Annotated in this window: 55 protein-coding genes and 2 tRNA genes (1 of these 57 running past the window's edge); 34 read left to right on the top strand and 23 right to left on the bottom strand. The window is 48.7% G+C overall.

Annotation, left to right across the window (positions count from 1 at the left end; translation table 11 throughout):
- Positions 1-487, top strand: partial view of an HNH endonuclease gene (locus tag ACFQ2T_RS05860; RefSeq protein ID WP_379031773.1) — the 3' portion only. It extends 449 nt beyond the left edge of the window; 487 of the gene's 936 nt are visible here — the last part of the coding sequence; its start codon lies off the left edge, out of view; its stop codon occupies positions 485-487.
- Between the two features lie 562 nt (positions 488-1,049).
- Here the strand turns inward: ACFQ2T_RS05860 and ACFQ2T_RS05855 are convergent.
- Together ACFQ2T_RS05855 and ACFQ2T_RS05850 are read right to left on the bottom strand one after the other, a co-directional pair.
- Complete coding sequence (locus ACFQ2T_RS05855; protein WP_379031770.1) at positions 1,050-1,751, bottom strand: adenylate/guanylate cyclase domain-containing protein; 702 nt, start codon at positions 1,749-1,751, stop codon at positions 1,050-1,052.
- 16 nt (positions 1,752-1,767) lie between these two features.
- A complete protein-coding gene (locus ACFQ2T_RS05850) occupies positions 1,768-2,256 on the bottom strand; it encodes a Pycsar system effector family protein (RefSeq protein ID WP_379031767.1) in 489 nt (162 codons plus the stop codon).
- Positions 2,257-2,384: 128 nt separating this feature from the next.
- Between ACFQ2T_RS05850 and ACFQ2T_RS05845 the strand changes: the two genes are divergently transcribed.
- From ACFQ2T_RS05845 to ACFQ2T_RS05835, 3 genes are all read left to right on the top strand, one after another.
- The gene (locus ACFQ2T_RS05845) at positions 2,385-3,374 is read left to right on the top strand and encodes a hypothetical protein (RefSeq protein WP_379031765.1); all 990 of its coding nucleotides are present in this window, start codon (positions 2,385-2,387) and stop codon (positions 3,372-3,374) included.
- A gap of 53 nt (positions 3,375-3,427) precedes the next feature.
- On the top strand, positions 3,428-4,417 hold the full coding sequence (locus ACFQ2T_RS05840) for a hypothetical protein (RefSeq protein ID WP_379031762.1): 990 nt from the start codon (positions 3,428-3,430) through the stop codon (positions 4,415-4,417).
- A 143-nt stretch (positions 4,418-4,560) separates the two neighbouring features.
- Entirely contained in the window at positions 4,561-5,157 is a 597-nt protein-coding gene (locus ACFQ2T_RS05835) for a recombinase family protein (protein WP_379031760.1), read from the top strand.
- Between the two features lie 640 nt (positions 5,158-5,797).
- Here ACFQ2T_RS05835 and ACFQ2T_RS05830 read toward each other — a convergent pair.
- The 3 genes from ACFQ2T_RS05830 to ychF form a co-directional block, all read right to left on the bottom strand.
- Positions 5,798-7,225, bottom strand: a complete 1,428-nt coding sequence (locus tag ACFQ2T_RS05830) for a DUF6538 domain-containing protein (RefSeq protein WP_379031757.1) — start codon at positions 7,223-7,225, stop codon at positions 5,798-5,800.
- A 90-nt stretch (positions 7,226-7,315) separates the two neighbouring features.
- A tRNA-Met gene (locus ACFQ2T_RS05825) sits at positions 7,316-7,392 on the bottom strand.
- Between the two features lie 81 nt (positions 7,393-7,473).
- Entirely contained in the window at positions 7,474-8,559 is a 1,086-nt protein-coding gene (ychF, locus tag ACFQ2T_RS05820; RefSeq protein ID WP_379031754.1) for a redox-regulated ATPase YchF, read from the bottom strand.
- A gap of 210 nt (positions 8,560-8,769) precedes the next feature.
- On the opposite strand from ychF, the gene ACFQ2T_RS05815 reads away from it, so the two are divergent.
- Positions 8,770-11,532: a bifunctional diguanylate cyclase/phosphodiesterase gene (locus ACFQ2T_RS05815; RefSeq protein WP_379031751.1), complete on the top strand. Its 2,763-nt coding sequence runs from the start codon at positions 8,770-8,772 to the stop codon at positions 11,530-11,532.
- 25 nt (positions 11,533-11,557) lie between these two features.
- Here ACFQ2T_RS05815 and pth read toward each other — a convergent pair whose 3' ends face one another.
- From pth to ACFQ2T_RS05775, 8 genes are all read right to left on the bottom strand, one after another.
- On the bottom strand, positions 11,558-12,130 hold the full coding sequence (gene pth / locus ACFQ2T_RS05810; RefSeq protein ID WP_379031748.1) for an aminoacyl-tRNA hydrolase: 573 nt from the start codon (positions 12,128-12,130) through the stop codon (positions 11,558-11,560).
- Positions 12,131-12,252: 122 nt separating this feature from the next.
- Entirely contained in the window at positions 12,253-12,873 is a 621-nt protein-coding gene (locus ACFQ2T_RS05805; protein ID WP_379031745.1) for a 50S ribosomal protein L25/general stress protein Ctc, read from the bottom strand.
- A 174-nt stretch (positions 12,874-13,047) separates the two neighbouring features.
- Complete coding sequence (locus ACFQ2T_RS05800) at positions 13,048-13,983, bottom strand: ribose-phosphate pyrophosphokinase (RefSeq protein ID WP_379033904.1); 936 nt, start codon at positions 13,981-13,983, stop codon at positions 13,048-13,050.
- Between the two features lie 125 nt (positions 13,984-14,108).
- Positions 14,109-14,185: transfer RNA gene (locus ACFQ2T_RS05795), tRNA-Gln, on the bottom strand.
- Positions 14,186-14,221: 36 nt separating this feature from the next.
- A complete protein-coding gene (gene ispE, locus ACFQ2T_RS05790; RefSeq protein WP_379031742.1) occupies positions 14,222-15,121 on the bottom strand; it encodes a 4-(cytidine 5'-diphospho)-2-C-methyl-D-erythritol kinase in 900 nt (299 codons plus the stop codon).
- Between the two features lie 16 nt (positions 15,122-15,137).
- Positions 15,138-16,571, bottom strand: a complete 1,434-nt coding sequence (locus ACFQ2T_RS05785) for a carbonic anhydrase (protein ID WP_379031739.1) — start codon at positions 16,569-16,571, stop codon at positions 15,138-15,140.
- 120 nt (positions 16,572-16,691) lie between these two features.
- A complete protein-coding gene (lolB, locus tag ACFQ2T_RS05780) occupies positions 16,692-17,324 on the bottom strand; it encodes a lipoprotein insertase outer membrane protein LolB (RefSeq protein ID WP_379031736.1) in 633 nt (210 codons plus the stop codon).
- Entirely contained in the window at positions 17,324-19,030 is a 1,707-nt protein-coding gene (locus ACFQ2T_RS05775) for a tetratricopeptide repeat protein (RefSeq protein ID WP_379031734.1), read from the bottom strand. Before ACFQ2T_RS05775 ends, lolB begins: the two co-directional genes overlap by 1 nt.
- A gap of 306 nt (positions 19,031-19,336) precedes the next feature.
- Between ACFQ2T_RS05775 and ACFQ2T_RS05770 the strand changes: the two genes are divergently transcribed.
- The 5 genes from ACFQ2T_RS05770 to mutM are packed head-to-tail and all read left to right on the top strand — an operon-like array spanning position 19,337 to position 24,297.
- Entirely contained in the window at positions 19,337-20,290 is a 954-nt protein-coding gene (locus ACFQ2T_RS05770; protein WP_379031731.1) for an ABC transporter ATP-binding protein, read from the top strand.
- Between the two features lie 37 nt (positions 20,291-20,327).
- The gene (locus tag ACFQ2T_RS05765) at positions 20,328-21,071 is read left to right on the top strand and encodes an ABC transporter permease (RefSeq protein ID WP_379031728.1); all 744 of its coding nucleotides are present in this window, start codon (positions 20,328-20,330) and stop codon (positions 21,069-21,071) included.
- A gap of 29 nt (positions 21,072-21,100) precedes the next feature.
- A complete protein-coding gene (locus ACFQ2T_RS05760) occupies positions 21,101-22,486 on the top strand; it encodes a GldG family protein (RefSeq protein WP_379031725.1) in 1,386 nt (461 codons plus the stop codon).
- Positions 22,487-22,528: 42 nt separating this feature from the next.
- A complete protein-coding gene (locus ACFQ2T_RS05755) occupies positions 22,529-23,437 on the top strand; it encodes a DUF4340 domain-containing protein (protein WP_379031723.1) in 909 nt (302 codons plus the stop codon).
- A gap of 5 nt (positions 23,438-23,442) precedes the next feature.
- Positions 23,443-24,297, top strand: coding sequence for a bifunctional DNA-formamidopyrimidine glycosylase/DNA-(apurinic or apyrimidinic site) lyase (gene mutM, locus ACFQ2T_RS05750; protein WP_379031720.1), 855 nt, complete (start codon positions 23,443-23,445; stop codon positions 24,295-24,297).
- A gap of 28 nt (positions 24,298-24,325) precedes the next feature.
- Here the strand turns inward: mutM and ACFQ2T_RS05745 are convergent, their stop codons facing one another.
- From ACFQ2T_RS05745 to ACFQ2T_RS05720, 6 genes are all read right to left on the bottom strand, one after another.
- Positions 24,326-25,804 (bottom strand): sensor domain-containing diguanylate cyclase, encoded by a 1,479-nt coding sequence (locus tag ACFQ2T_RS05745; RefSeq protein WP_379031717.1) that lies wholly within the window; start codon positions 25,802-25,804, stop codon positions 24,326-24,328.
- Between the two features lie 148 nt (positions 25,805-25,952).
- Complete coding sequence (locus ACFQ2T_RS05740) at positions 25,953-27,422, bottom strand: sodium:solute symporter family protein (protein WP_379031714.1); 1,470 nt, start codon at positions 27,420-27,422, stop codon at positions 25,953-25,955.
- Positions 27,423-27,559: 137 nt separating this feature from the next.
- Positions 27,560-29,107, bottom strand: a complete 1,548-nt coding sequence (gene ubiB / locus ACFQ2T_RS05735; protein WP_379031711.1) for a ubiquinone biosynthesis regulatory protein kinase UbiB — start codon at positions 29,105-29,107, stop codon at positions 27,560-27,562.
- A gap of 2 nt (positions 29,108-29,109) precedes the next feature.
- Positions 29,110-29,703, bottom strand: coding sequence for a ubiquinone biosynthesis accessory factor UbiJ (locus tag ACFQ2T_RS05730; protein ID WP_379031709.1), 594 nt, complete (start codon positions 29,701-29,703; stop codon positions 29,110-29,112).
- A gap of 5 nt (positions 29,704-29,708) precedes the next feature.
- On the bottom strand, positions 29,709-30,470 hold the full coding sequence (gene ubiE, locus ACFQ2T_RS05725; protein WP_379031706.1) for a bifunctional demethylmenaquinone methyltransferase/2-methoxy-6-polyprenyl-1,4-benzoquinol methylase UbiE: 762 nt from the start codon (positions 30,468-30,470) through the stop codon (positions 29,709-29,711).
- Between the two features lie 2 nt (positions 30,471-30,472).
- Positions 30,473-30,850, bottom strand: coding sequence for a gamma-butyrobetaine hydroxylase-like domain-containing protein (locus ACFQ2T_RS05720; RefSeq protein WP_379031703.1), 378 nt, complete (start codon positions 30,848-30,850; stop codon positions 30,473-30,475).
- A 234-nt stretch (positions 30,851-31,084) separates the two neighbouring features.
- On the opposite strand from ACFQ2T_RS05720, the gene ACFQ2T_RS05715 reads away from it, so the two are divergent.
- Positions 31,085-33,040: a dynamin family protein gene (locus ACFQ2T_RS05715; RefSeq protein ID WP_379031700.1), complete on the top strand. Its 1,956-nt coding sequence runs from the start codon at positions 31,085-31,087 to the stop codon at positions 33,038-33,040.
- 58 nt (positions 33,041-33,098) lie between these two features.
- Here the strand turns inward: ACFQ2T_RS05715 and rpoH are convergent, their stop codons facing one another.
- On the bottom strand, positions 33,099-33,944 hold the full coding sequence (gene rpoH, locus ACFQ2T_RS05710; protein WP_379031697.1) for an RNA polymerase sigma factor RpoH: 846 nt from the start codon (positions 33,942-33,944) through the stop codon (positions 33,099-33,101).
- Positions 33,945-34,445: 501 nt separating this feature from the next.
- On the opposite strand from rpoH, the gene ACFQ2T_RS05705 reads away from it, so the two are divergent.
- From ACFQ2T_RS05705 to ACFQ2T_RS05685, 5 genes are read left to right on the top strand one after another with little or no spacing between them, the layout of a single operon-like run.
- On the top strand, positions 34,446-35,087 hold the full coding sequence (locus ACFQ2T_RS05705) for a thermostable hemolysin (RefSeq protein WP_379031694.1): 642 nt from the start codon (positions 34,446-34,448) through the stop codon (positions 35,085-35,087).
- Between the two features lie 3 nt (positions 35,088-35,090).
- Positions 35,091-36,584 (top strand): AMP-binding protein, encoded by a 1,494-nt coding sequence (locus ACFQ2T_RS05700; RefSeq protein WP_379031691.1) that lies wholly within the window; start codon positions 35,091-35,093, stop codon positions 36,582-36,584.
- On the top strand, positions 36,581-37,246 hold the full coding sequence (locus ACFQ2T_RS05695; RefSeq protein ID WP_379031688.1) for a TenA family transcriptional regulator: 666 nt from the start codon (positions 36,581-36,583) through the stop codon (positions 37,244-37,246). The genes ACFQ2T_RS05700 and ACFQ2T_RS05695 overlap by 4 nt, the downstream gene beginning before the upstream one ends.
- A 1-nt stretch (position 37,247) precedes the next feature.
- Positions 37,248-38,039: an SDR family oxidoreductase gene (locus ACFQ2T_RS05690; protein WP_379031685.1), complete on the top strand. Its 792-nt coding sequence runs from the start codon at positions 37,248-37,250 to the stop codon at positions 38,037-38,039.
- 18 nt (positions 38,040-38,057) lie between these two features.
- Positions 38,058-38,705: a tetratricopeptide repeat protein gene (locus ACFQ2T_RS05685; protein WP_379031682.1), complete on the top strand. Its 648-nt coding sequence runs from the start codon at positions 38,058-38,060 to the stop codon at positions 38,703-38,705.
- A gap of 115 nt (positions 38,706-38,820) precedes the next feature.
- Here the strand turns inward: ACFQ2T_RS05685 and ACFQ2T_RS05680 are convergent, their stop codons facing one another.
- Together ACFQ2T_RS05680 and ACFQ2T_RS05675 are read right to left on the bottom strand one after the other, a co-directional pair.
- Positions 38,821-39,177, bottom strand: coding sequence for a DUF2171 domain-containing protein (locus tag ACFQ2T_RS05680; protein WP_379031679.1), 357 nt, complete (start codon positions 39,175-39,177; stop codon positions 38,821-38,823).
- Between the two features lie 95 nt (positions 39,178-39,272).
- Positions 39,273-39,746 (bottom strand): hypothetical protein, encoded by a 474-nt coding sequence (locus ACFQ2T_RS05675; RefSeq protein WP_379031677.1) that lies wholly within the window; start codon positions 39,744-39,746, stop codon positions 39,273-39,275.
- A 365-nt stretch (positions 39,747-40,111) separates the two neighbouring features.
- Between ACFQ2T_RS05675 and ACFQ2T_RS05670 the strand changes: the two genes are divergently transcribed.
- Both ACFQ2T_RS05670 and ACFQ2T_RS05665 read left to right on the top strand, forming a co-directional pair.
- Positions 40,112-40,840, top strand: a complete 729-nt coding sequence (locus tag ACFQ2T_RS05670; RefSeq protein WP_379031674.1) for a hypothetical protein — start codon at positions 40,112-40,114, stop codon at positions 40,838-40,840.
- A gap of 41 nt (positions 40,841-40,881) precedes the next feature.
- Positions 40,882-41,784, top strand: coding sequence for a hypothetical protein (locus ACFQ2T_RS05665; RefSeq protein WP_379031672.1), 903 nt, complete (start codon positions 40,882-40,884; stop codon positions 41,782-41,784).
- Between the two features lie 59 nt (positions 41,785-41,843).
- Here the strand turns inward: ACFQ2T_RS05665 and ACFQ2T_RS05660 are convergent, their stop codons facing one another.
- Positions 41,844-42,479 (bottom strand): hypothetical protein, encoded by a 636-nt coding sequence (locus ACFQ2T_RS05660; RefSeq protein WP_379031669.1) that lies wholly within the window; start codon positions 42,477-42,479, stop codon positions 41,844-41,846.
- 162 nt (positions 42,480-42,641) lie between these two features.
- On the opposite strand from ACFQ2T_RS05660, the gene ACFQ2T_RS05655 reads away from it, so the two are divergent.
- The 16 genes from ACFQ2T_RS05655 (at position 42,642) to ACFQ2T_RS05580 (ending at position 57,022) form a co-directional block, all read left to right on the top strand.
- Positions 42,642-43,814 (top strand): porin, encoded by a 1,173-nt coding sequence (locus tag ACFQ2T_RS05655; RefSeq protein WP_379031666.1) that lies wholly within the window; start codon positions 42,642-42,644, stop codon positions 43,812-43,814.
- 40 nt (positions 43,815-43,854) lie between these two features.
- Positions 43,855-45,078 carry a formamidase gene (gene fmdA / locus ACFQ2T_RS05650; RefSeq protein ID WP_325241174.1) on the top strand — a complete coding sequence of 408 codons (1,224 nt, stop codon included), beginning with the start codon at positions 43,855-43,857 and terminating at the stop codon, positions 45,076-45,078.
- 66 nt (positions 45,079-45,144) lie between these two features.
- Positions 45,145-45,483, top strand: a complete 339-nt coding sequence (locus tag ACFQ2T_RS05645; protein ID WP_055867841.1) for an FmdB family zinc ribbon protein — start codon at positions 45,145-45,147, stop codon at positions 45,481-45,483.
- A gap of 154 nt (positions 45,484-45,637) precedes the next feature.
- Positions 45,638-46,876: an urea ABC transporter substrate-binding protein gene (gene urtA / locus ACFQ2T_RS05640; RefSeq protein ID WP_379031662.1), complete on the top strand. Its 1,239-nt coding sequence runs from the start codon at positions 45,638-45,640 to the stop codon at positions 46,874-46,876.
- Between the two features lie 130 nt (positions 46,877-47,006).
- Complete coding sequence (urtB, locus tag ACFQ2T_RS05635; protein WP_379031659.1) at positions 47,007-47,924, top strand: urea ABC transporter permease subunit UrtB; 918 nt, start codon at positions 47,007-47,009, stop codon at positions 47,922-47,924.
- A gap of 223 nt (positions 47,925-48,147) precedes the next feature.
- Entirely contained in the window at positions 48,148-49,431 is a 1,284-nt protein-coding gene (gene urtC / locus ACFQ2T_RS05630) for an urea ABC transporter permease subunit UrtC (protein WP_379033902.1), read from the top strand.
- The gene (gene urtD, locus ACFQ2T_RS05625; protein WP_379031656.1) at positions 49,428-50,171 is read left to right on the top strand and encodes an urea ABC transporter ATP-binding protein UrtD; all 744 of its coding nucleotides are present in this window, start codon (positions 49,428-49,430) and stop codon (positions 50,169-50,171) included. Before urtC ends, urtD begins: the two co-directional genes overlap by 4 nt.
- Before the next feature lie 11 nt (positions 50,172-50,182).
- The gene (gene urtE / locus ACFQ2T_RS05620) at positions 50,183-50,872 is read left to right on the top strand and encodes an urea ABC transporter ATP-binding subunit UrtE (protein WP_379031653.1); all 690 of its coding nucleotides are present in this window, start codon (positions 50,183-50,185) and stop codon (positions 50,870-50,872) included.
- Positions 50,873-51,013: 141 nt separating this feature from the next.
- Positions 51,014-51,880 (top strand): urease accessory protein UreD, encoded by an 867-nt coding sequence (locus tag ACFQ2T_RS05615; RefSeq protein ID WP_379031652.1) that lies wholly within the window; start codon positions 51,014-51,016, stop codon positions 51,878-51,880.
- 64 nt (positions 51,881-51,944) lie between these two features.
- Entirely contained in the window at positions 51,945-52,247 is a 303-nt protein-coding gene (gene ureA, locus ACFQ2T_RS05610; protein WP_055826318.1) for an urease subunit gamma, read from the top strand.
- A 162-nt stretch (positions 52,248-52,409) separates the two neighbouring features.
- Positions 52,410-52,718: an urease subunit beta gene (locus tag ACFQ2T_RS05605; RefSeq protein WP_055826316.1), complete on the top strand. Its 309-nt coding sequence runs from the start codon at positions 52,410-52,412 to the stop codon at positions 52,716-52,718.
- Between the two features lie 37 nt (positions 52,719-52,755).
- Positions 52,756-54,459, top strand: coding sequence for an urease subunit alpha (gene ureC, locus ACFQ2T_RS05600; protein ID WP_379031648.1), 1,704 nt, complete (start codon positions 52,756-52,758; stop codon positions 54,457-54,459).
- A gap of 2 nt (positions 54,460-54,461) precedes the next feature.
- The gene (ureE, locus tag ACFQ2T_RS05595) at positions 54,462-54,950 is read left to right on the top strand and encodes an urease accessory protein UreE (protein WP_379031646.1); all 489 of its coding nucleotides are present in this window, start codon (positions 54,462-54,464) and stop codon (positions 54,948-54,950) included.
- A complete protein-coding gene (locus tag ACFQ2T_RS05590; protein WP_379031643.1) occupies positions 54,943-55,626 on the top strand; it encodes an urease accessory protein UreF in 684 nt (227 codons plus the stop codon). The genes ureE and ACFQ2T_RS05590 overlap by 8 nt, the downstream gene beginning before the upstream one ends.
- Complete coding sequence (gene ureG, locus ACFQ2T_RS05585; protein WP_379031641.1) at positions 55,623-56,276, top strand: urease accessory protein UreG; 654 nt, start codon at positions 55,623-55,625, stop codon at positions 56,274-56,276. The genes ACFQ2T_RS05590 and ureG overlap by 4 nt, the downstream gene beginning before the upstream one ends.
- A gap of 182 nt (positions 56,277-56,458) precedes the next feature.
- Complete coding sequence (locus ACFQ2T_RS05580; RefSeq protein ID WP_379031639.1) at positions 56,459-57,022, top strand: HupE/UreJ family protein; 564 nt, start codon at positions 56,459-56,461, stop codon at positions 57,020-57,022.
- Positions 57,023-57,100: the final 78 nt, after the last annotated feature.

Below are 57,100 nucleotides of genomic sequence, written 5' to 3'. Positions count from 1 at the left end.
GGGTGTATTAGCTAAGCACGACGCCATTGATACGGTTGATCAAAACGTTAATCTTGATGATGAGGAGGAAAAGTTACTTGCTAGTCGGACTGATATTGGAGAAAGGTTTAAGCTTCAATTAATAAAGGCTCGGCGAGGGCAAGGGTTATTCCGTAAAAATCTTTCTGATGTGGAGTCCGTATGTAGGGTCAGCGGAGTAACAGTTGCAACTCATTTAATTGCCAGTCATATTAAGCCATGGAGAGATTCAACTGATGAAGAGAAGATTGACGGAAATAATGGACTTCTTCTATCTCCGCATGTGGACCATCTATTTGATAGAGGCTACATAACTTTCTCTGATAACGGTAAAATGATTGTTTCTAGTGAGCTGTCCGATGGTCTTTTAAAACATTGGGCCATTGAGCCTACTAAACATTGTGGAGAGTTTAATGATTTTCAAAAAGAATATATGCGTTATCACAGAGATAATATGTTTAAAAAATGACTGATACTTAAAGTTAAGAAGTCCTATTATCAGATGTGCATTAAGCACTCTCCAAGACCGCCACTATTTAAGTTGCTATTACTAGATATGTTTAACTAGATAGTGCGTTGGTGAACGTCCTATATATGCTTTATCAATATTTATTATTGCAGTTCTTTGTAATGCTGTGCGCTGGTGACAGTTGTCCAATCCTTATATGACAATTCAGCCAAAATTGTGACATTTGTTATGACATTTACCCTAAAAATGTGACATTTCAGAAGCTGAGAGCTTAGAAAAGTGACATTTTAAACATAATTGTCTACTTAAAATGTCACGTATCATAGGGTATGCAGCGGTGAAATGTCACCCAACTGTCATACAAGTGTCACCCTAAAATAGTGGTTAAGAGAAGTGTGGATAAGTTGACATGAAAGCGGGTCAGTGTGTGTACGTGATATAGCAATAATACTCACGTTATAAAAAGAAGAAGTCTCAATAGAAACACGATTGATTGGTAAGGTATCGTGATTAAATTTTCCTGGATTTTTGAAATTGTCCTTATACATCCAAGATGCCAAGGCTATACTTCAGTCCAGGTGCAAGCGGAGCTATAAATTCTCTGATTGTTCATGGCATGCCAAATTGAAGGTTGCCATGCAAGCTCGCCAGCAATTGTGAATCTTTCATAATCATTGAGTCTGTTATAAACATCTTCAGTAATCCAAACTCTTTCCGCAGTCAGTGATGTCAATTTAGCAGCATAATTTGCTGCTCTTCCTATCCAAACAATATCCGAATCTCCACGAACGCCAGTACGGGCAGCATGAAGTGGGCTTGTATCGATGCCTATGACGTGTTTTACAATGGTATCACTGGTCGGATATTGTTTAACTAGAGCAGGGTTGATGATGTACTCAACTGCGTAACTTATTTTAAACGCAGCTCTTACTGCGTGAGTGTTCTTACCATCGCCCGTGAATACTGCCATGATGCGATCCCCATCATAGGCTGTGATTATTCCGCTTTCACTTCGGATAATTAACGCTGCGCAACGTAAGTAATTTTTATAAACTTCAGCACTGAAATACCAAGGCATGCTATCAACCATTGATGTAGAACCATCAAGATCGGCATACAGCACTGTTGCAGTTTCAAGGCTTTTCGCATGATTTGAGCCTAGTGTTAGATCTACTGGTTCAGGTACACTGGTTGTTTGTTGCACATCCCAAAGATCAGAGAAAGTAGCACTGACAAGAGCTTTAAGATCATCCTGTAGACTCATTAATTATCTCAAATCATTAAATTAATAATAGGATTGCCACAGACCAAGGAATCGAACTACAAAAAGTCCATTCAATACTTGATCGTACCCAGGCATGTTTTAAATTGGCAATCTCAGCGTTTCGATGTATCTGTGTCGTTAGATCTTGGAGAAAAGTTGCATCGTTGAGTTTTTCAAAAGCTGCATTAAAACTAGCCACAGGAACGGTAACAATTCGGCCAAAATAAATATTTGAACGTATAGGACCTGAAATTCTGGGCATGGCAGCAACCGCAGCACAGGACGCGGCGGAGATTAGACTTCCGTAAGCCAAAGCAACAAAGAGGTAGGCAGCGCTTGAACGATTGACCATATCAGCTGTGCTATAGGTAGCAGCTAACCCACCAAACATAGCAATTTGAATAGTTAAAACGATTCCAGTTTTAACATCGGCTGCAGCAATCCAACTCAACATTCGCTCAAGTAGCCATTTGGCATCCTCAATTCTATTTCTGATATCTTGCATATTTAGTAAAACTTTCTACAAGTAGAGGTTAGTTTATCTATAAATATGCAAAGATTGTAAACTATGTAGGAATTCCTGTATGTCTAGGTTGATATTGAACTAAGCATGACTCTTATAAAGGAAGTAGGATGGCCAAGAAAATAGTAATTAATCGTTTGAAATCAAATGCCAGAACACTTGTTGAGCAATCATTGCCGGCATTTGACAAGCTTGATGGGGAGTTTCCTGATTCTGCTGAAGGCTTGTCTTTTGATGATGCAAAAAAAACTGCGAACCATATTAAGGATGTTTTAAATCAGCTGCTCTTAAATGATAGTTGGGATGAGTTTTCATGGACAACTCTAAACTCTGTGGACTCGATGCTTGCAAATTTGAATACCTCGTTTGTGGCTTTCAACGGTAATAAGAATCCCCAGGATTTTGTAAATTTTGCTTCTCACTTGGATTCTGTTGATTATCACTTAAGAATATATCACATGGTATCTTCAGCGTTTGGTAGTTTAACTTCTGAGCGGAATACTCGAACCATAAGTGCTGAACTTGATGATGTAGGCACAGCCAGAGCAGCATACGACCAGCTTAATAAAGAGGTTGAGGCATTGATTGCTCCCGCTGTCGCTGGCTCGTTATCTCAAGCATTTACTTCGCGAAAAACAACTCTACTATATGGTCGGATAGTTTGGGGGCTTATTGCGTTAATTGCAGGTAGTTATTCGATTACTGCTACTTATTCATTTACTGGTGAAATAGGTGCAGCCATTTTAATGCCAAATGAACATGCTATTACCTCCCAGATTTTGTGGGCATCAATTGCGATACGCTCAATAGTGTTGTTCCCACTGTATGCAGCATTTGGTTTTTCTTTTTCACAATATAGAAAAGAACGAGACTTTGAAGAAGAATACGCACATAAAGCAGCGGTAGCTACATCACTGCCAAATTATGGTGATCTTACACGCGAACCTGCTGTGCGTGACCAAATCGTAACTGGCGCAACAAATGTTATTTTCACTGCGCCCACAAGCAATAATAATCAAGATCGATCTGATGCCGTGCTTGGCTCAGTGAAAGAGCTATTTGATTCTGTAGCAAAGGTGATTCCTAAGAAGGGAGATTAATTGAATTTTGGGTTGCTTATTAAAGAGATAAACATGTTGTCGCTGAGGTCATCTTGAAACTCTATTCAATTAGGCTTAACAATATTATTCGATGGAATATCGATACAAGCGATCCAGTAAGTTGGACATTTTCAACCGTCCAGGGCGGCTATATATTGAACCCGTTGGCTGCTGTTGACTCAATCGAAATTCCCACCACATTTGAACTTGGTAATGATCAATTCCATGTAATAACGAATTATTTGCTCTTGGCTTTAGAAAAAGAAATGAGTATGCGAGAGCTAGGACCAATGGTTGATAGTTGGCTCAGAATTGCTCGCATATCGTCTAAACAGCCTGCGCTACCTCTAAGTAGTATCGCAGTATCTGTCGCTGATCTCGAGTTTGAAAACGTAAAATTAAGAGCCACTCCTGTAGGTGGCTTTCGTAAAGGGATCTTATTTGGTGAACACAACGTTAAGACTGCAATGAATGCTGCGGCTATGCAGCTAATGGCTAACCTTACAAACTTAGACGCAGTCCCTCTGTTTCATGAGCTGATATTAGACGCTATAAATGCCCATATGAACTATCGGTATAGAGATGCCATACTTTATTCTGCATTTGCAGTTGAAAGTCTTGTACAGCATGAGTTAACTAGGCATTACGAAGAGGCGCTAGCCGCTCATGTCCCACCTGGACATCTGAATATTATGACAACAGCAATTGGCGGCGGCAGGACGTCCAAAAAAGATCCAATTTATGCATTGCTCACCGATGGCGACAACTTTCCACGATTATTGCATGAAGCTCCTCTGTATTTAATTAGGCGTTCAATGCTCATTGAAGCACCACTTCTTTATAAAAATGCAAGAATGCTTTACGCCACTAGAAATCGATTAAGTCATGGTCAAACAATTGATTCAACGGACCATACTCGCTTACAAATCAATTCAGATGGTTCAGGTAGTGCTGTCCAAATTGCGTTGGAGGTCTTTGCGTGGTTCGATATTCAAGGCTATCATTTTCCAGATGTAAGAAAAGTTAATTTAAATAGCAATTAACCTGTCTGAGTAGGGTGTACTTTAACCTGACGTCAGATTGTAACTGGCAGGGTGTCAGATTAGAGTTGGTATCCCCGTTCCTTGACACCTATCTGGCCGCGTCCTAGAGTCTAGTCTGACACATTCGTATAGGGCAGAGGCGCATGACAATTAATAGTAAAGGGCAAGCGGTTGGATACATTCGTGTTTCAACAATAGATCAAAAGACGGCCAGACAAGAGGAACAGTTATCAGGATTAAACCTGGATATACTTTTCACAGATCATGCCAGTGGAAAAAGTATTGATCGACCACAACTTCAAGCAGCTCTAAAACATCTTCGTAAAGGCGATACACTTATTATTCATTCAATGGATCGACTTGCACGCAATCTGGATGATCTGCGGAGTATGGTTAGTGATCTAACCACTAGGGGCGTGGCTGTGCAGTTTGTAAAAGAAAGCATGACATTTACCGGTGAAGACTCACCAATGTCTAAATTGATGTTGTCGGTGATGGGAGCTTTTGCTGAGTTCGAACGCTGCTTGATTAAAGAGCGTCAGCGCGAAGGCATTGCTCTTGCCAAGGCGAACGGTGTTTACACCGGGCGTAAGAAGTCATTGAGTCATGACAAAGTGACTGAGCTGGTGGCTAAAGATAGAGCCAACAACCATAAAAACAGAGCCGCATTAGCACGTGAGTATGGAGTAACCAGGGAAACACTGTATCAATACTTAAGAGCGGCTAACCCAACAAATTAAAGACTTACTGATATCCAGCCCACTCACATGCACACAACCAATGAGTGGAAAAATGGTGCTTATACGCGATATTTTGTGCTTGGCTATGGGGTAGGGAGGGTGATCAAAAGTGGCTGCTCTGCAGATGGGTTATTATGCGGCTGAATGCGACTCCAATACTGTTTGCAGAGTGATTTGTGGACTTAATATCTAACTTGAAATTTATTTCAGTATCTTTTCTTAAAGTTAAGTCATCGCTGACTATAATATAAATAGTAACCCTCTGTGCATCTGTCGGCATCCAAACGTTCTGGCACAGTTGTAAAGCCGAAGATATAGCTAACAATAGTTGTGGCTATATTTCGGCGGAGTCTATAGAGGAGGTCTGGCTTAGACTTAGCGGTGGAGTTGCCTCAAATGGGGTCTTTGTAGCCGTGCCAGTGAGATAGTAACTGTAAGCTGACCTGTGTAAGTTACGCCATCAACAGATAATACAAACGCAACACAGGAGGGACCCATACTGAAGAATTCTAGCGTTGTGTCCAGGCTCCGAACTAACCCGTTTTTTTTAAAACGGGTTAGGGGGAGTTCTGCTCCCCACCTGAAGATTAATACATATACTTAAATATATAAATACTATAAATAGTATTTATATGGGGTATTACCTGCTGTTAAAAACTGACTCCAGTATATCTTCGAGAGGCCGAAGGCCTCTCTCGATACCCTCCTTAGATAGCAGTACATAATTGTTCTTAATTTTTCCATAACGTTCTTGTTCTCCAACTCCGGCATTTCGCCCAGCGAGTGCCTCGCTGATCTCACCAGACACTCCAGCATCCTGCATTAATCTGGCAAATGTATGGCGCATGGAATGAAAGTATGTTTTTTTGCCTTTTACAACCTGGACATCTTCCGCAAGTTTAGCCAGTTCCCTACCGGCCCATTTGGTGATGTAATGACTCCATTTGTGGATGCCATCTGCTTCAACGACCCTAGCTGACCAATTTAACTCGAATGGCCGAGTCGCCCCTTTCACGGATTGTGATTTTAGGTAGTCTATAAATCCATGTTTGACCAGGGCGCTATGAATAGGCACCTTCCTCCAACTGGTCATTTTCTTGAGAGACTTCTTCTGGCTGCCATCAGAGTCCGGAGACTCGTTGAAATTGAAATACCAAATGTTATGAGCTTGATCATGTAGCAAGTCGGTCTTGATATTCACCTGGCACAGCTCTTCGATTCGACAGCCTAAGAACGCGGCGGCGATGGTAACCCACCACTTATGAGGTTCACGGCGGCTATACTTGAATGCATTCTTGAAGATGATTCGCATATCATCATTACTGAATTCTTCCCGGTCTTCATGCTGCGGAGTGACCCTAGTTGGTATCAGTGTGGATGAAGTCAGAATTCCTAGCCCTTCTCGAATTCGATGCCAGTTAACAAACGACACTACAACCTGTATGTAAAGCCCTTGTGTCGTAGTGTTTTCAATTCTCTGTTTTACATGATCAGAATATTTAACTATTTCAACTTGATTGATAGTTAATGGATTCGAGTTTTCACCAAAGAATTGCCGGGCGTCCTCGAGTTTACTTTTGTAATTTGCAATCGTATTGGGTTTTAGGTCTGCCTTAGCCCAATACAATTCAACATAGTCTTGGAATCGTTTGTGGTGGCGTTTAGACGCGCCAATAGGCTGCTCCAGCACTTCGGAGTGCTGCCTGTTATTTGAAGCGTTCAGCGCGGCTGTAACAACCTTTGTTATTGACTCAGTGTCTTCATCCTTAGCATCAGTCACTTTTAGAATTGGCTGCTTATATTCATCGAAATGAAGTTCAAAGCCATAAGATATTCCAACTAGATCGTCTTCTTTGTTTTTATTTTTCATATTTCTGATATGTTCAAAAATTCTGTCAGCCTGGCTAGCAAGACTACGGGCCAAGATGACGGCATGTCTTTTGCAAGTTGTCTTGAGTGATTTTAGAAGTATATTGTGACTGAAATTGTGTTTCAAATCATTTGGGATGCGGCGCCGGAAATAATAAATTGATCTATGGCGTGATTGAGTAAGGAAATTGGTAGACATGATGTGTAGCACCCTTGTGTACCACCATAGTCGGAATTAAGGCAAAAAATAAGCCACTGATCTATTAAATCAATGGCTTATATAGAATTTTGGTGGTGAAAGAGGGACTTGAACCCTCGACCCCAGGATTATGAATCCTGTGCTCTAACCAGCTGAGCTACATCACCATTTGAAAGACCGCGATTATAGCAGTTGTGTCTAGGGACGACAACAATCGTTTATAGTGTTTTCGTAGTCTTTTAAGTCAATTAAACATTGAAGCGGAAGTGCATGACATCGCCGTCCTGCACGATGTATTCCTTGCCTTCCAGGCGCATTTTGCCGGCTTCCTGCGAGCCTTTTTCACCTTTGTATTGCACGTAGTCGTTGTAGGCGATCACTTCGGCACGGATAAAGCCGCGTTCAAAGTCGGTATGGATCACCCCTGCGGCTTGCGGTGCGGTGGCGCCTTTTTTCACGGTCCAGGCGCGTACTTCCTGTACGCCGGCGGTGAAGTAGGTTTGCAGGCCCAGCAAATCATAAGCTGCGCGGATAACACGGTTGAGGCCTGGTTCATCCTGGCCTAGCTCTTCCAGGAACAGCAGTTTGTCTTCTTCTTCCAGTTCGGAGATTTCGCCTTCGATTTTGGCGCAGATAGTTACGACGGGTGCTTTTTCGGTTTTTGCCAGGGCTAATACTTTGTCCAGATGCGGGTTGTTTTCAAACCCGCCTTCAATCACGTTGGTGATGTACATCACTGGCTTGACGGTGATCAGGCAAAGCGGCTTGAGCAGGTTGATTTCATCTGCATCCAGGTTCAGTGTGCGTACGGCTTTGGCTTCGTTGAGGCATGGCAGGACTTTATCCAGCACCTTTACCAGCGCAATGGCGTCTTTGTCGCCACTTTTGGCTTTTTTGCCTTCGCGCTGCATGGTTTTTTCTACGGTTTCCATATCCGCCAGTGCCAGCTCGGTATTGATGACTTCAATATCCGCCAGCGGGTCGATTTTGCCAGCCACGTGAATCACATTGCCGTCTTCGAAGCAGCGCACCACGTGGGCAATGGCGTCAGTCTCGCGGATGTTGGCGAGGAATTTGTTGCCCAGGCCTTCGCCTTTGGAAGCGCCGGCAACCAGGCCGGCAATATCCACGAATTCAACAATCGCCGGTTGTACTTTTTGCGGCTTGACCAGGTCGATCAGCGGTTGCAGGCGGTTATCCGGCACTTCAACAATGCCGACATTGGGCTCGATAGTACAGAAGGGGTAGTTTTCTGCGGCGATACCGGCTTTGGTGATCGCATTGAACAGGGTGGATTTGCCTACGTTTGGCAGGCCGACAATACCGCATTTCATAATGGAGTGGCTTTCAGTGTGTGCTGCCGCGCAAGATTTTTGCGGCTGGCATTGAATAAAAGTGATATTTTACCGTTAGTAAAGAAATACAACAAAAGTATCTTGCAATGCACGACCCGGAGCGGGCGGCGGCAGGATTATTAATATACAGCGCATGACAGTGGGGGCATAATAAAAACTGTCATGCATCTTCCTGGATAAGGATGAGAAATGTTTCTTTTCGATATGGCGCCGTTGCGACAACTCCTAATGTCGCGCTGGATTGCCGGGGTGATTTTTTCGGGAGCGGTGCTGACTACACTTTTGCTGTGGATCAGCGAACGGCACCATGCGGAAGCATTGCAGGAGATACAATTCAGGCAATTCGTCGTCGGTGCAGCGGAAGATATTCAGCACAGGATAGAAGCCTACCGCCAGATATTGAAGGGTGTTGAACAGCTTTATACCTCTTCAGAGCATGTCTCTGCCGATGAATTCAAACTCTACGTGAACGACTTTATTGAGCGCCCCGGTGATGCCAGCCTGAGTGCCATTGGGTTTATCAAATATATCAACCTGCAGCACCCTGATACTTTTAAAGACCTGGAAATGCCTATCCAGAAACTGTTGCAGGAGCGCGGCAATTCGTACAAGGGGGCAGAGTTCGCCCCTATCATCTATGTGGAGCCGCGCAACGATACCAACCGCGAAGTATTGCTCAAGAATGCTTTTGGTCATGCGGCGATAAGGTCTGATTTGCTGGCGGCCGGGGATGGTGGACAGGTGATAATGGCTACCCATTCGATGATAGATGATATCTTGCCGCTGCGAAAACATTATGTGTTGCATGCGCCACTTTATCGCGGCAAGCTGGCGGATATTCCCGCGCATGACCGCCGCCGCTTGCTCAATGGCTGGGTATTTTTACGTTTCGATGTGGCGGTTTTCTTGAGTGAAGCGCTGCACCAGACAGAGCTTAGGCATTTGCATATTGATGTGTTTGACCATGTGAAAGGCAACGGTCAGACGCCGTTGTATCACAGCAATGACGAATCGCAACTGCACACACTCAAGGCGATTTACGGCATGTCTCATGTGCTGAGCATCAATGGGCAGGAATGGAGCTTGCGGGCCCGTTCCACCCCTGCGTTTGAAGCGACGATTGATTACGGGCAGGCCAATCGCATCGGTATTCTGGGAATTTTCCTCAGTATGTTGCTGGGCGGAATAGCCTATTTCGCAGTGATGCGTAGCCAGACCCAGCAGGCACTGGAAAAATTCAACCAGGAATTCAACACCAGCGAGCAGCGCTGGATGCTGGCGCTGGAAAGTACCGGTGATGGCCTGTGGGATTGGTATGTGCCTGAATCGCGCATTGTGTATTCTGACCGCTGGAAAAGCATGCTTGGATTCCAGCCTCATGAGTTTGATCACCAGCCTGCCAGCTGGCATAAACGTATTCATGAGGATGATTACCCGGCGGCGATGGCTATGCTGCAACAGGTACTGGATGGCGAGCGTGACCATTATGCAATGGAATACCGCATGGCGTGTAAGGATGGTAGCTGGAAATGGGTGTATGACCGCGGCATGGTGTTCAGGCGTGATGACGAGGGCAAGTCTCTGCGTTTGCTGGGCACTTTGGCAGATATTAGCAAAATCAAGCAATCTGAAGAGGCGATCTGGCAATACGCCAATGTGGATACGCTGACTGGCTTGCCAAACCGGCGCATGTTTTTTGACCGCCTGGACCAGCAATTACGACTTGTTAAGAACAATAACCATAAAGTGGCGATTATTTTTCTCGACCTCGACCGTTTTAAAGAGGTGAATGATTCGCAAGGGCATGACCAGGGCGACCTGTTGCTGAAACATGCTGGTCAGCGCCTGACACAATGTATCGATGAAAACGGCCTGGTGGCTAGGTTGGGCGGCGACGAATTTGTATTGATGCTCACCGAGGCACATGCTGCTTATGTTGAGGATATTGCACAGAAGGTGATTGATAGTTTGTCTATGCCATTCAAGCTGGAGCATACCCATGCTTATGTCGCCGCCAGCCTCGGTATTGCGATTTTTCCGGATGATGCCAGTAATAAAGATGACCTGATGAAACGGGTGGATCAGGCCATGTATGCCTCCAAGCAGAAGGGCGGTAACTGCTTTACCTACTTTACGCCGCGTATGCAGGAGCACGCAGAGAATCGCATGCTGCTGTCGCACGATTTGCATATGGCGATTAAGGGCCAGCAGTTTTTTCTCGAATACCAGCCGGTGGTGAACCTGCAAAGTAACGCTGTGTTAAAAGCGGAAGCGCTGATACGCTGGCAGCACCCGGTAAAAGGCGTTATCCCGCCGATGGAGTTTATTGGGATTGCAGAAGATACCTTGCTGATAGTGCCGATAGGCGAGTGGGTATTTAAAACCGCGATTGAGCAATGCCGTGCATGGCGGGAGAGTTTGCATGCTGATTTCCAGGTGGCGATCAATAAATCCCCGGTGCAGTTTGCGGCAGAGTATAAAAAGCAGCAGGATTGGCTAAAAGATATTTCAAACGGCATGACTGAGCGCAATATGGTGGTGGTGGAAATCACCGAGCGCTTGCTGATGGATGCTAATTCCCAGGTGAGTGAACGCCTGGCACTTTATCAGCAGGCGGGTGTGCAGGTGGCGCTGGATGATTTTGGTACTGGCTATTCATCATTGTCTTACCTGAAAAAATTCCCGATTGATTATGTCAAGATAGACCGTTCATTTGTGCGCGAACTGGAGACTTCCAGTGAGGATGCAGCTTTGTGCCGCGCCATCATCATGATGGCACATAGCCTCGGCATGCAGGTGATTGCGGAAGGCATTGAAAGCCAGTGCCAGTTGGAAATATTGCGCGATATGGGTTGTGATCACGGCCAGGGTTTCTATTTCTCGCGGCCATTGCGGCCCGATGATTTCGTGGCATGGGTGCAGCAGTGGCAGCAACATCCGGTCGCGCAATAGCTACACCTCAAATCATCACGTGCTGCTATTTGCTATGTAATTGCAGCATCGCTTTTTCAAACTGCCCTTGAGCCAGCAGGTCGGTCACGGTAGTGGACTTGATAATGCTCTCATCAATCGCCTGCTGTTCTTCTTTACCCGCTGCTTTCAGCACATAATTTACCACTTCTGCCTTGTTGCCAGGGTGGCCTATACCTAACCGCAGACGCCAGTAATCCGCCGTATTCAAGGCGGCATGGATATCACGCAGGCCATTATGGCCACCGTGCCCGCCGCCAAACTTCAGTTTGGCCTGGCCGGGTGGCAGATCCAGTTCATCATGTACCACCAGTATCTCGGTTGGCGTGATTTTGTAGTAATTGGCAATCGCCGCGACAGATTTGCCACTGGCGTTCATAAACGTGGTCGGTTTAAGCAACCATTTATCCGTGTGCGGTTGCCATTTGCCGGCGATACCAAACAGCCTGGCTTCAGCAGACAGGCGACTACCGGATTGCTGTCCCAATAAATCGACCAGCCAGAAGCCAGCGTTATGCCGGGTCATGGTGTATTTCTCGCCCGGATTACCCAACCCTACAATTAATTTGATCCCGCTCATGCCATTGTCTTTGATTAAAATGCGCAGCGATCAAATTGGCCGCTGTGAGTAAACGTGCTAATAAAAAAACGCGCACAAGGTTGTGCGCGTTTATTTTAGCGTTAAAACGACTGTAAAGCCGATTATTCCGCTGCTGGTGTCTCTACTTCAGCTTCAGCCGCATCGTCTTCACCACCGCGTGGTTTCAGAATCGTTGCGATCGCTGCATCAGCACCGTGTGCCAGTTGTACGAATTCAACGCCTTTAGGCAGTTTTACTTCTGACAAGTGTACTGAGTGGCCGGTTTCCAGGTTACCCAGGTCGATTTCAATAAACTCTGGCAGGTCTTTTGCCAGGCAGCTGATATCAGCTTCAGTCTGGATGTGGGAGATGCTACCGCCGCCCAGTTTCACGCCAGGTGCTGCATCTTCGTTTACGAAGTGGAAAGGCACTTTCACGTGGATTTTTTCTGAAGCAGACACACGCTGGAAGTCGATGTGCTGGATGGTATTGCGCACCGGGTGCAGTTGGTAGTCACGCAGTAATACGCTTTCTGTTTTGCCATCCAGAACCAGGCTCAGGATAGAAGCGTGGAACGCTTCGTGGCGGAACTGCAGAAACAATTCTTTGTGATCAAACTCGAGGGAGACAGCAGGCTGCTCACCACCATATACGACACCTGGCACACTGCCAGCGCGACGCAGGCGGCGGCTCGCACCCGTACCTTTAACGTCACGTTTGACGGCTTTAATTTCGATACTCATTTGAGAACTCCTAAAAACACCATAAATGGTGGTACTGCACTAAAATCCACCCGCCGCGACCAGCTGGTGGTGTAAATCTAAACTTTTAATTCTGGGCTATTCAGCCTTAGTCCATGCCATCTAACTTGATTTATGGATTTTCAATCCATGCTATTTAACTTAATTTATGGATTTTCAATCCATAAATAGCGAAGAAACGGATTCTTCCTGGCTGATACGCTTGATGGTTTCTGCCAATAATGTGGCGGCACTCAGCTGGCGTATCTTTGGACAGTTCTGTGCATTGGTGTTCAATGCAATGGTGTTGGTCACTACCAGCTCATCCAGCTCGGAAGCCATGATGCGCTCGCCTGCACCACCGGACAATACCGGGTGGGTGGCATATGCCACCACTTTCAATGCACCCTGGTTTTTCAAGGCAGCAGCGGCTTCACACAGTGTGTTTGCCGTATCCACCATATCATCCATGATGACACAGGTACGGCCTTCCACTTCACCAATAATATTCATGACCTTGGCAACGTTCGCTTTCGGGCGGCGTTTGTCGATAATCGCCAGGTCGGCATTCAGTTGTTTGGCGGCGGCGCGTGCACGTACTACACCACCCACATCTGGTGACACTACCACCAGGTTTTCATACTTTTGTTCTACCAGGTCATCCAGCAAAATCGGCGTGGCATAAATGTTATCAACCGGGATATCAAAGAAACCCTGAATCTGGTCAGAGTGCAGATCCATGGTCAGCAAGCGGTTGACACCCACGCTGGTCAGCATATTAGCGACTACTTTTGCGGTGATCGCGACACGGGCAGAGCGCGGGCGTCTGTCTTGGCGTGAATAACCGAGGTAGGGAATCGCTGCGGTGATGCGTCCGGCAGATGAACGGCGCAATGCGTCCACCATCACCATGACTTCCATCAGGCTGTCATTGGTCGGATAGCTGGTGGATTGCAGCACGAATACATCGCGGCCGCGTACGTTTTCCAGCAGCTCGAGCATGATCTCACCATCTGAAAACCGGCCAACATCGGCGCGCCCTAATTCAATGCCCAAATGCGTGGCAACTTCTTGTGCCAGTACCGGATTGGCATTGCCGGTAAAAACCATCATGTTGGCATTACTCAACGTTGAACCCTTTTCAGCGAAAACGATGTTTTAAAACCCGAATTCCTGCCGGAGGCAGAAATCTACAAAAAAATAAGCGTGTAAATTGTTAAATCTACACGCTTTATATTTGGCTGAGGAGGAAGGATTCGAACCTTCGCATGCCGGAATCAAAATCCGGTGCCTTAACCAGCTTGGCGACTCCCCAAAAACTTGTCTTAACTATCACTTTACTGCTGGCGATTTAATCTTTCGCCGAGCTGAAAAGCGGATGGTATTTTAACCCTTTTGCCCAAAAACCAGAAGTGTTTTCTGGTCTGTTTGCAATCAATTCATCTGCTTTTTTTGCATTGTCTACCGCAACAAATACTGAAGCGCCGGAGCCACTCATACGAGCATCGCCGTATTGTTTTAACCAGGCCAACGTATTGTTAACTTCAGGGTAGAGCGCACAAACAACCGGTTCCATATCGTTTCTGACTTGCTGCCAGAACGCGCTGGAATTAGCGCCGTTTGAAAAGTCCGCTATTCTCAATGGTTTTGAATCTCTTGTCAATGCTTGGTGTGCAAATATTTCAGCCGTTGGAACCTGAATTTGCGGGGTAATCACCACATAGTATTTATTCATAATCTCAGGCGGTAATTCGACTGCAGAAAGCTGCTCGCCTACGCCTTCTGCCCAGGCAGGTTGACCAAAGATAAATACCGGGACATCGGCGCCCAGTGTTAACCCAATCTGCATCAGTTGCTGGCGGGTATAGCCTAATTGCCATAATTGGTTCAGGGCTAGCAGCACAGTTGCAGCATCCGAGCTGCCGCCGCCCAGTCCGCCACCCATAGGCGTACGTTTGGTGCAATGGATGTCGGCGCCGAGCCGGCAGTTGCTGGATATTTGTAAAGCGCGCGCCGCGCGTATGGTCAGGTCATTTTCCGGCAATACACCCGGCAAGGGGTTTTGCAGCAAAAGTTGCCCATCTGTGCGCAGTGTGATGCGCAGGTCATCACCATGGTCCAGCAGCAGGAAAATACTTTGCAATGCATGGTAGCCATCTGCACGGCGGCCGGTGATATGTAAAAACAGGTTGAGTTTGCACGGGGCGAGAAATAATGAAGCATCCATGCGCGTATTGTAAAGCATGCGCATGAATTACCAAGTGTTGTTACTCCAGGATCATGCGGCCCTGGCTATCCTGAATCGGGCGCAGGTTAGGTTCACCTATCGCCTGTTGCAGGCTGGTCAGTTGCCCCTTGGAGATTTTCAAGGCTTCTTTCATGATGATCCACTGAACGCCTTCCGTGCATGGCGGCGAAGTCAATGAGCCGGTGTAGCGGTAATAAGCCGGTTTTGCAGGCATCAAGTCTGCCGGTGTGACGCGGATAGCCAGTGACTTGCTTTGCTCTTTCTCTTTCGGGACGCTGTTAAGCAGCGTGTCTATCGTGCTGTTGGCCGCGCCTTCTTCCATCATCACGGCAATAATCACACGATGACCGGCTTTGTCCTCATGCACCATCTGCAATTCTGCCGCATAGGACTTCTGTTTGATCTGGTGCTCGGAAGGCGCATGCACGCTGATATATTTCAACTGGTATGGCTTTTGGTCCAACACCATCATATTGCCGGTCCCCGCATCGAGGATCAAGCTGTGATTTTTCAGCGCGATGTTCTTCAGCGGGAATTTCTGCAAGCGTTTGATCGGCTTGAGTGCTGCGGTAATCGTATTGTCCACATTGATCGGCGATTGCTGGCTGCCTGCGTTACACACGGCATAGTCTGGGTTGAGGCTGCCCCATTTCTCGGGTCCGCGTGGACCACTATATGCCCAGGATTTATCCTCTTTATTATCTTTTGCGGATTTGTCTTTGGCATGCTCTGCAGCAGGCGGCTGTTCAGACTTTTTGGCGGCAGCTTCCTTGGCCGAAGTCTCTTTCCCGGCTGCCGGTTTTTCTTCTGCCGGTTTCGCCGCGGCAGTATTTTGACCAGTTGCTTTATCTGCAGGTTTACTGGCCGCTTTGTCGGCAGGCTTGGTTTCTGCGGGCGTGGCAGGGGCTGGCTCAGCCACACTGTTGGTAGCAGCCGGTTTATCTTTATCGCTGGCGACCGCAGGTTGTATCGGGTTGGCGGCACGGTTAGCGATGGCTTCAGCGCGCTGTTTTTCCTTGGCTTGCCATTTGCAGGCATATTGCTGGGTGATTTCCACTTCGGAATCAGGCACTGGCTCGATAAAGTCAGCCTGCTTGAGTGTGGTGCCTGCGGAATAGACCAGTTCACCCTGGTCATATTGAAACACCTGTATGGTCGCCGCTTTGCGCTTGGCGCAATCGAAATACCACAAGGCTTTGGCGTGGTTGTACACACGATCCACCGATTCCACATTTTTCTGCGGCTCGCGGTAATCCACTTTCACCCAGGCTTTAATATAGGTTTTTTCTTCTACCAGTGACTGTTTGTCCACCATCAACTGGTTGTTGTCTGTTTTCTTGATCGATAGCCATTGTGCTGCTTGTCCATCCACAGGGCGCAAGCAGGCGAGTACCAGTAGGCTGGAGGCTAGCCAAAAACGGGAGAAATTGAGTGAAAACAGATAACGGCTCATAGTGCCATTATCGACAGCTGGTGGTGAATCTTTAGTTAAAAACGCAGCGTTTTGCGGGAAGCTATATGCAGCGCGGTCCTGATACCTGGTTTGGGGTTGAGTTAAATTAGCAGGGCTGAGTTACCAATGCTGGATCACCAGTTTCAACCTGACGTCCTGCTGCTGCAAACGGGTAGTGTATGGCAAGGACTCTGTCATACCATTAAGTGCAGTGGCCTGGTAATCCTCGTATTCGATACGCCAGTCATCCTGCGTGAGTGTGGCTGGTTCGCCGCTGGCGAGGTAGCTGGCCTGGTAAGGGCTGGCGTTATGCGGTATGCCTAATATCCACTGGCTCAAACCTGCCAGCGGCAAGCGCCAGCCCAGCAAACGCTCGGTCAGGCTGGCGACATCGGCGGCATGGTGTTGCTTGCCATTCTGGTCTGTCAGCGTCACCGATTGTGCGGTGCGATGAATCAGCGCGACCTGTTGGCCGAGCGGGCTGAAAATCCGCATATGGTCTTCCTGGCCTGCATGTTGCCATTCCAGGCGGGCCGTGTAGCCTTTACCGCTATATTGCACGGCCAGTTTGGCTTCGAGGGAGAACTGCTGGACGGCCGCCAGTTTCTGCATACGTTGCTGCGTCGCGCTGTTGGCAGTCTGGCTCAAAGGTGGCTTGGGCACGGTGCTGCAAGCAGTCACCGTGATTGCTAACAAACAGGCGGCAGCCATTCTGCCCCACGCCAGGGGAATTGGCATTTGCAGCATACGCATTACAGGCTGGATTTCAGTTTCTGTGCGGTCGAAGCCAGCACTTCATTATCAGGGTTGGCAGACAGTGCCTGATCCAGTATCTGTTTGGCTTCCTCACGCTGGCCCTGTTTCCACAATACTTCGGCCAGGTGCGCGGCAATTTCCGGGTCTTGCTGGATGGCATAGGCGCGGCGTAACTGTTCTATCGCATGGCCAATGTCGCCCAGCCTGTAATACACCCAGCCCAGGCTGTCCATGATGTAATGGTCTTCAGGGGACAGCTTGGTCGCGGTTTCAATCAGGTTTTTCGCTTCGACCAGGTTGATGTTGCGGTCAGCATACGAATAACCCAGTGCATTGTAGGCGGCAGCAAAATCCGGCTTGAGTTTGATGACTTTATTTAAAGTATCTTCCATGACCTTGAAGTTACCTACGCGTTCGGCATTCAGGGCGTAATCATATAAAAGTTCGGGGCTGTCCGGATATGTCTGCACCGCTTTTTCGAGCAGCGCATAGGCTTCTTTAGTGCGTTTCGCTTGGTTGAGCATTAAAGCCTGGTTTTGAATGACCAGGGTCTGTTGTTCAGCAGTCAGTCCATTGACGTTGTCCAGCATGGTGATCGCGGCATCAATACCATCGCGACGCGAAATAATCGCCGCGGCGGCAAACCTGCCAGCCAGGAACTGTTCGCCATCGTTAATTTTGTCAAACCATTGCAGGGCACGTGCATCATCGTGCTGTTCTGCGGCAGAGCGGCCCAGGTTGAAATAAATCCTGTTAGGCTCCTTGAAGCCGACGTTCAGGGCATGTTCCAGATAGCGGTCTGCAAACTCATACTCTTTCGCATCCAGTGCCAGCAAGCCGACAATGACATTCATTTCAGGATTGTTCTGGTGTCTTTCCACCAGTTTTGTGAACTCCACTTTGGCCTCGGCGGCATTTTTCTGGACTAACAGAGTGCGAGCCAGTGCCAGCCTGATCTGGTCAGCATCGGGGTGATCTTTGAGGAATTCACGGTAGTAGGCGATGCCTTTTTGCGGGTCTTTTTCGCTCAGCATCTGGCCGCGGATTTGCGCCGGTGCTTCCCAGCCCGGACGCAGTTTTGAGGCCTCTTTCAGCTCTTTTTCCATCAAGGCTTCATTGCGCGCAAAATAGGCCGCCTGCGAGATGGCAAAATGCGCTTCTGGCAATTTAGGGTAAGGCTTGGCCAGCAGCTGTATGGTTTCCAGCACACTTTTTTTATCTGTCACGCGCATCATCAGACTGTTGAGTTCCATAAACGCACTTGGGCGGATACGTTCATCGGCCAGTACCTTCTGGATATTCGGCACCGCTTTTTTCAATTCACCGTTGGCAATCAGTAACTGGCTGGCGGTCTGTGCAGCGGGGATGGAGTCCGGCACCAGTTCTGACCACAACTCTGCCGAAGGTAGAGCCAGTTGCGGTGCGCGTGCGATGGTGGCTGCCTGGGTGGCGCGTTCTGCCAGCAAAGGGTCGCGCGTCTGTTTGGCTAAATCCAGAAACAACTGGCTGGCGAGCACAAACTCACCGCGCTGGGCGGCGACTTCGCCGAGCAGGTATTTGTAAACAAACTCGGCAGTGGGGGTGGTCATGGTGGCCGTGGTGCTGGCAGACCAGACAGGAGGAGCCATTAACGCAAGCCACAGCGCCAACGCCGGACGGCGCAATAAAGTAGGTTTGAGCTTGAAATGGCGGGTTTGAGGCATACTGGATTCCTGTTTAATAATGCTGTTCTTTAAGTCTGTTTTTGAAGGCTAAGGTGACGGGCACGAAGCGGGCTAAAGTAAGGCTGAATTTTAGTTTAGTCCGTGACAGTTGCTGCAAGTTCATCCATAATGTGCGATTTGTAAATGAATTGTAATTGGCGTCTTGATGCAGGTTAAAACGTCGTGTATGTCACTATAACTTTTTGGTGAAAACTTTGTCTAGGAATTTACTTGCCGGTATTGCATTCAAACGGTGAGTAATATTAGTATCAAAGAGTCCCTGGGCAGCAAGTGTGTGGAAGAATTATGGCAAATTTGACAGTAGAAGCAATTGAGTTGACCCGTCTTTATGGAGGTCGCGCCGCGGTGAGCGATGTGACTTTCAACCTGCAGCAGGGCCAGGTATTAGGTTTTCTAGGGCCAAACGGCGCGGGTAAATCGACCACCATGAAAATGTTGACCGGTAATCTGGCACCGAGTGCCGGGAGCGTCAAAATCTGTGGCATCGACATGATCGAAAGCCCCAAGGAAGCCAAAGCCTTAATCGGCTACCTGCCTGAAATGCGTCCTTTATATAAAGAATTTACAGTAGACGAATACCTGACCATTGCTGCGCGCCTGCACAATGTCTCCAGCAAGCATCTTAAAAAAGCGGTTGAGCATGCCAAAGAGCGCTGTGGCTTGACGCATATGAGCAAGCGCCTGATTGAGAACCTGTCTAACGGTTACCAGCAGCGTGTGGGCATTGCCCAGGCCATTATTCATAACCCGATGGTGGTGATTCTCGATGAACCCACCGTCGGCCTGGATCCTATCCAGATCCGCGATATCCGTGCCCTGATCAAGGAGATCGGCCAGGAACACAGTGTGATCGTGTCTACCCATATCCTGCCGGAAGTGGAAATGGTCTGTGACCATGTGCAGATCATCGACAAGGGCAAGCTGGTGTTCAATGGCGGCATCGATGTGCTCAAGCAGCAGCGCATTGGTAACAAGCTGCTGGTGGGCCTGCGCCAGGTGCCGGATGTTACGCAACTACTGGCGATTGACGGGGTGGCGGAAGCCGAACCGGCAGATGGCCTGTGGCGTATCCGTTTCAATGAAGGCAGCCAGCCGCACGAAGCCATTGTGCAGGCCGCAGTGAAACACGGCTGGGGGCTGTACCATATCGCGCCTGACCAGACCAGCCTGGAAGATGTCTTCGTCCAGCTCACCTATCAGGACGCTGCCAGTTCTACCGACCTCCCAAAAGCGGCGTAAGCTGACCAGCAAGACCACCTATGTTGAAAGACCTCCAATGTTGAATATTGCAAGAAAAGAGCTGCAAAGCATGTTCGCCTCACCGATGGGGTGGATTATCCTGGCGGTGATCGCCGCCATGTTTGGTAACTACTTTGCCAATGGCGTGACTGATTACCTGGATGTTGCCTCCGGTGCCATCCGCCCGGCAGAAAGGTTTGGTATTACGCAATCTGTATCGCAGAGCGTGTATGGGTCAGCGTCATTTATCATGCTGTTCGCCGTGCCTTTGCTATCCATGCGGCTGATTGCTGAAGAGCGCCGTAGCCAGACCATGCCATTTTTGTTCAGCTCGCCGTTATCGATCACTGATATCGTCGTTGGCAAGTTTTTAGGCCTGATGGCCTTCCTGGCGACATTGATCATATATATAGGCCTGATGCTGTCTACGCTGAACCTGTGGTCGGACATCGATTTTGGCTACATTGTGGCGAATACCATAGGCTTGTTTTTGCTGGTTGGCAGCTTCTGTGCATTAGGGATTTACTTCTCCAGCCTGACATCGCAGCCGATTATCGCCGGTATCCTGAGCTTTATTTTTTCTTTTATCCTGATGATCCTGGGACGTTTTTTCGCCAATGATCCTACCAACGTCGCAGGCCAGTTTTCTTTCTCTACGCATTTTCAATCGTTCGCCAGCGGGCTGATTGATACCGCTGACCTGGCCTTCTTTATTTTATTTATCGTGACATTTTTAACATTGACCATCCGTCGCCTGGATGCTGATCGTCTGCGCGGTTAACGCGAACTGATTTTGAGTTTGAAAGCATTATGAAAATTAATCGTAAGTTAAGACTGCAGTTGCTGGCCCAAAACTGGATGTTTGTGCTGGTGTTTCTGGCCCTGATCGTCATGCTGGGCTACCTCTCAAGTCAATATCGCTGGACCAGGGATATCACCCAGGCCAACCGCAATATCCTGACCCAGGGCAGTGTCAACGTGCTCAAGCAAATGGATGGCGATATCAATATCACCGTCTACGCCACCAAGGATGATGCAAATAACGGCGATACTTTCCGCAAGGGGATGCTTGATTTCGTCGCACGTTACCAGCGTGAAAAGAAAAATATCTTCATCACCTTCGTCAATCCATCCGAAGAGCCCAAGCTGGCGCAGGAAGCCGGCGTCAAGGTCGATGGCGAAACCATTGTCGAATACAACAAGCGTAGCGAGCATATCAATCCGCCGTTTGCCGAACAGGAAATGACCAATCTGCTGGTGCGCCTGTCACGCACCAATAACCAGCCGGTTATGTACCTGGATGGGCATGGCGAGCGCTTGTTGCAAGGTGTGAAAAACCACGACCTCGGCGAGTTCGGCAAACAGCTGGAAAGCAAAGGTTTTAAATTTGCCAACCCGGATTTGACCATTGCCCAGGAAGTCCCTGCCAACGGTTCCATGCTGGTGATCGCAGCACCGCAGGTAGACGTCAGTGCGGTAGAAGCCAAAAAAATCAAAGCCTATATCGAGGCCGGTGGCAATGTGCTGTGGTTGCTGGATGACGACAACCTGCGTGGATTGCAGGAAGTGGCTGATTATCTTGGCATTAAAGTATCACCAGGCATGGTGGTCGACCGTACTGCTGAGCAGTACGGCGCCGACCCTAAAATGTCATTTGCCAGCCTGTATGGTGACCATCCGGTGACGCGTAACTTTATGTTGCGTACCGTATTCCCGGAAGCGCATGAAGTCGATGGTCGCGCATCGGACGACTTAGGCTGGAAAGTGGGACGCCTGATCGATGTGGCCCAGAACGGCTGGCTGGAGTCAGACAAAATCCCTGCCGGGGCACAAAACCTCAAAGTACGTTTTGACCATGGCAAGGATAAACCTGGCCCTATCAATATCGGTGTGGCGCTGGAGCGTCAGTACGGTAAAAAAGGGCAGCGCGTGGTGGTGATCGGTAATGCAAACTTCCTGGCAAATACCTTTATTACCAATGGCGGTAACCTGGATCTGGGGATCAACATCATTAACTGGCTGGCTGGCGATGACCGCCTGATTACCATCCAGCCTATGCCGTTGAAGGATATCAATATCAACATCCCTTCCGGCTCGATAGCAGCATTGATCGTGGGCTATGGTACGCAATATGTATTGCCGGTAGTCATTCTGATTGCGGGCATGTTCTTGTGGTGGAAACGCCGCAAAGCCTGAGTTTGAATTGTTAAAGTCGTATCGCGCACGGAGTTGCTTGCAATGAAAAAAAGATGGATATTGAACCTGTTGCTGCTGGCATTCGTGGTTGGGATTGCGCTTTTCCTGCACCTGAAACCAGAACAGAAAGCAACCATTGCCAAGTTCGATGTATCTACGCTTAAAATGGCAGATGCAGATTCATTGAAGATTGAGTTTCCGGCCAAGGCGCCGACTATTTTTGAACGGCAGGACGGCTACTGGGTAATGCGTAAACCGTATGCTGCCCGCGCCGATCAAATGTCCGTCCAGCGCGCCCTGTCTGTCATTGCCGCCACCAGTGGTACCAAACTGCCATTGCAGGATGCTGCCAAGTATGGACTGGATCAACCGGAGTTAAGAGTGACTCTATCCGGCAAACAAGGCGAGCATGTGTTCACTTTTGGTACGCATAATCCGGTGACTGAAGAGCAATATGTCGGCTATGCGGGTAATGTATATTTGCTGGCAGGGCAATATAGCGAAGCGGCAGCGACACAGCCGATTGAAATGGTGGATAAAAATCCATTATCCCCGGCAGAGCGCAAACAGCTGGCTGGTTTTGACCTGGCGCATCTGGAGCAATGGGAAGAGAATGCACTCAAGGTGCAACTGGCGACCGATGGCAAATGGTCAGCGAATGACCCTAAAGCTAAACCAACACAGAACGAAATGAATGAGTGGCTGGACTTCACCTGGACACAAGCACAGGCCACTTCTGTCGAAGTGTATACCCCGGATCGCAGACAGCCCCATCCTTCATTTGAAGTGATATTGCGCGATGGCAAGAAGGTGCATTTTGACAAAATACAGGAATCGCCTGAGTACCTGCTGGCCCGCCCGGATGAAGGCATCATTTATCACTTCCCCAATGATGTTGGCTTCACGATGGTCAACCCGCCGGTGAATATCCAGGCACCCAAGAGTAAGTAAGCACCATGCCTGAATTACCTGAGGTAGAGGTCACCCGCCTGGGGCTGTTGCCGGTGCAGGGCGCGCGCATCCGCGAAGTCACTATCCGCCATCATGGCCTGCGCTGGCCGATTCCAGCCGATCTGCCGCAGCATTTGCAAGGTCAGCGCGTATTGCAGTTAACGCGACGGGCCAAATATATCCTGATCGACATTGGTGAGATGAGCGACACTGGCGTTCCCACCCGAAAAGGCGTGCTATTGCTGCATTTGGGTATGTCCGGGCGCCTATGCCTGCTGGAACGCTACTTCCCGCACGAGAAGCATGACCATGTCGATATCGCGTTTGAAGATGGTCGCGTAATCCGTTTGCGCGACCCACGCCGCTTCGGCGCTGTATTATGGCTGGAGCAGGAGCCGTCGCAGCATCCTCTGCTTAATAGCCTGGGGCCCGAGCCGCTGGATGATGCCTTCGATGGCAATTACCTGCATCAGCAATTAAAGTCACGCAATGCGGCAATCAAGCCCACCATTATGGATGCGCATATCGTTGTTGGTGTCGGGAACATCTATGCCAGTGAGTCATTATTCCGGGCGCGTATCCACCCCGAAACGCCTTCCAGGCAATTAACCCTGCCGCAATGCCAGTTGCTGGTCGCAGAGATCAAGGCGACATTGCATGCAGCGCTGGCAGCGGGTGGTAGCAGTTTGCGGGATTTTTTTGGTGCAGATGGTAATCCGGGCTATTTCCAGCAGACTTACTATGTCTACGGCCGCACTGGTCTGCCTTGCCTGGTATGCGGGCAGTTGATTAACACTATCAGGTTAGGTCAGCGTTCCACTTTTTACTGCGCGACCTGTCAGCCGCGCGCATTTGTTTAAGGCTAAGTTTTCTTAAACGCTTTTTTCTTCAACCCGCCTGAATCAAGCTGGGCTCGATATCTGCATCGCTGTCGGGCTTGATGCAGTTGCGTCCGGCGTGCTTGGCTTCGTACAGGTGATGATCGGCACGTTCCACGACTTGAGCAAATTCTTCACTCTGCTGCATCTCGGCCAGTCCGGCACTGATGGTCACCCTGATGACCTGGTTGTTAAAATGGAATTGCAGGCTAGCCACTGCTGCACGGATGATTTCCGTGATGCCTCGCGCGCGGTCAAGATCGCACCCGGCCAGTAATAGCAGGAACTCCTCTCCACCCCAGCGGCACACAATATCTTCTTCACGCACGTGAGATTTGATCAATTGCGCAATGCGGGTCAATACCAGGTCACCTGCCTGGTGGCCATAGTTATCGTTGATCAGCTTGAATAAATCAATATCGAGCAGCACTAATGAGAGGGACTCATCGCGACGTTTGCAGCGCGCAACTGCCTGCTTGAAATAAAACTCAAATACCTGGCGGCTGGTGGCGCCAGTGAGTTTATCCTGGGTGGCCATCGCTTCCAGTCTTTCATGGTAGCCACGCACTGCAAAATGCGCCAGCAGCAATACAATCACGCTGATGATTAGTGCCACTATCATGTTGATAATGAAAGCAGTTTCAATCCGCTCGGAACTTGGGTCGTTGACCTGTTCCACAATCAAATACCAGTCAAACTCAGGCACCAGCCTGCTGTTGAGGTAGAGCGTACTGCCATTATTGGTTTTAAACGAAAATGAGGCACTGGGTGAAGTCAGGATTTTGACGAACGCTTTATCCAGCGCTGCCTTGTTTTTGTTGTGCAGCTCGGAGTGATACTGGCTGCTGCGCAACATGACGTCACCCTGGCGGTTCACAAAATAAATTTCACGGCCATAGCGTTTCTGGTAGTTTTCTATGAGTTCAACCACAGATTGCAAAGCCAGGCCCACGCCTATGATGCCGATAAAATTACCGGATTTATCCTCGATACGGTAATTGACAAAAATGCTTAATCGGCGTTGGTCAGCGGTATCGTGGTCGATGTTAATGACATACGGGCTAGGAGATTTTTTTGCCTGGAAATACCAGCTTTCATCCTCATTGGCTTCAGAGACTTTTTTGAGCACACCGGTAGGATGGTAATAAAGCCTGGATTTTTCCGAGATAAAGAACGCGGTGATGGTGTTATATTTTTTCTGTATCTGCGCCAGGTAACTGGTCATCTTGCTGGCGTCTTTTTCACCATTGTTGACCCAGTCAAACACAAACACGTCGTTAGCCATCAGTGAAGAGATCAGCAAAGGCTGCAGCAAATCCCGCTGAATCTCTGAGTAGATATTGTCGCTGGTGAGAGGCAGCATTTCTTGCTGCAAACGTTCAGTCAGCGAGTCTTTGGCGACAAAGTAACCGATCAGGCTTGTCGCCAGGAAGCCCGTCAGTACAATGACGCTGAGAAGGATGGTGTAAAACCGCTTGTTAACTACCATAGAATGCTTGCTGAGTGAGTAAAACGATTCCGGGCATTATTACGAATGCCTTGTTTTTTGTTAACTGGAACAATCACTGCTTTAAACGGTTATTCATCAATTGGTCATTTGAAAATGATTAAAGTTTAATCCAGTGTCCAGATTAATGTTATTCCGTGTGCCTGCGAGAAGCATGTTCGTGCAGATAGCCATGCGGCGGTTGCGGTGAGCCGCCGAATTTTTGTGGTAACAGCGAGCCTGCCACCATGGCTATCGCGCTGACCAATAATCCAAGCAGTTGTGCCGGTACCAGGCTGGCTTCACCAACCATGACTTCCACCAGTATCCAGCTGCCGATACCAAAAATAATGGCAGCCAGCGCACCCTGGCTGCTGGCACGTTTCCAGAATGCCCCAAAAAACAGTGGCACAAATGCGCCAGCCAATGTGATTTTATAAGCACTTTCTACCATGCCGAAAATAGAGAGCTCTGAATTCAGCGCATAAAACAGCACCATGCCCGCAAAGCCGACCAGGCAGAGGCGCATGACACGCAGGAAGGCATGGTCACTCATGGTGGGGACAAATCCTTTAATCACGTTTTCGGCAAAAGTGACAGAGGGTGCCAGCAAGGTCGCAGAAGAGCAACTCATAATGGCGGACAGAACTGCGCCAAAGAAGATTGCCTGGGCCAGTAATGGGGTATGCGTGAGCACTAAGGTAGGCAACACACGCTGAGAGTCCGATTCCACCAGCGCACCAAAGGTTGCAGGGTCTATCAAAGTCGCCGCATAGGCAATGAACATAGGCACGAAAGTGAAGCAAAAATAAATACTGGCACCCAGGATAGAACCCCACAACGCAATATTGGCCGTTTTTGCCGAAGTGATACGCTGGAAAACATCCTGCTGTGGAATCGAGCCCAGCATCATGGTCAGCCAGCCGCCCAGGAAAGTCAGCCACACACTCCAGTTGGCGGATTGCGGGAAGAAATGCAGTTTCCCAGCATTGCGTGCGTGCTCGATCACCGGACCCACGCCACCGGTCTGGCCGGAAACGATACTGGCGATATAAAGCAGTCCGCCTATCACTACAATCATCTGCACAAAGTCCAGGATAGCGACCGATAGCATGCCGCCTAATGTGGTGTAAGTGAGGACAATGGCGGTGCCTAGAATCATGCCGGTCTGTTCCGGGATATAACCATCGCTGATCAGGTTGAAAATCAGTCCCAGCGCTTTGATCTGCGCCGCGACCCAGCCCATGTAGGAAACGACGATGGCAATGGTGGTGAGGATTTCTACCGTACGGTTATAACGCATGCGATAGAAGTCACCAAGGGTCAGGATATTGAGTTTGTACAGGCGGCTGGAAAAGAAGATACCGGCAATGATCAGGCACATACTGGAGCCAAACGGATCAGCCGCCACACCGGTCAGGCCCTCGCGTACGAAAGTAGCGGAAACGCCAAACACAGCTTCAGCGCCAAACCAGGTGGCAAATACCGTCGCCATGACGACGGGTAGCGGTAAATGACGGCCTGCGACCGCATAGTCTTTGGTGCTGTGGACGTTTCTGGCTGCAAACAGGCCGATTGCAATGGAGACCAGCAAATACGCTATCACAAACCAGAGCAGCACTATCTCTATCCTTTTAAGGCCGTTGCAAAACGCAGATTTTAAAACAAAACCTGTTTAATGATAGGGTTTGTTTTGTCTGGAAAAGTAAAAAAAGCCTGAAACCCAGGCTTTTTACTTCTGTGTGTGTTGGTCACAACTTAATTCGCGAATAACAGGAACAAACTGGCAAGTTGTAATACTACCAGTATGCCGATGGCGCTGATAAACCATTTCTGCCAGGTCGCTTGTTTGTGTTGCGTTGCCAGCATGGCATCAATATGGCTTTGCTGTTTGGCAAACTCACTCTGGTTACGTAAATACTGCTCGAATAACCTTGGGATTTCAGCCGCGTGTGCGAGCACGTAAGGCAATTCATGCTTGGCTGATTTGATCAACCTGCGCCAGCCTATCTGTTCACTCATCCAGCGTTTGAGGAAAGGTTTTGCGCTATGCCACAAGTCGATATTCGGGTCCAGCTCACGCCCCATGCCTTCGATATTAAGCAGAGTTTTTTGCAACATGATCAGCTGTGGCTGGATATTGACGCCAAAACGGCGCGACATCTGGAACAGGCTGAGCAGGGTGCGGCCAAAAGAAATATCTTTAAGTGGTTTCTCAAAAATTGGTTCACAAATGGCTCGGATGGCGGTTTCCAAGGCTTCCACATTAGTATCAGCCGGAACCCAGCCGGATTCAATATGCGCCACTGCGACATCGCGGTAGTCGCGGTTGAAAAATGCCAGGAAGTTACGCGCCAGGTAATACTGGTCGGTCGGTGACAGGCTGCCCATGATGCCGAAATCAAGGGCAATAAATTTGCCTTTATCGGGCCCTTCGGTGACTACCTGGATATTACCGGGGTGCATATCTGCATGGAAAAAACCATCACGGAACACCTGGGTAAAGAATATTTCAACGCCATCATGCGCGAGCTGCGTGAGATTAATGCCTGCGTCTCTCAAGGCAGAGGTATCACGGACAGGCGTGCCGAACATGCGTTGCATGGTCATTACCTGTTTACGCGAGTAATCCCAATATACCGCAGGCACCAGCAAACGCTTGTCGCTGAAGTTGCGGCCCAGTTGTGAGCATTGCGCGGCTTCCAGGGTCAGGTCCAGCTCATGTTCGGTATGCCGTGCAAATTCTTCCACCATCTCATCCGGCTTCAGGCGGCGTCCTTCGCTGGAGAGTTTTTTCACCCACCAGGCGATAGTGCGTAATAAGGCGATATCTCTGTGGATAATGGCTGCAATACCAGGGCGTAATACTTTGACGGCGACCTGTTCGCCACTGTGCAGCGTGGCAAAATGTACTTGTGCCACAGAAGCGCTGGCGACCGGCACCGGGTCAAATGCTGCATAGGTAGTGTTCAGCGGCGCATTGAATGCTTGGATCAAAATCGCTTCCACCTGGCTGAACGCAAACGGTGGTACCTGGTCTTGCAGTTTGGTCAGCTCATCGGCTACATCCGGTGGCAGCAGGTCACGGCGGGTGGATAGCATCTGGCCGAATTTAACGAAGATGGGCCCCAGCTTCTCCAGTGCCAGTCTCAGCCGGATCGCACGTTGTTGCGGCGCACTACGCCAGAAAAAAAGCAGGTTGAGAAGACGAGGTACCAGATTCGACTTCTCTTCGCGCACAAAGAAAATGTCCAGGCGATACCAGATAAATACACCGATAATTTGATAGAAACGAAACCAGTGCATATTTATCGGCTTTCTGATGAAGGGGAAGCTGCCAGCAATTTATCGACACGCGATTGCAGGCGATCGGCATCTTCACGCAGACGGTCAACAGACTGGTTAAAGTGTTCTATGCTGGTTTTTTTTGCGATCAGTGGCTGTTCTTCCTGCCAGTATTCCACCAGCATTTCGCCGAGGTTCCTGGCATTGGCCTGTAGCTGTTTGAATTTTTCCTGACCCAGTTCTACCACCTGGTAGGCGGCGATATCGCCGACAACTTTGCTTAAATCACCCTCTACATCCCAACGCACGGCTGAGAGTATTTTGCCTACTTCGATGCCCAGCGCCACATCACCATCGATTTTGATCAGGCTGGCAGCCAGCGGGTCTTTGCGCATTAAACGCATGACCAGGCTGGGCGGTAAGTGAATGGTGGCATCGGCAGTCGCAGAATCAGCCGCGACCGCAAGTTCGCCATTGGGCAGAATGGTCAGGTTGACTTGCGTGACCTTGAAGTCAAAAGTTAAAGTCTGGTTGGCGTAGGGTTGCAGTAGCGGCGCGGTCCAGTCGTTTTGCTGCATCAGGTGTTGCAGCACAAATTGAATCAATGGTTTAAACATAGAATTTAGAGTTTAATGCCTTTGTGCAATGCCACTACGCCTGCGGTCAGGTTGTAATAATCCACTTTGCCAAAACCTGCGTCATGCATCATCTGCTTCAGGGTTTCCTGGTCCGGGTGCATGCGTATGCTTTCCGCCAGGTAACGATAGCTGGGTTCGTCATTGGCGATCCACTTGCCCAGCTTGGGCAGCAGTTTGAAAGAGTACGTATCGTATAGTTTTTCCAGTGGTTGCCAGACCTTGGAGAACTCCAGCACCAGCAGGCGTCCGCCCGGTTTCAGCACGCGATGCATTTCCCGCAGGGCATTGTCTTTATGCGTCATATTGCGCAAACCGAATGCGACGATGACACAGTGAAAGGATTCATCGGCAAACGGCAGGGTTTCGGCATTGCATTGTGCGGCCGGAATAGTGAGTCCGGCATCTATCATGCGGTCACGGCCTACGCTGAGCATGGAAGCATTGATATCGGTCAAAATCACCTGGCCAGGATTATGCGCGGATTGTGTGCCTACTTTTTTGGCAAACAGGCTGGATAAATCACCACTGCCGCCTGCAATATCCAGTACCTTGTCACCCTGGCCCACGCCGCTGACATCCACGGCAAAGCGCTTCCACAAACGGTGCAGACCGGCGGACATGACGTCATTCATGATGTTGTATTTTTGCGCGACCGAATGAAACACCTCGCCCACCTTTTTTTGTTTGTCATGTTCAGCCACGGTTTCAAAGCCGAAGTGGGTGGTTTTTTGCTGTTCGTCTTGCATGTTTAGATATCCTTGCGCGGTTGCCCGGCGATGGTCAGTTTGGTGATGTAGTCCTGCCACAGGCTTTCATAGTGCTGGGCCAGGTAGTACAAATAATCCCATGAATAGAGGCCGGTATCATGACCGTCATCAAAGATCAGTTTGATGGCGTATCTGCCCACCGGTTCGATCCCGCTGATGTTGACAAGTTCTTTACCGGTTTGCAGGACTTCCTGCCCGGCACCATGCCCGCGAACCTCTGCCGAAGGCGAATACACGCGCAAAAACTCACATGACAGCATGCATTCGGTGTCGTTATCGAAATGAATTTCCAGCAAGCGCGAACCCTGATGCAGCTGGATCAGGGTAGGGATGGGGGAATCTGGTTGAAGACCACTCATAAGATTGAAGAAAGTCGTGTTTCAGGCCGTTATATGACTAATGCGCATGATAGCAGATGACAACCGCATACGCATAAATGCGTATAACTCTAATCTTATGGTTGATAATTCATTTTATTTATGAATTAATGGCTATACCTACATGATTTATTTGAACTTTTCCGAAATCGTGATAGATTAGCAAAAAAACTGGCGATCCTAAGTAGGTTACCGAATAACTATTAAGCAGGTCCTATGGAAAATAACAGACTGGCACAACAATTTGATTTGTATACACGCTGGCGTGAAGCAATTGCTGATGTACTGGGGGAGTATCGGCGCTGGTTGGCCGATAAGCAGCTTAGCGATGTGCAACTTGAAGAACGTATTCAGCATCAGCTTAACCGTTTACGCGAAGATAAGCTGAATGTCGCATTTGTAGCCGAATTTTCACGCGGTAAATCCGAGCTTATCAACGCCATTTTCTTTTCAGATTATGGTCATCGATTATTACCTTCCGGTGCCGGGCGCACTACCATGTGTCCCACCGAGTTGCGCTATGACATGGGTAAACCAGTCAGCCTGTCGCTGTTGCCGATCGAAAGCAGCGCTGGCCAGATTTCCATCACTGAATACCGCCGCATGCCACAGGCATGGTCGGTGATCGAGTTTGATGCCCATTCACGCGAGAGCATGGTCGAAGCATTTAAAGAAGTCAGCCGCACCCGTCGCGTGACACTCGAAGAAGCGCAAACACTGGGTTTATACCATCCCGATCATCCCGACGATTTAATGCTGATCGGCCAGGATGGGTTGATGGAGATTCCTTGCTGGCGCTATGCCGTGATTAACTTCCCGCATACCTTGCTCAAGCAGGGGCTGGTCATTCTGGATACACCAGGTTTAAACGCCATAGGTGCCGAGCCCGAATTAACCATGAGTATGTTACCGAATGCGCATGCCGTACTCTTTATTCTGGGTGCCGATACCGGCGTCACAAAATCTGAAATGGAAGTCTGGCGTCGTTATATCAGTGGTGCGCGCTGGAAGCAAAAAGGGCGCATCGCCGTACTCAATAAGATTGACGGCTTGTGGGACCCGCTGAAAACCGATGACGAAATACAAATCGAGCTGTCGCGTCAGTTACAGACCACTGCTGAATTACTAGGCCTGTCGCGCGACCAGATTTTGCCTACCTCGGCGCAAAAGGGCTTGCTGGCAAAAGTCACTGGCGATCACCAGTTGCTGGCGAAAAGTCGCTTGCTGCAACTGGAAAAAAATCTTTCCGAGGAGCTGATTCCTGCCAAGCAGGAGATTGTGCGCGAAAGTATCCATAGCGAAATTGAAGACATGGTTTTCCAGACGCGCAGCGTACTGGAAACACGTTTGCAAAGCGTGATTGACCAGACCGAAGAACTGCGTTGCCTGCAAGGCAAAAACGAAGATGTGATTGCGCAAATGATGCGCAAGGTCAAACAGGATAAAGTCAATTTTGAAGTAGGTTTGCAACGTTACCAGGCGTTACGTAGCGTATTCTCTGTGCAATCCAACCAGTTGTTTCATCATCTCGGCATGCCTGCACTCAAAAACAAAGTGCGTGAAACCCGTGACAACATGATGAAAGCGTCATTTACCAAAACCATGCGCCAGGCGATGGATGATTTTTTCAGTGACCTCAAACGCCGCATGATGGAAGCCGATGTGCATGTGCTTGAAATCAAGAAAATGATGGAAGCCATGTACGAGAAGTTCTCAAAAGAGCATGGCCTGCTGCAAAAAACACCGCCGCCGTTTTCTACTTCACGCTATCTCAAGGCGCTGAACAAACTGGAAACCATCTACCGCGATCAGTTCAATACCACCTTCAACATGATCGCGCATGAAAAATTCACCCTGACCAGCAAGTTTTTTGAAACCTTGGCCAGCCATGTGATTCTCGAATATGAAGCCGCCAACCGCGATGCCGAAAGCTGGTTGAAAGCAGTGATTGCGCCTATGGAAAGCCAGATGCGCGAGCACCATGTGCAACTGAAACGCAGGGTGGAAAGTATCAAACGTATTTACCAGGCGACAGATACGCTGGAGGAACGGATTGCCGATCTGGAACAGGTGGAGTTATCGATCCGTCAGCAACTCGCAGAACTGGATCAACTCAATGGTAAAGCACTGCTTGCCCTGCAGCATGAAGAAGTGATTGTGCAGGCGGCTTAAAGGATCAGGGAATACAGAAACAGAAACGGGTGCCTAGGCACCCGTTTTTTTATGACTATTACTTGCTTTCCAGCATGTAGGTCTTGATTTTCTGCATTGCCTTTTGCTCGATCTGGCGGATACGTTCGGCAGAGACATTGAACTCCGCAGCCAGCTCATGCAAGGTAGAAACATCGCCCTCCGTCAACCAGCGCGCCTGCAATACACGGCGGCTACGCTCATCCAGCTGTTGCAAAGCGTTGCTCAAACCTTCGGTCTGCATATGCTCGGTTTGCAACGTTTCCAGCAAGACTGATGGCTCAGGGCCTTCATCCTGGAGGTATGCAATCGGGCTGTACATTTCTTCGCCGTCATCATCCACCTGCGCGTCCAGTGGAATTTCCTGACCGTTCAGGCGATATTCCATCTCGACAACTTCTTCAGGCTTCACATTCAGCTCAGTAGCAATACGATTGACATCGTCGGGGCTCAATGTTTCAAAGCCTTGTTTCATACTGCGCAAATTAAAAAATAACTTACGTTGTGCTTTAGTGGTCGCGGTTTTCACCAGGCGCCAGTTACGCACAATGTATTCATGAATCTCGGCTTTAATCCAGTGCATGGCAAAAGAAACCAGACGCACACCGCGCTCAGGATCAAAACGTTTCACCGCTTTCATCAAGCCAATGTTGCCTTCCTGGATCAGGTCAGCCTGCGGCAAACCATAACCGCTGTAACCACGCGCAATGCTGGCTACCAGGCGCAAGTGCGACACAATCAGCGCACGTGCGGATTCCAGGTCACCAGTCTTGTTCAGGCTTGTGGCATAGCTGTATTCTTCTTCAGGCGTCAAAATTGGAAACTGCTTAATGGTTCGCAGGTATGTATCCAGGCTATCAGCGGATGAAACAACAGGTATAGTCAAAGCGTTAATGGTAAAGCTCCTTAGTGAAAGAAGAGATTTAAACTAATTTTAGCACTCATGGAGTGAGAGTGCTAGCCCGGGAGAAAAGTTCAGGCGAATTCATGAATTACAAAACTTGGCGGTTGCCATCGTATTTGATCTGATGCAGTGACATAACGTCTCTTAGAGGGTAGTTGGAAAGAAAAGTTAGATTTAAAAGAAATGAGTCTGGAAAAAATATCTAAATTTCTTAAAGGTGCAAAAACAAGTCGTCCAGATTTATTTACCCAGAGGGTACATACATGCGATTAGAAAGGAAGTTACTGGCCCCCAATCTAAGTAAGAATTAATTCGCGATTTTGGCGACAAATTATCTGCAAAGTTTGCAGGGCTTTTCTTTTTTAGCTATGCATTTATTGCATGAATTATAAATATAATTTCAGTAACTTAATGATTTTAAAGTAATTTTTTAATTGGCATGTCGCTTGCTAAATTAGGATCGTATTCTTACTGAAAGCGGATATGTTCAGCGCACCGATCCCAGTATTTCCTCAGGCTTTTTTTGCTGAAAGAGCCTATGATTTACGCGTTTTTGCAAAGCCAAAAAGATATACCCTGCAAGAGATTAAAGCATTTGAAATAAATGCAACGCATTCTGACCGTACCGAAGTCGAAAACTTTATCGCAGCAGTTTTCCATTTTGCATACGGCGCCCAAGTAAAAAATTTTATGCCTACATTGATCGCCTTGCGAGATCAAAATCATCAATTGATGGCCGCTTTTGGGATGCGCGATGCAAGCGACTCATGTTTATTCCTGGAACAGTATCTGGATGAACCGATTGAGAACGTTATATCGCAAAACCTCAATTGCAATATTCAACGTTCGGATATCACAGAGATCGGCAATCTTGCTGTTGCCAATCCCAGAAACGCCGGCATCCTTATCTCACATGTGATTCAACATAGCATCAATGCTGGGGTGCAGTATTGTGTAGCCACTGCGCATCACACATTACAAAATGGACTGATTAAAGGTGGCGTCGATGTACTGCCTTTATCACCAGTGGACCCCAAGCGTTTGCCCCCTGGTGAGCTCGCCAACTGGGGGCGTTACTATGATAACCAACCACAAGTCGTGGTTGTTCGTCAGCCTGCGAGGTAAAAGATGCAATATGCTACTTTCGAACAGGCTTTAGCCAAGCATGCTTTACTAAGCCCCCACTCAATTGCCTTGCAGGGTAGTACTACAGCACTTACCTATGCGCATTTGCAGCTTGAAGTTGATCAACTGAGACGCGAGTTAGCATTCGATAGCAGTTGTCAGCCGATTGCTTTCGCAATTTCCAATCATCCGGCATGGGTAGTATTGGACATCGCTATATTAGGTTGTGAAGTTCCGTCAGTGCCACTTCCATTTTTCTTCACTGACACACAAATCTACCATGCGGTTCTGGATGCCGGTGTCGGCACCTTGATGACAGATCAACCTGAACGATTCAGCAGGATTTTTGCAAACTTAATCATAAGGAAAATGACGTTGCTGATTGCAGGTAAGCGCGTCATGCAAATCGATTTAAGTGTTCCACCAAAGCGTTTACCAAAAGGAACCGTGAAAATTACCTATACCTCTGGCACCACCGGAACCCCCAAAGGTGTCTGCTTATGTGTAGAAAGCATGTTGAATGTTGCCGAGTCTGTGGTTGAAGCAACCAGGATCACTGGGGAAGCGAATCATTTATGCATATTGCCACTGTCTACCCTTTTGGAAAATGTAGCGGGCGTTTATGCAGCCCTGCTTGCAGGTGCAAAGGTGCATTTACTCTCCAGCAAGGAAGTAGGATTGAATGGCACTCAATTGGATGCTCAGCAATTGCATTATGCGCTATCGGACACGCAAGCCAACACGGCTATTTTCATTCCAGAGCTACTCAATGCACTGGTCAGTGTGATTGAGTCAGGGGCTTTGCCTCTGCCTAATTTGCGCTTTCTTGCCGTCGGTGGTGCAGCTGTGTCGAGCCAGTTATTGTCCAGAGCCAATAAGCTTGGCGTGCCCGTCTATCAGGGTTATGGGCTATCTGAATGTGCCTCCGTGGTTGCTTTAAATACCAAGTCCGAAAATCAAGTCGGCAGTGTGGGTAAACCTTTGCAACATCTGGAAATCAAGCTGGCCGATGATGGTGAGATATTGGTGAAAGGGACGCATTTCCTGGGTTATACCGGGCAAGCGGACGTTGCTCGCCATGAGTGGTTAGCCACTGGAGACATAGGTACCCTAGATGCGCAGGGATACGTTTATATCCAAGGGCGCAAGAAAAATATGTTCATCACATCCTTTGGTCGAAACGTTTCACCCGAATGGGTTGAATGTGCCTTATTGAATTCTCCGTACATTGCACAAGCGTGTGTTTATGGAGAAGCGCAGCCATGGAATATTGCACTCATCGTATGTAAACCAGGCATATCCGAAAAATTGATTTCCGAATCAATCGCTGAAATTAATCAACAGTTGCCAGATTACGCCCGTATCAAACAGTGGGTGCCTGTCAGCCCATTTAGTAGTGCCAATCAACAGCTAACCCCGAATGGCAGATTGAAACGACAGGCAATTTATAAAGTACACCAGGCAGCGATTAAGCATTTATACAAGGAATTGGCATGACTTTTTACGAACAGCTTTTGCAAGCAACCGAACCGGACAGAAATGCACTGCTAAGCCTACCGCTAATTACACGTGGTGCTGCAGGTGAATTGAGCCTGGAAGCCTATGTGGCATTCCTCACACAGGCTTACCACCATGTTAAACATACTATTCCATTGCTTATGTCTACAGGCGGACGTTTAGAGGAGCGATACGAATGGTTACGGGTGGCGACTGGCGAATATATTGAAGAAGAAATGGGCCACCAGGAGTGGGTGCTGAACGATATTGAAGCCTGCGGGTTTGATAAAGAAAAAGTACGCCATGGCAAGCCAGGCCTGGCCACTGAACTGATGGTTTCATATGCATATGATATGGTTAACCGGGTCAACCCAATCGGCTTTTTTGGCATGGTATTAGTGCTGGAAGGGACGAGTACAGCAGTGGCGAGTCATGCAGCAAAAGCGATTTCTCAAAGTCTGAATTTACCAGCCAGCTGCTTTAGTTATCTTGCTTCTCATGGTGCTCTTGATGTCGAGCACACGCAATTCTATGAGGAGATTGTGAACAAAATCTCCGATGAGAAAGATCAGCAATTATTGATGCATGCCGCCAAGGTATTTTACAAACTGTATGCTGATATCTTTCTTGATTTGGGTGAGCAGTTCATGGTAAGGGCTTGATATGGACCTCAAGGGAAAACGAATTCTCCTGACCGGCGCAACTGGTGGATTAGGCCAGGAACTTGCAATCTCACTTGCCAGGAAAGGCGCTGAGCTCACACTGGTTGGCCGGGATGAGGCCAAATTGCTGCTATTGAAAAATTCGCTATCTCAGATTGGCAAGAGTGCACACATTATTGGGATTGATCTAAGTGAAACTGGAGCAGTTTCTCAAGTTTCAAAAGCTGCCAGTCGATATATGGGCGGGGTCGATATTTTAATCAATAATGCGGGTGTCATGGACTTCATCAAATTTGAAGAGCAGAGCCCAGAGCGAATCGGACAAATGATAGAGACAAATGTCACCATACCCATTCAGCTCACTAATGCCATGCTTGCTGAGTACCTGCTGAGAGGGACAGGCCATATAGTATTTGTCGGTTCAATATTCGGCTCACTGGGTTTTCCTCATTTTGCAACGTACTGCGCCAGCAAGTTCGCTATTCATGGATTTTCCCAATCCTTACGCCGGGAGCTATCAGGTACCAAAATTGGTGTCACTTACATTGCACCCAGAGGCATTAATACTGCCATGAATGATGCCAATACTGTTGCCATGTGGGAGAGGACTAACAGTGAAATGGATGAGCCGGTAGTGGTTGCCAACCGTATTGTCCGGGGCCTTGAAAAAAAGCAACAAGAAGTGTTTATCGGGCAGCCACAGTCATTCTTTGCCTGGTTAAATGGCGTGTGTCCAAAATTAATCAGCAGTGCTATTAAAAAAGATACAAAGATTGCACGTCAATTTTTATAAATTCAAAGGAGCATTCTCATGAAGCATTCTCGACTAATTATTACCGTTCTCTTGCTCAGTTTATTTTCCGATTTAGTCCTCGCTGATGAAAAACTTGACGGGAGTATTGCCAGTTTGCAGCACGAATGGGCGAAGGCAAATTACAGCACCCCTAAAGATGCACAGGAGTCCGCATTTAAAAATCTGTCCGAAGAAGCGCACCTCATCACTGAGAGAAATGCTAATGCCCCGGAAGCCCTGATCTGGGAAGGCATTGCCAATGCTGGGTATGCTAAAGCGAAAGGTGGATTTGGCGCGCTAAAGCTTGCCGAGAAGGCACGTGACTTGCTGCTTGCAGCCGAAAAATCTAATCCTAATGCACTCCAGGGATCTGCATACACAAGTTTAGGTTCACTATATTACAAGGTACCAGGCTGGCCGATCGGATTCGGTGACAAGAAAAAAGCTAAAGCTTATCTTGAAAAGGCATTACAGATAAATCCAGCTGGTATAGATACTAACTTTTTCTATGCGGATTTTCTGAGTGAACAAGGTGAATATAAGCAAGCCATTCCGTATTATGAAAAAGCATTGGTTGCCGCACCGAGGATTGGACGCGAAGACGCGGATGCTGGCCGAAAAGCTGAAGTTGAAGCAGGATTGAAGTTAGCCAAGAGTAAAGTTTAAATTGTTTTCTTTTGGATAATAAAACCCAGCAGGATTGAAAGCCTGATAATCAAACAGACTCAAGGAGTTAACTTTGAGTCTGTTTTTATTACATTCATTCAGAGCAAACAATCCATCAATGAATTGGCGTTAGCGACCAATTTTTCATTGCTTCATCGCCAGGGCGATCAACGACAACCTTGCCATTTTCAGTGCTAGTTACCCAACTGGTCGGAATATAGTGATGCTGGCCAGTACTATCCTTATTTAACTTGATGCAGTCAGTGCCTTCAAGGTGATCCACTGTTGCAAACTGCCCGCCTTGCGAACAAACCACCGGCATTTCAGGAAGAATCTGGTTGATGTTCAAGTTTCTTTCCTGCGACAGTAGACTTTCATTACTTGCGTCTGGGGTCACAACGTTATTAATAATTTCTTCTACCAGGTTTTTTTGGGAATCATTCATCATTCCAATTTCCTTAATATTCATCATTTATTTTTCTTCATCGAATCAAAATAATAAATGTGAGGACCGATATGGTTTATCAGGAGATGGCTGATGACTTTGTAAGAATTACGGAAAAAAGCCTAGTCTTTGTCTTTTCCTTTGCCATGGCCACGTCCTTTACCAGGGCCACGATCACCATGCTTGGGTCCGTGACCTCTGTTGTCATAATGGTCATGTCCGTGGTCGTCTCTACCCCTGTAATCGCCATGATCATGTGAGTAAGATACATAGCGAGGCGCATATACGTTTTGATACCAGGAATCCTGGACAAAATATACCTGTCTGCCACACGCGCCGTAGTGGCCGCAATAGCGTGACCATTTTTTCATTTGGCCAGGTGGAACACGCAAATACATAGGCGGTTGCACAACAGCTACAGGTGGGGGTTGGATAATCACCGGTTGCGCGTAGACAACTTGTGGGGGCGGGTAGGGGTCACCTAAAACAATCTGGCCATAAAATCCAGGTTGACCTATGCTGACAGCGACGCCATCTGCAAAGGCTAACGCTGAAGTTGTTAAAAATACTGCACCCATCGCTACATTTTTAATCATGGTATTACCCTCTCAAATAAACATGCTCATAAAATTAAGCATGAAATAAATGCATTGAGCGCATTTTAAAAATCTGTCCAAAAGTAAAGTAGTCTCATAAATCTGATAGCTATGTCGGAATGCACTGACAGTCGAATAGGAATTTATCCTAAGCTGATTCGTCAACTTCCATGGTTTGATCAGGCAATAATAGCCTTACTTAAGTGCATTTGCAGGAAGGCTTTAATAAATTTTATGTGATGCATTTACCTACAATTAGGACTATTGTCATTCTTTACATCTCTTGATAAAGTGCAAGCGCTTTTAATTTAGCAACTAAGCCTAGCGCTGTAATAATTTATAAAAAACTAATCAGGGATTTTTTATTGAAAACTCATCTAAAGGTATTAACCGTAGCACTTGTCATATTTATCAGTGGTTGTGCGACAGCACCACAAACGCCAGTCGCATTTTCGAACAGTGCGATTTCAAATAATCAACGTATCGGTATAGCGATGACTGCGTTACCGAAAATAGATACCCAGTTTCCTGGTGCGGACTGCTTGTTATGTCTAGCGGCTGCTTCAATTGCTAACTCATCGCTCACTAAACACACTCAAACCTTAACATACGACACCTTGCCAACAGTGAAAGAACAGCTTGCAGTGTTGCTGAAGAAAAAGGGCGCTGACGTGTTTGTGATTGATGAAGCCTTGAATGTAAAGGATTTAAAGAGTTCTGGAGCAAAAGGTGACAAAGTCGCTACAAAGGATTTCTCCTCTTTTAAACAAAAATACAATATCAATAAGTTAGTGGTGATTGAGATCAACAGTCTGGGTTTCGTCAGGACTTATGCATCGTACATTCCCACTAGCGATCCCAAAGGCAATTTGCAAGGCGTGGGCTATATGGTCAATTTAGCCGACAATACCTATGATTGGTATTTGCCTGTCTCAGTGACAAAAAGTGCTGAATCAAACTGGGACGAGCCGACTACGTTTCCTGGACTGACAAATGCCTATTTTCAAGCAATGGAAATCGGTAAAGATTCGTTTCTAAGCCCATTTTCGGGGAATATGATCACTTCCACAATTGCACCTACAGTGACCAAATAACGGAAGCAAATCTAAAATAAGCTTTTAAAGGGTGAGGATTAATGAAACGAATTTTATTATTGGTAAGCATGGTTATAAACATGCTTATTTTCAATTCAAGTGCAATGGCTGAGCCAGCCAATAAGCCAACCACATTATCATTGCCTTTTAAAAGCAATAGTCAATGGATGCTTGAGTTACCAAATGATGGGCCGGTTGTTTACCATGGCGTGTATAGCCTGGACGAAGCCGGGACGGGTAAAGGAGGTATGCTTTACCCCGCACCCAGTGCGGCAGGACTTGTTGCTGCAATCGTCACGCATGCCCTCATTATTAACTCTGTTAAAAACGAACAGAAAAATCAGTTGCAACTGAATGCTGACCAAGTGCTGTCGAGCTATCAGGAGGCACTCAATCACTTTAAATATGGAGAGTTAATAGAAAGGACGATAGACAGGCTATCTTTAACGCCTGCGGCAGAGCATCTAAAAGCGCTAGCCTATTCTGAGCGTAGGATGATCATCGAAAGCGCGCCAACCTTCATGCTTACACAAGATCAGAAAACCATTATTATCAATGACAATGTCGTTATACGCATACCAGGCCAAACACCGGAAGTGGCCCATAAAAGCATGATCAGGGTCATTTCCGCTGCTGAAAATAGTGCGGACTCCTCATCGTTCTGGACAGGCAATCAGGGAGAAAATATTAAAGGTATATCTTCACAACTGCATGCCCAGTCCATCGATATTGCATTACAAACCTTTGCGGCTGGTAAATCGGCAGAAAGCAAGCCTTTCCAAACTGTGCGTTACAAAGAAGGATTGTCTGACAAAGTAGAGCGTGCTCAAGTGATTCACAAAGATTGTGACCGCATGTTAATTAAAAACCTACGTGGTGTGTTTATCTCTGCGCCAGTAGTGAAATCGCCTGAAAATGCTTGCGAGCCCGTCACTGAAATTTAAAACACCAGCACCTTAAACTTGCAGTGGATTATGTCACTGCAAGTTAAGCAATTGCCCTGCTATTTCATATTCCGTATCGCCATCCACCCCAAGTCATGCATACAGACCACAAAGGCGCGTTTAAACGTCTGCGTTTTGTAGTCGGGTAAATAATCCGGCCCCAGTTTTTTCTCGCATGAGACTTGATCCCGTTTCAGCTTGTCTGGAAACGCGCCCATTTTCCACCATGAGTTAATCGCGTATGTCACATCCGGGCCGTCGTTCACTGTTGAGTGGGTGGCGGCTTTGTCTGTTTTATCTTCAGCGTTCGTGTTGGTTGTCGTTGCCGCTGCGGTGGGTGCTGCTTTCTCTGTAGGCTTGGTTGTAGTCGCAGCACTATTCTGTGGTGTTTTCGCAACAGCAGCGGCGACTGGTTTTTCCTTTTTATCCGGTGTGATCTCAATAAACGGACTTGGTTTGCTGATGACTTCCTGATGGTTGTCACGGGTTTCTATTGTCGCAAACAGCGGGTCCATGGCGTCAACTTGAGGTTTTTGCCAGCCTTGTTCTGCCAGGCAGGCGGCGAGTTGATTGCCGCTGCCGCGGCAGGCTTGGTGCGCCCTGTCTATATCTTGCTGCGAACCTCCGCGCTTGTAAGAAACCTCACCACATCCCGGTAATAAAGCCATCAAAAATAAGTAAGTTAAAAGACGCATTGCGAGTCCTGTTCTCAATTTGTTATGTGCAGTCTAGCGATGTTTGCTATTTAGCATCCTACGCAAATTGACGTATTTGTCCTACACGTCCCTGTCGTTAATCTGGGCACAAGTTTTGATCGACTGTGATTGTTTTGAAGTTAACGAGAAAGGGAGTTTTAGATGATGAATATTAAAAAATGTGCCTTGCATACCGCGGTAGCAATGGCTTGTGGCCTCGGTGTGCAAATGGCCAATGCGGGTGCCACCATCAGTTTTGGTGAAGACAAGTATATCAGTGCCGGCTTCGGTTTTATCACCAGTTACAACTCTGTTGAAGATGCGTCCAACAATGGCAGTGACCGTTCTAACGATTTCACACTGGACAGTGCGCGTTTATATTTGTCAGGCTCATTCAATAAATACATCAAGGGGATGTTGAACACTGAGAAATCCGGTGGCGGTAGTGATGTAGGTAGCAATATTGAAGTGATTGACGCCAACGTGCAATTCCAATTGACTCCTGAAGTTGCAATTTGGGCAGGTCGTTTCCTGTCTCCAAGTGACCGCGCGAACATGGCAGGTCCTTACTACTCCATGGGTGGCGGCTACTGGGCAAATATCGCTTCACGTTACGGCTGGAACGGCGGTGTCATTGGTCGTGATGAAGGTGTAGCGATTGTAACCAGTTTCCTTGAAGATCACTTGGCTGTTTCTTTCGGTGCATTTGAAGGTGATAAAACCTTCCGCTTCAGTGGCGTGGGGGCTCAAGGTGAATCTGCAGCCGTTAAAGATAAACTGATGTATGCCGGCCGCGTTCAATACAACTTCTGGGATGCTGAGCCTGGCTATTACGGCACAGGTAACTACTTTGGCGCCAAAGATATTCTCTCTATCGGTATCGCTGGCCGTATGAAAAAAGATGGTGCGGTGGCTACTGGTGGTTTGGCCGGTGATTATAAATCTTACAGTGTCGACTTTCTGTTAGAGAAAAAGGATGTAGGTCCAGGCACATTCTCAGCTGAAGCAGCTTACTACTACTACGATACAGACAATGTATTTCTGGGTGAACAAGGTAAAGCTTACTCCGCAGGACTTGGTTATTTATTCAGCGATCCAGTCGGCTGGGGCAAGATCATGCCTATCGTCCGTTACCAGAAGTTTGATGCAGATGGCCTGACATCAGCTGCGAGCGTTAATACACGTACCGGTGCAGATACCAAGCGTTTTGAAGTGGGTGCTAATTACATCATTGCCCCATATAACTCAGTCATCACTGCCACTGTGGGCAAAACAGATACCCCGACAACCTCTAGCGACAATTTCTTCAAAGTCGCATTGCAGATGCAATTTTAATCAAACCTTATAAGCCTTTCTCACAAAGGAGCTGAGTGTAATGAAAACAATAGTGAAGTTGGATTTGGATAAAAAGCCCTGGGAACAAGACGGTCAGATTCATAACCGTTGGCACCCGGACCTGCCGATGATTGCCATGGTCAAGCCAGGCGACGAGTTCCGTGTCGAGTGCATGGACTGGACTGGCGGCCAGATCGGTAACAACGACAGCGCCAACGATATCCGTGATGTGGACCTGACCCAGGTGCACTACCTGAGCGGCCCTATCGGGGTTGAAGGTGCTGAACCGGGTGACCTGATGGTGGTTGAGATTCTGGATGTAGGCACTTTCGACGACCAGCAGTGGGGGTTTAACGGCCTGTTCGCCAAGGAGAATGGCGGTGGTTTCCTGACTGACCATTTCCCTAAAGCCAGCAAGTCGATCTGGGATTTCCACGGTGTATATACCACTTCCCGCCATGTGCCTAAAGTACGTTATGCCGGCATCATGCACCCGGGTTTGATCGGTTGCCTGCCATCACGCGAATTACTGGAAACCTGGAATGAGCGTGAAGCTGCGCTGATTGCAACGGATCCGGACCGTGTGCCGGCACTGGCACTGCCACCTGAGCCGAAATCTGCCGTAATGGGCCGGTTGTCCGGTGAAGCTGCCACAAAAGCGGCTGCTGAGGGTGCACGTACCGTACCGCCGCGTGACCACGGTGGTAACTGCGACATCAAGAACCTGACCAAGGGTTCAAAAATATTCTTCCCGGTCTATGTGAAGGATGGCGGCCTCTCCATGGGTGACCTGCACTTCTCGCAAGGCGATGGTGAAATCACTTTCTGTGGCGCGATTGAAATGGCCGGTTACCTGGACATCAAGGTCAGCCTGATCAAAGACGGCGTGAAGAAATATGCGATCAAAAACCCGATTTTCCAGCCTAGCCCGATCACACCGACTTATCGTGACTATGTGATTTTTGAAGGTATCTCGGTGGATGAAGCTGGCAAGCAGCATTACCTGGATGTACACGTTGCATACCGCCAGGCTTGCCTGAACGCGATCGAGTACCTGAAGAAATTCGGTTACAGCGGCGAACAGGCAGTGGCAATCCTTGGCACTGCACCGGTAGAAGGGCATATCAGCGGCATCGTAGATATCCCGAATGCGTGTGCAACCTTGTGGATACCGACTGAAATCTTTGAGTTTGATATCCGCCCGAATGCTGACGGACCGAAGATCGAGGTGCCGCCAGGCATTAGCGTGGCGCCAAGTACCTAAGATTTAGGCACTTAAGGTCAAGTTTTCAAAAGCCAGGTTTGCATAAGTTAGAAGGGAAATAGACAGATGCCTCTTTACGAATATGAGTGTGACAGTTGTGGTGTGTTTACCGCGCTACGCAAGATGAGTGAGTCCAGTTTGCCAGCTGATTGCGAGTGCTGTGGGTCAGAAAGCCCGCGCATCCTGTCGGTGCCGAAACTGGCCATCATGGGCAAGCAGCAACGGTCCGCGCATGAACGTAACGAGAAGTCTGCCCACGAGCCACGCAGCGGCCGTCGCTCAAGTTGTGGTTGCACAGGCTCACATACCTGTAAAACCACCACCAAGGTGAATCCTGATAATGGTAAACCGGCGATGCAGATGCAAACCAAGAAAACGGCCAGGCCCTGGATGATCGGGCATTAGCCTGATCGACCAAATAAAGCTGATAGGGCATTAAGCCTGAACGTCCATGGATGGCCGGACACAGCACTCATCGTAATAAATGCAGTACCTGAATACAGTATGTAGTAAGCAATGTTTAATTTTGAAGTGAACTGATTTTTAAAGGAGAGTTGTAATGAGTACCTTGAACAGAAGGGGTTTTATCAAAGGCGCGATGTTAGGTGCCATGATGGCAGCGGGTCTCGTTACCGGGCACGCATTTGCTGCAGATTTCCCAACAGCAAAAGTGAACACCACCGGCCTCGCTGTGACTGACACTACCGTCAAAGTCGGTATCCTGCACTCCGCCACCGGCACGATGGCGATCAGTGAAACAGGTTCTATCCAGGCTGAAAAACTGGCGATTGAGCAGATCAACGCCATGGGCGGTATCCTGGGTCGCAAGATCGAAGTCGTGCAGGAAGATGGTGCATCTGACTGGCCGACTTTTGCTGAAAAAGCGAAGAAACTGCTGGAAAAAGATAAAGTGGCTTCTGTAATGGGCTGCTGGACATCCGCTTCGCGTAAAGCTGCCTTGCCCGTGTTCGAAAAAGACAACGGCTTGCTGTTCTACCCGACTTTCTACGAAGGTCTGGAGCAATCCAAAAACGTGTTCTACACAGGTCAGGAAGCCACGCAGCAAATTCTGGCAGGTCTGGACTGGATCGCTAAAGAGAAGAAAGCCAAAACTTTCTACCTGATTGGTTCTGATTACATCTGGCCACGTACTTCCATGAAAATTGCCCGTAAACACATCGAGCAACATCTGGGCGGCAAAGTGGTAGGTGAAGAGTACATCGCTTTGGGTGATACGCAATTTGGTTCTGTGATCAACAAAATCAAACTGAAAAAACCTGACGTGATTTACGCAGCGGTTGTGGGCGGCAGTAACGTGGCCTGGTTCAAACAGTTGAACGCAGCTGGCCTGAACTCTACCAAGCAAACCATGCTGACCATCTCCGTAACAGAAGATGAAGTATTGGGTATTGGTGGTGAGAACCTGGCTGGTTTCTACTCAGCAATGAAATACTTCCAGTCGCAAGACAACGATGCAAACAAGAAATTTGTTGAAGCATTCAAAAAACGCTGGGGTAAAGATGCTGTGATCGGCGACGTGACACAAGCAGCTTACCTGGGCCCATGGTTGTACAAAGCAGCGGTTGAACGTGCTGGCAGCTTTGATGTAGACAAGGTGCAAGCTGCATTGCCTGGCTACGAGTTCAAAGATGCACCTGAAGGCCCTGTGACTGTAGAAGCTAACCATCACCTGACGACCAAACTGCGTATCGGTCAATGGGGCAAAGATGGCCAGGCGAAAGTGGTCTACACCTCTGGCTACATCAAACCTGATCCGTTTCCAAAAGGCTACCAATAAACTGGTGTTGTCTTAAATAGCTAACACGGTAGCCGCTAAATGCGGCTACCGTTTGGCCAAATGATAAAACCCAAGTAACACAAACTTAATACAGAATCATTATAGAAATTGCATTTAACAGGAGACCGCTATGTTTGGTTATTCGATGGCAGAAATAGGCAATATTGTGGTGATGCAAGGCTTTTCAGGCCTGAGCATGTTTACAGTGTTGCTACTGATGGCACTAGGTCTCGCGATTATTTTCGGGCAGATGGGTGTGATTAACATGGCACATGGCGAGTTTATGACCATAGGCGCTTACACTACAGTCATGCTTTCCAAAGTGGCCGCAACTTACGGGTTCACCAATTATTACTTTATATTTGCCATAGCGATTGCTTTTGTGCTGGCGTTCGCCGTCGGTTACTTCATTGAATTCATCATGATCCGGCATCTTTATAAACGGCCGCTGGATACCTTGCTGGCCACCTGGGGTTTGAGCCTGGTCATGCAGCAAATCTTCCGTTCTTCATTTGGCGCCAAAGAAGTGAGTGCCGAATTGCCCGAGTGGATGCTGGGTTCCGTGAATCCAACACCAGATATTGATATTCCAATCAACGGTTTGTTCGTGATGGTGCTGGCAGCACTGGTGACCTTCGGTGTGTATATGTTTATGTACAAATCCCGCTGGGGCCTTAGAGTACGTGCCACCGTGCAAAACCGCACCATGGCTGGCGCAGTAGGCATCAATACCGCCAAAGTTGACCGTGTCACATTTGCACTTGGTTGCGGCATTGCCGGTATCGCAGGTGCTGCATTTACCACCATTGCTTCCACTGGCCCGACCACAGGTACCTTGTACATCGTCGACAGCTTTATGGTGGTGGTGTTTGGTGGTGCCGCCAGCATCGTCGGTACGATTGCCTCTGCCTTCGGTATCGCCCAGGCACAATCTATCCTGCAATTCTTTATGACCAGCTCTATGGGTAAGGTGTCTACCTTGCTCGTCATCGTCACCATCCTGATGATGAAACCAGAGGGCTTGTTTGCCTCCAAACTGCGTAAGTAATTAAGGGTGTAGGACTGTTAATCAATGAGCTAGCGGGATTCAGCACAAGGCGCACGGCGCACAGAAAGCGCAATGTACACAAAGTACATGAGGATTTCGAGCACCGCGCAACGCAGTAATGGTCCCGCGCAGCCATTGAGTAAAAGTTCTATAAGTAAGAAGACGTATTAAGTGTTTAACCCTGCCGCAATAGAATCAACGCATCAACAGAGGAGAAATCTTGATGACATTATGGGAAAAAATCAAAGCCAGCCCGTTAGTGGGTGGTAAGGAAGGTGCGATCAGCCTGGCTGTACTGGCTGCCATCATCTTCGTTGTACTGCCACTGGGTGTAGATATCTTCCGCCTCAATTTGATCGGTAAATACCTGACTTACGCGTTTGTCGCTGTCGGCCTGGTCATGCTGTGGGGGCACGGTGGTATCCTGAGTTTAGGCCAGGGTATCTTCTTCGGCCTTGGCGGTTATGCGATGGCCATGTTCCTGAAACTGGAGGCTTCTGATCCGCTCAGCACCAAAATCCAGTCTACCCCTGGTATTCCTGACTTTATGGACTGGAACCAGCTGACTGCCTTGCCATGGTTCTGGGAGCCGTTCAAGAGTTTGCCGTTCACCATCTTTGCCGTGCTGACCATTCCGGCATTGTTCGCCTACATCATCGGTTACGCAATGTTCAAGCGTCGTGTGGGCGGGGTGTATTTCTCCATCATTACCCAAGCCGTGGCGCTGATCTTAAGCATCCTGATTGTCGGTCAGCAAGGCTATACCGGTGGTGTGAACGGCATGACTGACTTGCGCACCATGCTGGGCTGGGATATCCGTAGTGATTCTGCCAAATACATCCTGTACTTTGTGAACGGCTTGTTGCTGTTTGGTGCGATTTTCCTGTCCAAATACATCATGAGCAGCAAGTTCGGTATGTTGTTGCTGGCGATGCGTGACAAAGAAGAGCGCGTACGTTTCTCCGGTTATGACGTTTCCAATTTCAAAATCTTTATCTTCTGCCTGGCTGCGATGATGTCAGCAGTGGGTGGGGCCATGTTTACCCTGCAGGTGGGTTTTATGTCACCTTCCTTCGTCGGTATCGTGCCATCGATTGAAATGGTGATCTTCTGTGCTGTGGGTGGCCGTGCATCACTGGTTGGCGCGGTATACGGCACCTTGCTGGTGAATTACGGAAAAACCGTATTCTCTGAAACCTATCCTGAAATGTGGCTGTTCCTGATGGGCGGGCTGTTTATCGCAGTGGTGATGTTCTTCCCAAGCGGTTTGGCTGGTATCTGGGATAAGTACGCGACTAAATATGGCTGGTTCAAAGACAAGGCACCTGTAAAAAAGCCTGAGGTAAGTACTTCTAAGGTAGAAGCGCAAGCAGTACTTACCGAAACAAGCATTGAAACATCCCTGGCTACAGACTCTACCGGTGTAGCCACCAAGAGATCACCGCGCAAGAAAGCAGATGCAACTTCTGCAATCGAGGGTAATAAATTAAGAGGAGCAGAAGCATGAGTAACACCGACTTCGTCTTGGCAGTAGAGGATTTGACCGTCTCCTTCGATGGCTTTAAAGCAGTGGATAGCCTCACCATGTATATCGACAAAAACGAGTTGCGTGTACTGGTGGGCCCTAACGGTGCCGGGAAAACCACGGTGCTGGACCTGATTTGCGGTAAAACCAAATCTACCGCCGGGTCTATCAAGTTTAACAATACCGAGCTGACCAAACTTTCTGAGCACGAAATCGTGCGTTCGGGGGTAGGCCGTAAATTCCAGAACCCGTCGATTTACGAGAATTTGTCGGTGTACCAGAACCTGGAAGTCTCTTATCCGAAAGGTCGCGGTGTGTTTGGCAGCCTGACTTTCAAACGCACACAGGAAGTGGAAGACCGTGTGCGCAGGATTGCAGAAGACATCATGCTGACCGAGTTCCTGGATATGGAATCAGCCTTGCTCAGCCACGGCCAGAAACAATGGCTGGAAATCGGCATGCTGCTGATGCAGGAACCTGAGTTGTTGATGCTGGATGAGCCAGTCGCCGGCATGAGCGCAAAAGAGCGCGACCAGACGGCTGAATTGCTTAACCGTATCTGCCAGAACAGGTCTGTGATTGTGATCGAGCACGACATGGAATTCGTCAAGAAAATCGCACACAAGGTCACTGTACTGCACCAGGGCAAGATCCTGGCCGAAGGGCCGATGGAAAAAGTGCAAGCTGACGAAAAAGTCATTGAAGTATATCTAGGCCATTAGAGGAGCACAGCATGTTTGAAATTGAGAATTTGCAGGTGAGTTATGGCCAAAGTCAGGTGATTCATGGCCTGAACTTCAAAGCCAACAAAAACGAAACCCTGGCGATTATGGGCCGCAACGGTATGGGTAAAACGACCTTATTCAAGTCATTGATGGGTATTTTGCCGAGTAAAGCCAGCAAAGCGACCGTGGATGGCGTCAGTCTGCAAGGCGCTGCTACGCATGATCGCGTGATGAAGGGCCTGGCTTATGTACCACAAGGCCGCTGGATTTTCCCTAACATGACGGTGCAGGAGAATATCGAAACCGGGTTGGAAAAGTCTTCCAGCCGCGAGATTCCCGATGATATTTTTGCCTTGTTCCCGGTGCTGCATGAAATGCGCAAGCGCAAGGGCGGTAACCTGTCAGGTGGTCAGCAACAGCAACTGGCGATTGCCCGTGCGCTGGTGACCAACCCTAAAGTGTTGTTACTGGATGAGCCAACCGAAGGCATCCAGCCTTCCATCATCAAGGATATTGCCAGGGTGCTCAACGAAATCCGCAAGATGCGTGAGATCACCATCATTGTCTCAGAGCAGGTGTTGAGCTTCACCATGGAAGTGGCTGACCGAATTATCGTCATCGATAAAGGCCGTTTTATTCATGAAGATACCCGCGATAATGTGGATGCCGCCAAGGTGAAGAGTTACCTGTCTGTGTAAGTGCATTTGCAGCCACAGAGGACACCGAGTTCACAGAGAAAAACTTAATTCAACACATGTTTGGTTTGAAATCTCTGTGCTCTCTGTGTCCTCTGTGGCAAGTATTGAAAATAATTTTCTCAGCTGTGGCATGATGCCGGTATGGACGATTTGAAACATGCGATAGCTCCGCCACCTCAGCGTATAACGGCTAAACACTGGCAAGCCAGGCTGGAACTTGGATTTGCCAGACGTGATGCTCGCTCTTACCTGGCACATCGTCTGCATCATGGCCCATTGGTCGTTCAGAAAAGCCTGCATCCGGAAGGCGAGGGTATCTGTCATGCAGTGGTGGTGCATCCGCCAGGTGGTGTGGCAGGTGGCGACGCACTGCATTTACAGGTGCGAGTAGGAGAAGGTGCAAGAGCCTTGTTGACCACGCCTGGTGCCGGCAAATGGTACAAAGCAAATGGTACTAAAGCGACACAAACGCTCACCTTTCAATTGGCGGCAGGCAGTGGCCTGGAATGGTTGCCACAGGAGAATATTTTATTTGATGCTGCAGAAGTAGGCTTTTCTGCAGAAATAGCGCTGGCAGCAGATGCCACTTTGGCGGCCTGGGATATCGTTTGTCTTGGCCGCCAGGCACAACAGGAAATCTGGCAAAGTGGTTTTTACCAGTTAAATCAGCGTATCACGCGAAATGGTAGATTGATCTGGAACGAGCGTGCACGCATGCAGGCGGATGATTTGGTCAAGACCAGTCAAGTGGGTCTGGGGCGCGCAGCGGTATTCGGCACCTTTCTGGTATGTGCAGGCGCTGTACCTGCCGAAGTGTTACAAGCCTGCCGTGAGATAGTGTTGTCAAATGCCAAAGTAGGCATCACGGCCTTACCCGAGGTGCTGTGTATCCGTTACATTGGTAATGCATCGCAGCAGGCCAGGCAATATTTTGAGCAGTGCTGGCAGATTTTAAGGCCGTGGTATTATCAAAAAGACGCCATCAGGCCACGCATCTGGAACACCTGATCGCCACAGAGACAGTCAAAGAGCATTCGTCTACGTAGCTCACCATTTATGGAATTAGCCGCTTATGGAATTAACCCCAAGAGAAAAAGATAAATTATTGATTTTCACCGCCGCCCTGTTGGCCGAGCGGCGCAAGGCACGTGGTTTAAAGCTAAATTATCCTGAGTCCGTCGCTTTTATTTCCGCGGCGATCATGGAGGGCGCGCGGGACGGCAAAACGGTGGCGGAACTGATGAGTTATGGCACGACTTTGCTGGCACGTGATGAGGTGATGGAAGGGGTGCCGGAGATGATTCCGGATATACAGATTGAGGCGACGTTTCCGGATGGGACGAAGCTAGTCACCGTCCACCACCCGATTCCATAAAGGCATGGTGCTGCAAGCGCAGATGGCGGTGTTGCACAACCTTGCCGTACTCATTGTACTGTCTGCGGTTGTGCGCCTTGCCCTCTACGCTTGCAGCACCATGCCAAGCGTTGATGGTATTGATCGATTGAAAAAACAAAATAACACTCATTGGAGTTATAAATGATTCCCGGCGAAATGCAGGTCGCAGCAGGCGACATCGAATTAAACACAGGGCGCGAAACGGTGACGCTGGATGTGGCGAATACGGGTGACCGGCCGATCCAGGTCGGCTCACACTATCATTTTTATGAGACGAATGAAGCGTTGTCTTTTGACCGGGCTTTAGCTTACGGTGCCCGCTTAAATATTGCGGCGGGGACTGCGGTGCGTTTTGAGCCAGGCCAGACGCGTACGGTGCAATTGGTCAAACTGGTGGGCAAGCGTGAGGTCTACGGTTTTGCCGGTAAAGTCATGGGCGCGCTGAAATAGCAGGCGAGCAATAAAGTCAGAGCAATAAGGAAAAACAATGACAGTAAAAATGGATAAACGCGCCTATGCTGAAATGTTCGGCCCGACTGTCGGTGACAAGGTAAGGTTGGCGGATACCGAGTTGTGGGTTGAGGTTGAAAAAGATTTCACCATCTATGGCGAGGAAGTGAAATTTGGCGGTGGCAAGGTGATCCGTGATGGCATGGGCCAGGGGCAAGGCTTGGCAGCTGAAGTCGCAGATACCGTGATTACCAATGCACTGATTATCGATCACTGGGGTATTGTCAAAGCCGATATTGGCATCAAAGGTGGCTATATTTCTGCCATTGGCAAGGCCGGTAACCCGGATATCCAGCCCGGCGTCACGATTGCGGTAGGCGCTGGTACTGAAGTCATTGCCGGTGAAGGCATGATCATCACGGCCGGTGGCATTGATACGCATATCCATTTTATCTGTCCACAACAGATTGAGGAAGCACTGATGTCCGGCGTCACCACCATGATTGGTGGCGGTACCGGCCCGGCGACGGGCACTTTCGCCACTACCTGTACGCCAGGGCCTTGGCATATCCATCGCATGTTGCAGGCCGCAGATGCCTTCCCCATGAACCTGGGTTTTCTTGGTAAGGGGAACGTGAGTTTGCCTGAACCACTGCGTGAACAAGTGCGGGCGGGTGTGATTGGCCTTAAATTGCACGAGGACTGGGGTACAACACCGGCAGCGATTGATAATTGCCTGAGCGTCGCTGACGAAATGGATGTGCAGGTTGCCATCCACTCGGACACCCTCAATGAATCAGGCTTTGTTGAAACTACTATCGGTGCGTTCAAAGGCCGCACCATCCATACCTTCCATACCGAAGGTGCGGGTGGTGGTCATGCGCCGGATATTATCAAGGCAGCTGGCTATCCGAATGTACTGCCTTCCTCTACCAATCCGACACGCCCATTCACCGTCAACACCATTGATGAGCATCTGGATATGCTGATGGTCTGTCATCACCTGGATCCGGCCATTGCAGAAGATATCGCGTTTGCCGAAAGCCGCATCCGGCGCGAAACCATTGCTGCGGAAGATATATTCCATGACTTGGGCGCATTCTCGATGATGTCGTCTGATTCACAGGCCATGGGGCGAGTGGGTGAAGTGATTATCCGCACCTGGCAAACTGCGCATAAGATGAAAATCCAGCGTGGACCGTTAGCGGAAGACGCAGCAGGGAACGATAATTTCCGCATCAAACGTTATATCGCTAAATACACCATCAACCCGGCCATTACTCACGGTGTCTCGCATGTGGTTGGTTCTGTTGAAGTGGGCAAGCTGGCTGACCTGGTGGTCTGGAAACCGGCATTCTTTGGAGTGAAGCCTTTTACCATTATCAAGGGTGGCATGATTGCGGCGGCGGCGATGGGTGATCCGAATGCTTCCATTCCAACCCCGCAACCCGTACATTACCGTCCCATGTTTGGCGCATATGGCGGTGGCCTCAAAACAGCAGTGACCTTTGTTTCTCAAGCCGGGCTGGATAATCCTGAGCTGAAAACACTGGGGCTGCAAAAAACCTTAGTCGCTGTCAAAGGCACACGCGACTTGAAAAAATCCGACATGGTACATAACACCTGGTTACCCAAGATTGACGTCGATCCCGAAACTTATGAAGTGCTTGCTGATGGCATGCCTTTGGTCTGTGAGCCGGCAGAAGTGTTACCTATGGCACAACGCTACTTTTTATTCTAAACATGATTCATTTAACCGAACGTATCACTGTCAGTGGCCATATAGACGACACACTCGAACTGCCTTTTGACCGGCGGCAGAAAAGTCGCTTGCGCGTGAAATTGGCCTCGGGCAACGAAGCGGCATTGTTTTTAACCCGGGGCATCATCCTGCGTGGTGGCGATCTACTCAAGTCAGAGGATGGCCTGGTCGTCCAGATTGTGGCAGCACAAGAGCCGGTCTATAACGTCATTGCACCTACACCTCGCGACCTGATGTGTGCCGCCTATCATTTAGGTAACCGTCATGTGCCTTTGCAGATTGGCGATGGCTGGTTACGCCTGGAGCAGGATTATGTGCTGAGAGATATGCTGTTGGGTTTAGGCATGCAGGTGAGTGAGGTTAACGCGCCTTTTGAGCCGGAAGCCGGCGCTTACGGCGGCGGTCATCGCCATGGCGATGATGCCTTGCATTCTTTACGGCCAAAAAATAATGGACGTGCGCATGGTTAATGCCCTGGCACTCAGTCGCTTGTTGCAATTGGCCAGCCCGCTGTTGCCAGTGGGTGCTTATGGCTATTCGCAAGGGCTGGAGTGGGCGATTGAGTCGAGGGAGGTTGCCAGTGTTGCAACCGCACAAGCCTGGATAGGCGACAGTTTGCAGATTTATCAGGCCCGTTTTGAATTGCCGGTGCTGTACCGTTTATACCAGGCCTGGCAGGCACAGGATTTAGTCGCAGTGCAAGAGTGGGACATGTTTTACCAGGCAGGGCGGGACACCGCTGAAGGATGGGCAGAGACGCGGCAAATGGGCTATTCCCTGCGGCGTTTGCTGAATGACCTCAAGCCCATGTCGCCCGCATTGGTGGCACAGATTAACGCACTGGAATCGCCAGCTTTCCCGACTTTATATGCAGCCATTGCCCAGCACTGGCAAATTCCGGCCGAACAGGTGCTGCATGGTTATATCTGGGGTTGGCTGGAAAATCAGGCCAGTGCTGCCATGAAGGCGGTGCCGCTGGGTCAGGTGGCCGGGCAGACCATCCTGCTGAGCTTGGGCGAGCGCTTGCCACAAGTAATAGAGGCCGCGATGCAATTGCCGGATGATGCCATGAGCAACTTTAACCCCTTACTCAGCATTGCCGGTTGCCAACACGAAACGCAATACAGTAGATTATTCAGATCATGAAAATACATACCCAATTTGAAACACCCACTCCCGCGGTTACCGACTACAAAGAGCCTTTACGTATCGGCATTGGTGGCCCGGTCGGCTCCGGTAAAACGGCTTTAACACTTGCGCTTTGCCAGCGTTTGCGCGAGCTGTACAACATTGCCGTGGTGACTAACGATATCTACACCAAGGAAGATGCCGAATTCCTGACGCGCAACGAGGCGTTATCGCCTGAGCGTATCATCGGCGTGGAAACCGGCGGTTGTCCACATACGGCGATTCGCGAGGATGCGTCCATGAACCTGGAAGCGGTGGATCAGCTGAGCAAGCGTTTCCAGACGCTGGATATTGTGTTTGTTGAAAGTGGTGGCGATAACCTGGCGGCAACATTCAGCCCCGAGTTATCTGACCTGACGATTTATGTGATCGACGTAGCTGCCGGTGAGAAGATCCCGCGCAAGGGTGGCCCCGGCATTACCAAGTCTGATTTGCTGGTGATCAACAAGATCGACCTGGCGCCTATGGTAGGCGCTTCGCTGGAAGTGATGGACCAGGATGCAAAACGCATGCGTGGAGCAAAGCCTTTTATTTTCAGTAACCTGAAGAGTGAGCAGGGGCTGGAGGAGATTATCAGCTTTATCGAAAAACAGGGCTTAATGCTTTAAAAATGATTGCTGTACGTCCGTGACGGTGTTGTGTCGGCTTGCCGTACTCAATTGTATTGCCTGCGCCTACACGCCTTGCCACAAACGTACAGCCATCATTTTCTGATCGAGCCTTTTTGAGGGCCGAGGTTGGGGCAAATTAAGTAATCTATTAGTAGTTGAATGTTGTGGGAGAAGATTCTATGAAAAAAAGTATTCTTTTAGGTATCGGGGCTAGTGTGTTATCGGGTGTGGCATACGCGCATCCTGGACATGACTTACAGGCGGGGTTCGCGACTGGCTTTTTGCATCCACTGACCGGCTGGGATCATCTGTTGGTGATGCTGTCACTTGGCATCTGGGCAGCACGTCGCCAGGTGCAACAGGGCTGGCAATTACCTGTGTTGTTTGTCAGTGTGATGGCAGTGTCTGCGGCGCTGGCAATGGTGTGGCTGCCAATGTCACTGGCTGAAGTGATGGTAGCGGCCAGTGTGCTGGTGATGGGTGGTTTGCTGATCGCAAAGGTAGAGTTATCCAGATGGTCACAGTTTAGCCTGGTGGGATTGGTAGCGGCTGCGCATGGTTATGTGCACGGCGTTGAGCTTGGACAGAGCTGGAGTTCATTAACTGGTATGGTGCTGGCAACGGCTACATTGCATGGGCTGGGCTGGATTCTGGGGCGCCAGCAACAGCCTTGGCTGAAAGCTACGACGCAACTGCTGGGCGGCATGATGATGGGCCTGGGTGCTTACTGGCTGATTGCCTGAGAATTTAAAATAAATTTCCAGAAAGCGGATCTTCCAGGTCCGCTTTTTTAATGTAAAGGCCTGTGATGTTGCTTGCCT

It is taken from the genome of Methylophilus flavus, from assembly GCF_042678905.1.
In the GTDB taxonomy this organism is placed as follows: domain Bacteria; phylum Pseudomonadota; class Gammaproteobacteria; order Burkholderiales; family Methylophilaceae; genus Methylophilus; species Methylophilus flavus.
This window is presented reverse-complemented; position numbering and strand designations above follow the sequence as displayed.

What these genes read in the sequence shown, in the direction of transcription:
- pth (WP_379031748.1), bottom strand. Translation starts at nt 12,130, where the DNA reads ATGAGCGGGATCAAATTAATTGTAGGGTTGGGTAATCCGGGCGAGAAA.
- ureC (WP_379031648.1), top strand. Translation starts at nt 52,756, where the DNA reads ATGACAGTAAAAATGGATAAACGCGCCTATGCTGAAATGTTCGGCCCG.
- ACFQ2T_RS05850 (WP_379031767.1), bottom strand. Translation starts at nt 2,256, where the DNA reads ATGCAAGATATCAGAAATAGAATTGAGGATGCCAAATGGCTACTTGAG.
- ACFQ2T_RS05770 (WP_379031731.1), top strand. Translation starts at nt 19,337, where the DNA reads ATGGCAAATTTGACAGTAGAAGCAATTGAGTTGACCCGTCTTTATGGA.
- ureE (WP_379031646.1), top strand. Translation starts at nt 54,462, where the DNA reads ATGATTCATTTAACCGAACGTATCACTGTCAGTGGCCATATAGACGAC.
- ACFQ2T_RS05805 (WP_379031745.1), bottom strand. Translation starts at nt 12,873, where the DNA reads ATGAGTATCGAAATTAAAGCCGTCAAACGTGACGTTAAAGGTACGGGT.
- ACFQ2T_RS05765 (WP_379031728.1), top strand. Translation starts at nt 20,328, where the DNA reads ATGTTGAATATTGCAAGAAAAGAGCTGCAAAGCATGTTCGCCTCACCG.
- urtA (WP_379031662.1), top strand. Translation starts at nt 45,638, where the DNA reads ATGAGTACCTTGAACAGAAGGGGTTTTATCAAAGGCGCGATGTTAGGT.
- ACFQ2T_RS05680 (WP_379031679.1), bottom strand. Translation starts at nt 39,177, where the DNA reads ATGATGAATATTAAGGAAATTGGAATGATGAATGATTCCCAAAAAAAC.
- mutM (WP_379031720.1), top strand. Translation starts at nt 23,443, where the DNA reads ATGCCTGAATTACCTGAGGTAGAGGTCACCCGCCTGGGGCTGTTGCCG.
- ACFQ2T_RS05835 (WP_379031760.1), top strand. Translation starts at nt 4,561, where the DNA reads ATGACAATTAATAGTAAAGGGCAAGCGGTTGGATACATTCGTGTTTCA.
- ACFQ2T_RS05615 (WP_379031652.1), top strand. Translation starts at nt 51,014, where the DNA reads ATGGACGATTTGAAACATGCGATAGCTCCGCCACCTCAGCGTATAACG.
- lolB (WP_379031736.1), bottom strand. Translation starts at nt 17,324, where the DNA reads ATGCGTATGCTGCAAATGCCAATTCCCCTGGCGTGGGGCAGAATGGCT.
- ureA (WP_055826318.1), top strand. Translation starts at nt 51,945, where the DNA reads ATGGAATTAACCCCAAGAGAAAAAGATAAATTATTGATTTTCACCGCC.
- fmdA (WP_325241174.1), top strand. Translation starts at nt 43,855, where the DNA reads ATGAAAACAATAGTGAAGTTGGATTTGGATAAAAAGCCCTGGGAACAA.
- ACFQ2T_RS05580 (WP_379031639.1), top strand. Translation starts at nt 56,459, where the DNA reads ATGAAAAAAAGTATTCTTTTAGGTATCGGGGCTAGTGTGTTATCGGGT.
- urtE (WP_379031653.1), top strand. Translation starts at nt 50,183, where the DNA reads ATGTTTGAAATTGAGAATTTGCAGGTGAGTTATGGCCAAAGTCAGGTG.
- ACFQ2T_RS05755 (WP_379031723.1), top strand. Translation starts at nt 22,529, where the DNA reads ATGAAAAAAAGATGGATATTGAACCTGTTGCTGCTGGCATTCGTGGTT.
- ACFQ2T_RS05775 (WP_379031734.1), bottom strand. Translation starts at nt 19,030, where the DNA reads ATGCCTCAAACCCGCCATTTCAAGCTCAAACCTACTTTATTGCGCCGT.
- ACFQ2T_RS05605 (WP_055826316.1), top strand. Translation starts at nt 52,410, where the DNA reads ATGATTCCCGGCGAAATGCAGGTCGCAGCAGGCGACATCGAATTAAAC.
- ACFQ2T_RS05715 (WP_379031700.1), top strand. Translation starts at nt 31,085, where the DNA reads ATGGAAAATAACAGACTGGCACAACAATTTGATTTGTATACACGCTGG.
- ACFQ2T_RS05830 (WP_379031757.1), bottom strand. Translation starts at nt 7,225, where the DNA reads ATGTCTACCAATTTCCTTACTCAATCACGCCATAGATCAATTTATTAT.
- ACFQ2T_RS05700 (WP_379031691.1), top strand. Translation starts at nt 35,091, where the DNA reads ATGCAATATGCTACTTTCGAACAGGCTTTAGCCAAGCATGCTTTACTA.
- ACFQ2T_RS05815 (WP_379031751.1), top strand. Translation starts at nt 8,770, where the DNA reads ATGTTTCTTTTCGATATGGCGCCGTTGCGACAACTCCTAATGTCGCGC.
- ACFQ2T_RS05665 (WP_379031672.1), top strand. Translation starts at nt 40,882, where the DNA reads ATGAAACGAATTTTATTATTGGTAAGCATGGTTATAAACATGCTTATT.
- urtD (WP_379031656.1), top strand. Translation starts at nt 49,428, where the DNA reads ATGAGTAACACCGACTTCGTCTTGGCAGTAGAGGATTTGACCGTCTCC.
- urtB (WP_379031659.1), top strand. Translation starts at nt 47,007, where the DNA reads ATGTTTGGTTATTCGATGGCAGAAATAGGCAATATTGTGGTGATGCAA.
- ACFQ2T_RS05745 (WP_379031717.1), bottom strand. Translation starts at nt 25,804, where the DNA reads ATGGTAGTTAACAAGCGGTTTTACACCATCCTTCTCAGCGTCATTGTA.
- ACFQ2T_RS05855 (WP_379031770.1), bottom strand. Translation starts at nt 1,751, where the DNA reads ATGAGTCTACAGGATGATCTTAAAGCTCTTGTCAGTGCTACTTTCTCT.
- ACFQ2T_RS05655 (WP_379031666.1), top strand. Translation starts at nt 42,642, where the DNA reads ATGATGAATATTAAAAAATGTGCCTTGCATACCGCGGTAGCAATGGCT.
- ACFQ2T_RS05690 (WP_379031685.1), top strand. Translation starts at nt 37,248, where the DNA reads ATGGACCTCAAGGGAAAACGAATTCTCCTGACCGGCGCAACTGGTGGA.
- ureG (WP_379031641.1), top strand. Translation starts at nt 55,623, where the DNA reads ATGAAAATACATACCCAATTTGAAACACCCACTCCCGCGGTTACCGAC.
- ACFQ2T_RS05760 (WP_379031725.1), top strand. Translation starts at nt 21,101, where the DNA reads ATGAAAATTAATCGTAAGTTAAGACTGCAGTTGCTGGCCCAAAACTGG.
- ubiB (WP_379031711.1), bottom strand. Translation starts at nt 29,107, where the DNA reads ATGCACTGGTTTCGTTTCTATCAAATTATCGGTGTATTTATCTGGTAT.
- ACFQ2T_RS05705 (WP_379031694.1), top strand. Translation starts at nt 34,446, where the DNA reads ATGTTCAGCGCACCGATCCCAGTATTTCCTCAGGCTTTTTTTGCTGAA.
- ychF (WP_379031754.1), bottom strand. Translation starts at nt 8,559, where the DNA reads ATGAAATGCGGTATTGTCGGCCTGCCAAACGTAGGCAAATCCACCCTG.
- urtC (WP_379033902.1), top strand. Translation starts at nt 48,148, where the DNA reads ATGACATTATGGGAAAAAATCAAAGCCAGCCCGTTAGTGGGTGGTAAG.
- ACFQ2T_RS05845 (WP_379031765.1), top strand. Translation starts at nt 2,385, where the DNA reads ATGGCCAAGAAAATAGTAATTAATCGTTTGAAATCAAATGCCAGAACA.
- ACFQ2T_RS05685 (WP_379031682.1), top strand. Translation starts at nt 38,058, where the DNA reads ATGAAGCATTCTCGACTAATTATTACCGTTCTCTTGCTCAGTTTATTT.
- ACFQ2T_RS05800 (WP_379033904.1), bottom strand. Translation starts at nt 13,983, where the DNA reads ATGATGGTTTTTACCGGCAATGCCAATCCGGTACTGGCACAAGAAGTT.
- ubiE (WP_379031706.1), bottom strand. Translation starts at nt 30,470, where the DNA reads ATGCAAGACGAACAGCAAAAAACCACCCACTTCGGCTTTGAAACCGTG.
- ACFQ2T_RS05645 (WP_055867841.1), top strand. Translation starts at nt 45,145, where the DNA reads ATGCCTCTTTACGAATATGAGTGTGACAGTTGTGGTGTGTTTACCGCG.
- ACFQ2T_RS05660 (WP_379031669.1), bottom strand. Translation starts at nt 42,479, where the DNA reads ATGCGTCTTTTAACTTACTTATTTTTGATGGCTTTATTACCGGGATGT.
- ACFQ2T_RS05785 (WP_379031739.1), bottom strand. Translation starts at nt 16,571, where the DNA reads ATGAGCCGTTATCTGTTTTCACTCAATTTCTCCCGTTTTTGGCTAGCC.
- ispE (WP_379031742.1), bottom strand. Translation starts at nt 15,121, where the DNA reads ATGCGCATGCTTTACAATACGCGCATGGATGCTTCATTATTTCTCGCC.
- ACFQ2T_RS05590 (WP_379031643.1), top strand. Translation starts at nt 54,943, where the DNA reads ATGGTTAATGCCCTGGCACTCAGTCGCTTGTTGCAATTGGCCAGCCCG.
- ACFQ2T_RS05730 (WP_379031709.1), bottom strand. Translation starts at nt 29,703, where the DNA reads ATGTTTAAACCATTGATTCAATTTGTGCTGCAACACCTGATGCAGCAA.
- ACFQ2T_RS05675 (WP_379031677.1), bottom strand. Translation starts at nt 39,746, where the DNA reads ATGATTAAAAATGTAGCGATGGGTGCAGTATTTTTAACAACTTCAGCG.
- ACFQ2T_RS05720 (WP_379031703.1), bottom strand. Translation starts at nt 30,850, where the DNA reads ATGAGTGGTCTTCAACCAGATTCCCCCATCCCTACCCTGATCCAGCTG.
- ACFQ2T_RS05695 (WP_379031688.1), top strand. Translation starts at nt 36,581, where the DNA reads ATGACTTTTTACGAACAGCTTTTGCAAGCAACCGAACCGGACAGAAAT.